This is a genomic window from Klebsiella sp. RHBSTW-00484, from assembly GCF_013705725.1.
Classification (GTDB): domain Bacteria; phylum Pseudomonadota; class Gammaproteobacteria; order Enterobacterales; family Enterobacteriaceae; genus Klebsiella.
Genome location: NZ_CP055481.1, coordinates 2,290,895 through 2,348,565 on the forward strand (window position 1 = coordinate 2,290,895; position 57,671 = coordinate 2,348,565).

General features: G+C 52.8%; 52 protein-coding genes, 3 tRNA genes and 4 pseudogenes (2 of these 59 running past the window's edge). 26 read left to right on the forward strand and 33 right to left on the reverse strand.

What is annotated here, in order from left to right:
* From HV213_RS10855 to HV213_RS10890, 8 genes are all read right to left on the reverse strand, one after another.
* Positions 1-390 carry the beginning of a fimbrial protein gene (locus HV213_RS10855; protein ID WP_181485706.1) on the reverse strand. 516 nt of this gene lie to the left of the window's left edge, so 390 of the gene's 906 nt are visible here — the first part of the coding sequence; the start codon lies at positions 388-390; its stop codon lies beyond the left edge, outside the window.
* Between the two features lie 17 nt (positions 391-407).
* Complete coding sequence (locus HV213_RS10860; protein WP_181485707.1) at positions 408-911, reverse strand: type 1 fimbrial minor subunit FimG; 504 nt, start codon at positions 909-911, stop codon at positions 408-410.
* 12 nt (positions 912-923) lie between these two features.
* On the reverse strand, positions 924-1,451 hold the full coding sequence (locus HV213_RS10865) for a type 1 fimbrial adaptor subunit FimF (protein ID WP_181486383.1): 528 nt from the start codon (positions 1,449-1,451) through the stop codon (positions 924-926).
* Positions 1,452-1,464: 13 nt separating this feature from the next.
* A complete protein-coding gene (locus tag HV213_RS10870) occupies positions 1,465-4,092 on the reverse strand; it encodes a fimbrial biogenesis usher protein (protein ID WP_181485708.1) in 2,628 nt (875 codons plus the stop codon).
* Positions 4,093-4,167: 75 nt separating this feature from the next.
* Positions 4,168-4,857, reverse strand: a complete 690-nt coding sequence (locus HV213_RS10875; RefSeq protein WP_442788164.1) for a fimbria/pilus periplasmic chaperone — start codon at positions 4,855-4,857, stop codon at positions 4,168-4,170.
* Positions 4,858-4,924: 67 nt separating this feature from the next.
* Positions 4,925-5,464: a type 1 fimbrial minor subunit FimI gene (locus HV213_RS10880; RefSeq protein ID WP_181485710.1), complete on the reverse strand. Its 540-nt coding sequence runs from the start codon at positions 5,462-5,464 to the stop codon at positions 4,925-4,927.
* 72 nt (positions 5,465-5,536) lie between these two features.
* Positions 5,537-6,079, reverse strand: coding sequence for a type 1 fimbrial major subunit FimA (gene fimA / locus HV213_RS10885; RefSeq protein WP_110275408.1), 543 nt, complete (start codon positions 6,077-6,079; stop codon positions 5,537-5,539).
* 40 nt (positions 6,080-6,119) lie between these two features.
* Complete coding sequence (locus tag HV213_RS10890) at positions 6,120-6,620, reverse strand: helix-turn-helix transcriptional regulator (RefSeq protein ID WP_181485780.1); 501 nt, start codon at positions 6,618-6,620, stop codon at positions 6,120-6,122.
* A 784-nt stretch (positions 6,621-7,404) separates the two neighbouring features.
* Between HV213_RS10890 and HV213_RS10895 the strand changes: the two genes are divergently transcribed.
* The gene (locus HV213_RS10895; RefSeq protein ID WP_181485711.1) at positions 7,405-7,995 is read left to right on the forward strand and encodes a winged helix-turn-helix domain-containing protein; all 591 of its coding nucleotides are present in this window, start codon (positions 7,405-7,407) and stop codon (positions 7,993-7,995) included.
* 64 nt (positions 7,996-8,059) lie between these two features.
* Here HV213_RS10895 and cadR read toward each other — a convergent pair whose 3' ends face one another.
* Positions 8,060-8,467, reverse strand: a complete 408-nt coding sequence (gene cadR / locus HV213_RS10900) for a Cd(II)/Pb(II)-responsive transcriptional regulator (protein ID WP_004364961.1) — start codon at positions 8,465-8,467, stop codon at positions 8,060-8,062.
* A gap of 95 nt (positions 8,468-8,562) precedes the next feature.
* Between cadR and HV213_RS10905 the strand changes: the two genes are divergently transcribed.
* From HV213_RS10905 to HV213_RS10930, 6 genes are all read left to right on the forward strand, one after another.
* Positions 8,563-9,459 carry a cation efflux transmembrane domain-containing protein gene (locus HV213_RS10905; protein ID WP_004364974.1) on the forward strand — a complete coding sequence of 299 codons (897 nt, stop codon included), beginning with the start codon at positions 8,563-8,565 and terminating at the stop codon, positions 9,457-9,459.
* A 3-nt stretch (positions 9,460-9,462) separates the two neighbouring features.
* Positions 9,463-9,975, forward strand: coding sequence for a signal peptidase II (gene lspA / locus HV213_RS10910; RefSeq protein ID WP_003821921.1), 513 nt, complete (start codon positions 9,463-9,465; stop codon positions 9,973-9,975).
* Between the two features lie 21 nt (positions 9,976-9,996).
* Positions 9,997-11,286: an ISL3-like element ISPpu12 family transposase gene (locus HV213_RS10915; RefSeq protein WP_004574636.1), complete on the forward strand. Its 1,290-nt coding sequence runs from the start codon at positions 9,997-9,999 to the stop codon at positions 11,284-11,286.
* A gap of 318 nt (positions 11,287-11,604) precedes the next feature.
* A complete protein-coding gene (locus HV213_RS10920) occupies positions 11,605-12,090 on the forward strand; it encodes a hypothetical protein (protein WP_181485712.1) in 486 nt (161 codons plus the stop codon).
* 278 nt (positions 12,091-12,368) lie between these two features.
* The gene (locus HV213_RS10925; protein WP_181485713.1) at positions 12,369-12,626 is read left to right on the forward strand and encodes an AbrB/MazE/SpoVT family DNA-binding domain-containing protein; all 258 of its coding nucleotides are present in this window, start codon (positions 12,369-12,371) and stop codon (positions 12,624-12,626) included.
* Complete coding sequence (locus tag HV213_RS10930; protein WP_181485714.1) at positions 12,627-12,959, forward strand: type II toxin-antitoxin system PemK/MazF family toxin; 333 nt, start codon at positions 12,627-12,629, stop codon at positions 12,957-12,959.
* Between the two features lie 72 nt (positions 12,960-13,031).
* Here the strand turns inward: HV213_RS10930 and HV213_RS10935 are convergent.
* Positions 13,032-13,107: transfer RNA gene (locus HV213_RS10935), tRNA-Asn, on the reverse strand.
* Between the two features lie 330 nt (positions 13,108-13,437).
* On the opposite strand from HV213_RS10935, the gene nac reads away from it, so the two are divergent.
* The 3 genes from nac to ldtA all read left to right on the forward strand — a co-directional run bounded on the left by nac (position 13,438) and on the right by ldtA (position 16,543).
* Positions 13,438-14,355 carry a nitrogen assimilation transcriptional regulator NAC gene (gene nac / locus HV213_RS10940; RefSeq protein WP_110277387.1) on the forward strand — a complete coding sequence of 306 codons (918 nt, stop codon included), beginning with the start codon at positions 13,438-13,440 and terminating at the stop codon, positions 14,353-14,355.
* Positions 14,356-14,584: 229 nt separating this feature from the next.
* Positions 14,585-15,535 (forward strand): HTH-type transcriptional regulator Cbl, encoded by a 951-nt coding sequence (cbl, locus tag HV213_RS10945; RefSeq protein ID WP_181485715.1) that lies wholly within the window; start codon positions 14,585-14,587, stop codon positions 15,533-15,535.
* Between the two features lie 75 nt (positions 15,536-15,610).
* The gene (gene ldtA, locus HV213_RS10950; RefSeq protein ID WP_442788155.1) at positions 15,611-16,543 is read left to right on the forward strand and encodes a L,D-transpeptidase; all 933 of its coding nucleotides are present in this window, start codon (positions 15,611-15,613) and stop codon (positions 16,541-16,543) included.
* A gap of 273 nt (positions 16,544-16,816) precedes the next feature.
* Here ldtA and dctP read toward each other — a convergent pair whose 3' ends face one another.
* Positions 16,817-17,875 carry a TRAP transporter substrate-binding protein DctP gene (dctP, locus tag HV213_RS10955; protein ID WP_181485716.1) on the reverse strand — a complete coding sequence of 353 codons (1,059 nt, stop codon included), beginning with the start codon at positions 17,873-17,875 and terminating at the stop codon, positions 16,817-16,819.
* A gap of 48 nt (positions 17,876-17,923) precedes the next feature.
* Positions 17,924-18,514, reverse strand: coding sequence for a nuclear transport factor 2 family protein (locus HV213_RS10960; protein ID WP_112216940.1), 591 nt, complete (start codon positions 18,512-18,514; stop codon positions 17,924-17,926).
* 109 nt (positions 18,515-18,623) lie between these two features.
* Between HV213_RS10960 and HV213_RS10965 the strand changes: the two genes are divergently transcribed.
* Positions 18,624-19,511 (forward strand): LysR substrate-binding domain-containing protein, encoded by an 888-nt coding sequence (locus HV213_RS10965; RefSeq protein WP_181485717.1) that lies wholly within the window; start codon positions 18,624-18,626, stop codon positions 19,509-19,511.
* Positions 19,512-19,649: 138 nt separating this feature from the next.
* On the opposite strand, the gene HV213_RS10970 is transcribed toward HV213_RS10965, so the two are convergent.
* A tRNA-Asn gene (locus HV213_RS10970) sits at positions 19,650-19,725 on the reverse strand.
* A 6-nt stretch (positions 19,726-19,731) separates the two neighbouring features.
* Here HV213_RS10970 and HV213_RS33720 point away from each other — a divergent pair.
* The 8 genes and pseudogenes from HV213_RS33720 to HV213_RS11005 all read left to right on the forward strand — a co-directional run bounded on the left by HV213_RS33720 (position 19,732) and on the right by HV213_RS11005 (position 25,437).
* Positions 19,732-19,824, forward strand: coding sequence for a DUF5951 family protein (locus HV213_RS33720; protein WP_220138898.1), 93 nt, complete (start codon positions 19,732-19,734; stop codon positions 19,822-19,824).
* A gap of 95 nt (positions 19,825-19,919) precedes the next feature.
* Positions 19,920-21,356, forward strand: a complete 1,437-nt coding sequence (locus tag HV213_RS10975) for an EmmdR/YeeO family multidrug/toxin efflux MATE transporter (protein ID WP_181485718.1) — start codon at positions 19,920-19,922, stop codon at positions 21,354-21,356.
* A 127-nt stretch (positions 21,357-21,483) separates the two neighbouring features.
* Positions 21,484-21,559, forward strand: a tRNA-Asn gene (locus tag HV213_RS10980).
* A gap of 161 nt (positions 21,560-21,720) precedes the next feature.
* Positions 21,721-22,281: pseudogene (locus HV213_RS10985) on the forward strand (LysE family translocator); the annotation flags it as partial.
* 65 nt (positions 22,282-22,346) lie between these two features.
* Positions 22,347-22,895: a TetR/AcrR family transcriptional regulator gene (locus HV213_RS10990; RefSeq protein WP_442788165.1), complete on the forward strand. Its 549-nt coding sequence runs from the start codon at positions 22,347-22,349 to the stop codon at positions 22,893-22,895.
* A gap of 243 nt (positions 22,896-23,138) precedes the next feature.
* Positions 23,139-23,744 (forward strand): DUF6920 family protein, encoded by a 606-nt coding sequence (locus HV213_RS10995; RefSeq protein WP_181485720.1) that lies wholly within the window; start codon positions 23,139-23,141, stop codon positions 23,742-23,744.
* Positions 23,745-23,879: 135 nt separating this feature from the next.
* Positions 23,880-24,052: pseudogene (locus tag HV213_RS11000) on the forward strand (integrase domain-containing protein); the annotation flags it as partial.
* A gap of 185 nt (positions 24,053-24,237) precedes the next feature.
* On the forward strand, positions 24,238-25,437 hold the full coding sequence (locus tag HV213_RS11005) for a hypothetical protein (RefSeq protein WP_181485721.1): 1,200 nt from the start codon (positions 24,238-24,240) through the stop codon (positions 25,435-25,437).
* 39 nt (positions 25,438-25,476) lie between these two features.
* Here HV213_RS11005 and HV213_RS11010 read toward each other — a convergent pair.
* From HV213_RS11010 to HV213_RS11020, 3 genes and pseudogenes are all read right to left on the reverse strand, one after another.
* Positions 25,477-25,593: pseudogene (locus tag HV213_RS11010) on the reverse strand (hypothetical protein); the annotation flags it as partial.
* 88 nt (positions 25,594-25,681) lie between these two features.
* A complete protein-coding gene (locus HV213_RS11015) occupies positions 25,682-27,136 on the reverse strand; it encodes an AMP nucleosidase (protein ID WP_181485722.1) in 1,455 nt (484 codons plus the stop codon).
* A 132-nt stretch (positions 27,137-27,268) separates the two neighbouring features.
* Positions 27,269-27,526 (reverse strand): histidine kinase, encoded by a 258-nt coding sequence (locus HV213_RS11020; protein WP_181485723.1) that lies wholly within the window; start codon positions 27,524-27,526, stop codon positions 27,269-27,271.
* Between the two features lie 169 nt (positions 27,527-27,695).
* On the opposite strand from HV213_RS11020, the gene HV213_RS11025 reads away from it, so the two are divergent.
* Entirely contained in the window at positions 27,696-29,237 is a 1,542-nt protein-coding gene (locus HV213_RS11025; protein ID WP_442788157.1) for an alpha/beta hydrolase, read from the forward strand.
* On the opposite strand, the gene HV213_RS11030 is transcribed toward HV213_RS11025, so the two are convergent.
* A complete protein-coding gene (locus HV213_RS11030) occupies positions 29,229-30,161 on the reverse strand; it encodes a nucleoside recognition domain-containing protein (protein ID WP_181485724.1) in 933 nt (310 codons plus the stop codon). The two genes, HV213_RS11025 and HV213_RS11030, sit on opposite strands and share 9 nt — an antisense overlap.
* A gap of 231 nt (positions 30,162-30,392) precedes the next feature.
* Between HV213_RS11030 and pagP the strand changes: the two genes are divergently transcribed.
* Positions 30,393-30,968: a lipid IV(A) palmitoyltransferase PagP gene (gene pagP / locus HV213_RS11035; protein ID WP_045270086.1), complete on the forward strand. Its 576-nt coding sequence runs from the start codon at positions 30,393-30,395 to the stop codon at positions 30,966-30,968.
* 7 nt (positions 30,969-30,975) lie between these two features.
* Here the strand turns inward: pagP and HV213_RS11040 are convergent, their stop codons facing one another.
* The 3 genes and pseudogenes from HV213_RS11040 to HV213_RS11050 form a co-directional block, all read right to left on the reverse strand.
* A complete protein-coding gene (locus HV213_RS11040) occupies positions 30,976-31,899 on the reverse strand; it encodes an acyltransferase (protein WP_024196075.1) in 924 nt (307 codons plus the stop codon).
* 192 nt (positions 31,900-32,091) lie between these two features.
* Positions 32,092-35,148: an efflux RND transporter permease subunit gene (locus tag HV213_RS11045; RefSeq protein ID WP_016241531.1), complete on the reverse strand. Its 3,057-nt coding sequence runs from the start codon at positions 35,146-35,148 to the stop codon at positions 32,092-32,094.
* Positions 35,148-36,234: pseudogene (locus HV213_RS11050) on the reverse strand (efflux RND transporter periplasmic adaptor subunit). Before HV213_RS11050 ends, HV213_RS11045 begins: the two are co-directional and overlap by 1 nt.
* Positions 36,235-36,758: 524 nt before the next feature.
* Between HV213_RS11050 and HV213_RS11055 the strand changes: the two are divergent.
* Positions 36,759-37,190, forward strand: coding sequence for a universal stress protein (locus tag HV213_RS11055; RefSeq protein ID WP_016241528.1), 432 nt, complete (start codon positions 36,759-36,761; stop codon positions 37,188-37,190).
* A 50-nt stretch (positions 37,191-37,240) separates the two neighbouring features.
* Positions 37,241-39,928, forward strand: a complete 2,688-nt coding sequence (locus HV213_RS11060; RefSeq protein ID WP_016241527.1) for a cation-transporting P-type ATPase — start codon at positions 37,241-37,243, stop codon at positions 39,926-39,928.
* A 167-nt stretch (positions 39,929-40,095) separates the two neighbouring features.
* Here HV213_RS11060 and HV213_RS11065 read toward each other — a convergent pair whose 3' ends face one another.
* Both HV213_RS11065 and HV213_RS11070 read right to left on the reverse strand, forming a co-directional pair.
* On the reverse strand, positions 40,096-42,693 hold the full coding sequence (locus HV213_RS11065; protein WP_181485729.1) for a hypothetical protein: 2,598 nt from the start codon (positions 42,691-42,693) through the stop codon (positions 40,096-40,098).
* 310 nt (positions 42,694-43,003) lie between these two features.
* Complete coding sequence (locus tag HV213_RS11070; protein ID WP_181485730.1) at positions 43,004-43,783, reverse strand: SDR family oxidoreductase; 780 nt, start codon at positions 43,781-43,783, stop codon at positions 43,004-43,006.
* Positions 43,784-44,059: 276 nt separating this feature from the next.
* Here HV213_RS11070 and HV213_RS11075 point away from each other — a divergent pair, with 276 nt between their 5' ends.
* On the forward strand, positions 44,060-44,953 hold the full coding sequence (locus HV213_RS11075) for a LysR family transcriptional regulator (protein WP_181485731.1): 894 nt from the start codon (positions 44,060-44,062) through the stop codon (positions 44,951-44,953).
* A gap of 34 nt (positions 44,954-44,987) precedes the next feature.
* Here HV213_RS11075 and HV213_RS11080 read toward each other — a convergent pair whose 3' ends face one another.
* From HV213_RS11080 to HV213_RS11090, 3 genes are all read right to left on the reverse strand, one after another.
* A complete protein-coding gene (locus HV213_RS11080) occupies positions 44,988-45,977 on the reverse strand; it encodes an aldo/keto reductase (RefSeq protein WP_181485732.1) in 990 nt (329 codons plus the stop codon).
* A 26-nt stretch (positions 45,978-46,003) separates the two neighbouring features.
* Entirely contained in the window at positions 46,004-46,855 is an 852-nt protein-coding gene (locus HV213_RS11085; RefSeq protein ID WP_181485733.1) for an aldo/keto reductase, read from the reverse strand.
* Positions 46,856-47,133: 278 nt separating this feature from the next.
* Complete coding sequence (locus HV213_RS11090) at positions 47,134-47,541, reverse strand: cupin domain-containing protein (RefSeq protein WP_181485734.1); 408 nt, start codon at positions 47,539-47,541, stop codon at positions 47,134-47,136.
* Positions 47,542-47,669: 128 nt separating this feature from the next.
* Between HV213_RS11090 and HV213_RS11095 the strand changes: the two genes are divergently transcribed.
* A complete protein-coding gene (locus HV213_RS11095; RefSeq protein WP_181486387.1) occupies positions 47,670-48,572 on the forward strand; it encodes a LysR family transcriptional regulator in 903 nt (300 codons plus the stop codon).
* On the opposite strand, the gene HV213_RS11100 is transcribed toward HV213_RS11095, so the two are convergent.
* From HV213_RS11100 to HV213_RS11120, 5 genes are all read right to left on the reverse strand, one after another.
* Positions 48,573-49,331 carry a carboxymuconolactone decarboxylase family protein gene (locus HV213_RS11100; protein WP_181485735.1) on the reverse strand — a complete coding sequence of 253 codons (759 nt, stop codon included), beginning with the start codon at positions 49,329-49,331 and terminating at the stop codon, positions 48,573-48,575.
* A complete protein-coding gene (locus tag HV213_RS11105; RefSeq protein WP_181485736.1) occupies positions 49,309-49,788 on the reverse strand; it encodes a (R)-mandelonitrile lyase in 480 nt (159 codons plus the stop codon). The genes HV213_RS11100 and HV213_RS11105 overlap by 23 nt, the downstream gene beginning before the upstream one ends.
* A 69-nt stretch (positions 49,789-49,857) precedes the next feature.
* Entirely contained in the window at positions 49,858-51,267 is a 1,410-nt protein-coding gene (locus HV213_RS11110; protein WP_181485737.1) for a heavy metal sensor histidine kinase, read from the reverse strand.
* On the reverse strand, positions 51,260-51,961 hold the full coding sequence (locus tag HV213_RS11115; RefSeq protein ID WP_181485738.1) for a heavy metal response regulator transcription factor: 702 nt from the start codon (positions 51,959-51,961) through the stop codon (positions 51,260-51,262). The genes HV213_RS11110 and HV213_RS11115 overlap by 8 nt, the downstream gene beginning before the upstream one ends.
* 13 nt (positions 51,962-51,974) lie before the next feature.
* Positions 51,975-53,159 (reverse strand): aldo/keto reductase, encoded by a 1,185-nt coding sequence (locus tag HV213_RS11120; RefSeq protein WP_228288603.1) that lies wholly within the window; start codon positions 53,157-53,159, stop codon positions 51,975-51,977.
* A 228-nt stretch (positions 53,160-53,387) separates the two neighbouring features.
* On the opposite strand from HV213_RS11120, the gene HV213_RS11125 reads away from it, so the two are divergent.
* Positions 53,388-54,437, forward strand: coding sequence for an alpha/beta hydrolase (locus HV213_RS11125; RefSeq protein ID WP_181485739.1), 1,050 nt, complete (start codon positions 53,388-53,390; stop codon positions 54,435-54,437).
* Between the two features lie 467 nt (positions 54,438-54,904).
* On the opposite strand, the gene HV213_RS11130 is transcribed toward HV213_RS11125, so the two are convergent.
* The 3 genes from HV213_RS11130 to HV213_RS11140 all read right to left on the reverse strand — a co-directional run.
* Positions 54,905-56,515, reverse strand: coding sequence for a bifunctional metallophosphatase/5'-nucleotidase (locus tag HV213_RS11130; protein WP_181485740.1), 1,611 nt, complete (start codon positions 56,513-56,515; stop codon positions 54,905-54,907).
* A 22-nt stretch (positions 56,516-56,537) separates the two neighbouring features.
* A complete protein-coding gene (locus HV213_RS11135; protein WP_181485741.1) occupies positions 56,538-57,419 on the reverse strand; it encodes a nucleoside-specific channel-forming protein Tsx in 882 nt (293 codons plus the stop codon).
* 238 nt (positions 57,420-57,657) lie between these two features.
* On the reverse strand, positions 57,658-57,671 hold the 3' portion of the coding sequence (locus HV213_RS11140) for a bifunctional metallophosphatase/5'-nucleotidase (protein ID WP_228288624.1). Its footprint extends 1,501 nt past the window's final position; only the last 14 of its 1,515 coding nucleotides appear in the window; the start codon falls outside the window, past its right edge; its stop codon occupies positions 57,658-57,660.

Here is a 57,671-nt window from a genome sequence, read left to right on the forward strand (position 1 = left end):
ATAGAGCAGGGTAGGCCAGGGTTTATCGATACTTGAGTTGTATACCACCCGCGCGGTTTCGCTGGTGGTTGGAAACGGGTAGCTGGTACCGTTGTACCTGACGGTGCCGGAAAAGCTCGACAGTACGCCGCCGTAGGCGGAACCGCGTTGTAGTGTCACGTAGTCAGTTATCGTTTCCGGGAAGTCGTTATGACAAAAAATCTGCGTTGATAAGTCAACGACCAGGTTCTGCCCGACGCTGACCGCCGGGGCGAGGTTCACGTAAACGTTCGCCGTACCGCCGCCGATGGGGATCGTGGCTCCGCCAGCAGTTCTGCAGGCGAAGGACCAGGCGTTGAGCGACCAACCTGCCAACAGCAGCGTCATCAACAGGGTTATCATCTTTCTCATTAACATATTCTCCTGAATCAGGCGTAGGTGTAGGTGACGCTAATCACTGCCTGAATGGTTCCCTGGGTAGCTCCGCCGTTGACTGACAGTGCGCGAACCTGCAATGGGAAGCTGGCGGATTGGGTCGCATCATCCACCTGAACCCCTTTTGTCGCGCCGGTGTTCAGGGTGACGCCGCCGTCATCTTGCAGCTCGAGCTGGATATTTCCTGCGGTGCCCTGGTTTTTGTAGTATCCAGTAGCATCCGCTGTGCCGCTGAAGCTGGCGGTGACTCGTGAGGTGCCAACAGGGCAGTTACTCAGGTTGAGCGCCACGCTGTGCCAGGGCGAAGAGGAGCCAGCCGAGACCAGGCTAAAGGTGTAAAGATCGCCAAGATCGACGGTGGCGTTGACGGTGGACACCGTACAGGGTTTAGCCACCACTTTGCCGTTAACGGTAATGGTCACGTCGGCGGCCTGTAGCGTAGGGGAGGTCGCTGCCAGCATCGCGGCCAGAAGCCACCCGGTGTGGGTAAATTTCATCAGCGCCTCCGGTTACTGAAATTCGAGAGTGAATGTTGCGGTTGCATTTACGTGTCCGGCGGTCACCGGTACCTGAGTGGCCATCAGCCGGGCATAAAAGTTCAGTGTATTGGTCTGACCGGGGCTCAGCGTGGTCCATGGGATCGTGACTGACGTGGCGTTAAGCGGTAGCATCGTCTGCTGCGCATCAAGGATTTGCACGCCCATGCCCGCTGCGGCCGTCGCCCCGCCGTCGAGTTTTAGCAAGTCGGTATTGATGCTATCGGCAATACCAACAAAACCGATTTTCACCGCCGTGACCGAGCTGCCGCAGGGCGACAGTACGATGCGAAAGGGCACCAAAGGCGTGGTGGCCCCGACCGCATGGAACTGTTTTGCGGCGTTATCCAGCAGGTCGACGGTAAAATCTTTGGATTCGCCCGCGACGGCGCAGGCGTTATCGCGAACGTAACCGCTGATGGTGATGGTGCTGTCCGCCGCCGTGGCGTTGGCAACCACCAGCGACAGAACGGCGCACAGCAGATAAACGGATTTTCTCATCATCATGGTTTCCTTAGCGGCACTCGGCTGATAGCTGGCTCAGCATCTGGTTCTGGCTTTCCGGCGACAGGTTATAGTCGGCTTCGCAGCTGGCGTTCGGGCCTTCACCCCATTTCGCCTGCACTTTGCCGACCAGCGGCATCCCGCTCAGATAAACCTGGCCGTTATCGGCGACGATGCTGCTGCCCTGTTTGCTGTCCGAGGTGACCAGCGCGCCGAAGGGGACCGGTTTGCCGTTATAGATAAGCGACATCAGTAGCTTGAGCCCGACGTGAGCTTTAAATTCAGCGCGGACAATCGCCCCGTGGGTCGGGACCACGCTGGCCACCGCATCGTCCAGATCGACGTTATCGGCGAGGCTGTTGGTATTCAGCGCTACCCGGTTTTCCCGGTATTCGGTGGCGTAAGGCAGCACGGCGTAACCGCGCCAGTCGGTCTGAACTCCGGTCTGGTTTTCCACTTTCACATTGTCGGCACCAGGAGCCTTAATCAGCACCACGGTGTCGTTCATGGGTTGGCTCAGGGTGACGCCATCGGCGTGGGCCAGTACGCCGCCGCTCAGACCGTAATAAAGCTGCTTGATGCCGTCGCTGCGGCTATAGCCGATGTTGGCGTTGCCGTAGCCGCCGCGGTAGTTCAGCGCGGTGTAACCGGTCGCGCCGCTGTTGCCTTCGCCGCCGCCCGCGTAGCCGGTCTGCACGCTGTAGCTCAGGTTGTTATCTTCCAGCAGCGTGCCGTACAGGCCTGCGAGGCTGGTGGTTCGACCATTCAGATCGTTAGACATACTGTAGCTGGCGCTGGCGTGTCGCCAGGCGGATTTGCTGTCCGAGCGCATCCAGTGGCTGAACGGAATATTGACGTTGACCGCCAGCATCTGATCGCGCCCCTGCTGCCAGGCGTTTTTGGTCAGGCTGTAGCTCAGCGTCCAGTTAATATCGTCGACGGCGGCGTTCAGTCCGGCCTGTAGCTGCTGATCGGCCTTGCCGGTGCCCCAGTAGGTTTGATGGCTACCGCTCAGATAGAGGGTGGCGGTACGACCCAATTGCTGGGTGACGCTGAGCTGTACCTTGCCGCGCTTGTTGTAAGCGAGGTTGTAGTAGTCGGTGAACTTCGGCTTCACTTCAACCACACCATCCTGCGTTTCGACGTTGTAGCCGCTCATCCGGCTGTAAGTGGTGTCGGCGAAGCTGAAATAGCCGCGCGTGGAGTAGCGATACCCCACCAGCTGGATATTAGTGCCGGTATCCGTGAGCGATTTGTTATACAGAAAGCGTATCGACTGCCCCTGATGATCGCTGTCATCGGGCAGGGTGGCGTTGGCCTGGGTGATATCCAGCGACAGGGCGCCCAGTTCTCCCATGTTTTTCCCCACGCCGAGGTTAAAGGCGCGATAGCGGTCCGCCAGTTGGGTGCCGCCGTACAGCGTCCAGCCAGCCGGAAGCCCGTGAAGTAGGGTGCCCTGGAAGAATTTCGGTTTTTCCTGCTGGGTGCTGCCGCTGCGGTATTCACCGGTAGTGACGGCATAGCGGGTATGGCCTTCGCGCTGGAGCACCGGGACCGACGAGTAGGGGACACTGATGACCTGGCTGCTGCCGTCGGCCTCTTTGATGGTCACCTGCAGATCGCCGCCGCTACCTGCGGCATAGAGATCGTTAATAGTGAACGGACCAGGCGGTACCGTACTTTGGTAGATCTCATAGCCGTTCTGCTTCACCGAGACCTGGGCCGTGCCGCGGGCAATCCCGTGGATTACCGGGGCAAAGCCCTTCTGGCTATCCGGCAGCATGTTATCGTCGGACGCCAACTGCACGCCGCGGAAGTTAATGCCATCGAAGACATCACCGTTGGTATAGCTGTCGCCAAGCGTCAGGCGCGAGCGCAGCAGCGTGATGTCACGCTCCAGCCAGGTGTTGACGTGCTGCCATTTGTTTTCACTGATCGACGAACTACCGCTGCTGCTGTAGCTCCAGGTGGTGTTATCACGCAAGCGCCAGGCGCCCAGATTCAGGCCGCTTTGCAGGTTCAGGTAGGCGTAGTTGCTGCTGCCGCCCACGTCGTTGTGGACGTTGTTGCCGGTGAAGTTGTAGTTCAGCAACCCGGCGTTAATCCCGTGGTCCCAGAGCTCAGGCGGAATGTAGCCGCGGGCGCGGTTGCCCATAAATGCCTGGGGAACGGTTATCCAGAGCCGCTGCTGTCCGGCATCAAAGCGGGTAGTGGCATCTTTTATCATCTCGGTCAACGGCACGCAGGCGTCCGCTGCCAGTACGTCGATTCCGGCAATGGTCAATGTATTGACGCCCATGCTGGCAAGTTGCCCACGCGTCAGGCAGGGGGCCAGTTCGTGGCTTTTTTCGTCGACATTAAAGGTGACATCGCGGGTGGTCATATACCCGTCATTCAGATAGATATCTGCGCGATAGGTACCTGGCGGCAACTCCTGGCCTTTTTCAAAACTGGAAAGATCCGCTACGGCCGCGGGATCGTCCGCCAGAAAACGCGGGTTAAAATAGAGTTCCGCCTGTGCATAAAAGGCTGGTGAGGCGAGTAAAAAGGCAAGAGGGATCTGCGCGAATATGCGCGCAGATCCTGGAGCAATGCGCCGGGTATCCAAACAGTCGAGTCCATATTTCAGATGTGACATAGTCCCTCCGGTCCAAAGTCGCCCGGCAATCGGTATATTTTTAGTTCAGGGGGGAGAGCGCGGCTCCCCGTTCAGTTACTGCATAGCGCCTTTCATACGCGGAGTCAGGGCGCCGTAGTCGTTGATCGTCCGCCAGGTAATTTCGCTACCTGCATCGGAGGGTAACTGGACGGTGGTTTCGCCCATCGGCGGGACCAGCGCATTTTTCAGAATGCGGGTTCCGGCATTGAGCTCGGTAACCGTCTGAAAATAAGGCGTCGGATTAATCAGCGTGAGCGAGCCCGCGCTGCGACGAAACTTCAGCTTTTCCGGAGCCTGATCCGGCGGCAGCGCCAGCTTTGCCGGGCGATAATAGAGCTTGATGCGGCTGATAATCGCCAGCTGCAGGGTGTTGTCGCTGAGTTTCGATTTGTCCATCGACGGGATCGCTTTGACGTTCATCCAGAACAGGGTTTCCCGGTCCTGTGGCAGCTGGTTATTGGTGGCATCAAGGATGCGCAGGGTGTTCTCTTTTTTCCCCTGCATGGCAAACAGCGGCGGAGTGATAACAAAACGTCCGTCTTTCACGCCATCGGCATTTTCTACCCAGGACTGGATCAGATAGGTGTTCTCGTCGTTATTGGTCACTGCCAACTGAACTTGCTTCTGCCCGGACGGATAAATGACGCGAGTTGCACCCAGCGCGACCCCAGCTTGCGCCTGCGCGGCGAAACCAGTGGTGGCGATCAGTAAAAGTCCTGCCAGTAAACCGCGCATCCCGCGCATAGTACCCAGTGTATTTTTCATGCTTACCTCTTTCTTACTCACTGTTATTTCCTGTTACCGGTACTGATTACTGGTAGGTCAGGGAGAACCAGGCCTGAGCATTTGCTGCTCCTCCGGTGACCTGATTCCCGGTGGAACGATATTTGGCGACAAAATGCAGGGTAGTAGGACCCGTGTGCAGTTGTGTCCATGATGCTGGTGGCGCATTGAGTGGGATCAGATTGCCTGTTTTATCAAACAGGGCCACGCCAATGCCGGTGGCGATCCCCGGTCCTTCGCCCACCGAGAGCACGTCCGGGTTTTTACCGTCCGCGACGCCGTGAAATGCCACGCCAACGTGCTGGCTCACGGCGGTACTGCACTCCTGCAGGTGAATATCGAAGGGGACGGGATTGGTATCCTCGCCCGCAGAATGAAACCGATTGCTGCTGATTTGCCCCATCTTGACCGTCATCTGCCGATCGCCCGCTTCAACGCGGCATGACTCGGCAATGACAAGCCCCTGGAAACGCATGCCTCCACCGGGCAGCATGATGTCCCATTGGTTACCGGCCAGCGCCAGCGGTGGGAGCAAAAATATCAACAGACCTGACTTCATCCTTTGCATCGTTATCACCCCAGTCTTAATTCGGATAACGGGCCATCCTGGCCCGATGTGCTTCCCTGCCTGATGAAGAAATTACTCGTACTGCACTTTAAAGGTGGCGTCAGCGTTAGCAGTACCCGCTGTGGCTGCACCTGTTGCGAAGTAGCGAGCCTGGAACGGGATGACGTTGGTGCCATCGTTCAGAGTGGTTTGCGCGCCGAAGGTTGCGCCATCCAGCGCCAGTGGAACACCGGTACGGTCAAGGATCTGCACGCCGACGTTAGTCGCGCCGCCCGCAGCGGAGTTCTGCAGTGCCAGTACGGTTGGGTTGGTGCTGTCAATCGCTGTGCCGGTGAAAGCGATAGCCGCTTTTTCGGAAACGGTGGTGTCACAATCATTCAGCTGGATGTTAAAGCCGACTGCAGAGCTGGTGCTGCCCGCGGTAGCGAGACGTGCTGAACGAACCTGGCCTAACTGAACGGTCTGGTCGATAGAACCGGCATCAACTGCACAGGCTGCGTTAACCACTTCACCTTTAAAATGCACCGTACCGCCGTTCACCGTGGCATCCGCTGCCAGGGCCGCTGCAGAGCTCAGGGACAATGCTGAAATAACGATGAGTGCTAATTTGTTCATGGTAAATCTCCTGTTGATTAAATAATCCTGAAGCGGTGCTTCACTTAAAAAAACATTTGTTGTTAAAAAATAATTTTTGAAACGTAATCCTATTTCTGCAACCCAGTTTATTCATCAGGTTGCGGCGATGCGTATAAATAGTCTTAAGTTTCACGCCAAATTCTTCTGCTATTTCCTGGTTGCTTTCCCCTCTGCTTAACATACTTAATATCTGTTTTTCACGCAGACTCAGATGGAATTTAGTATGATAGTTTCCCGACATCTCTTTCTTTAAGAAGAAATTCAGGATGCTCTTGGTATTACTCTTTTTGTCTAATACTGTTATTTTTTCAAATAGCTCCGACTTATAAAAGGCTAAGTCGCTGGATGCAAAGGCAACAATGTTCTTATTCGAAAAATAAATCCACTCCGAGCCTGAAAGATCGTTGGAGTCCAGGTCTATAATCAAAAAGAAATTGTCAATAAACTCTACCCCAAGTAATTCAATAAGGCCCTGGGTAAAATATTTATCCTTAGATAAAATATTAGTTGATAGATTCATATCTGAACGCAATCTCATCCTTGGGTTGACCTTTAACTCATCGTTATTAAAACCATTCAGCGAATTAGGAGTAATCTACCATCGCATATCGTTATGAGACACGCAGTAGATAAGCTAAAGGACTTAGTAGCTATTAATCGCATAAACTGTAGGGTTATATGTTGCAAAATTGCCTGTCTGGCGGTTTAAAATCTCAAATTTCAATGTTCATAACGATTTTTATATAAATAAAATGATAGGATTTAGTTATCATTTTACATAAAACAATAGGCATACTCTTTATATTGGAATTTTCTTAGGGAATATTCTTTCCTGTTTTCCAGTGTTTCTTATCATTAGTATGCTAAAAGCATATTTTTGTTCTTTTATACTCACATAAAATATCTGCATATTCCGCTCCGGGCATCTAATCATGAAGAGGAAAATACTGCCGTTGATGCTATGTTTTTCCATGCAGTTAATTACATGGCGTTATTATTTTATGCTTATGTATTTGTCTCTTAATCTTTACCGCAGCATCAGGTTTCTTTATCTCTGCTTATCGCGGCGTGGCCATGTTGTCTTCAGTGGAAGGTGAGCTCCGATGAGTCAGGCTGCCCCCTTGTTTCGATGAGGACAATAATACCATTGAATTTTTCATTGGTTATATGTATTTTGTTTTTTCGATTTTTAGATGTTATAATCTAATTTATAAGAAAATTATAATGGAATTCAGCATAAGATGCTGTTTGTGCCAAATCTATGCGGATTGTGTGCGTCTGAGGATTATTTGAAAGGCTAGTATATGATCTACAAAATTCAAGGTACGATTCATTTCAGGAGTGATGACGGGCTGGTATGGCTCGATGATGACTCTAACGTCGCGCTAACAGCCACAACAAGTCGCCTGCTTAAATTCCTTTTAGACCATAGAGAGCGTGTGGTTTATCGGGATGAGATCCTTGAAAAAGTCTGGGATGCGCATGGGCTACGGACTTCCAGCCATAGTCTCAATAAGTATATTTCGGACCTGAGAGCCGTATTCAGGCATATGGGGTGTACTGAAGAGGTTATCGTTACCGTACCAAAAATTGGGTTCAGGGTATCTGAAAGCATTGCGATAGAGATAATTGACCGCCCAGAAAACGATGCCCGCAGTCTAAATGGCGTTGGAAGTCATATTGAAAGTGACGTTGAAGAGAGTCGTGAAAGCAAAGCCGGCAATCAACAAAATAGATCATCAAGCTCTGTTATCAAGAACGTCTCTTATGCCTGTCTTGCGCTGCTCACTTTAACGCTGCTGTTTGTGGGCTTCAAAAATGATTTCTTTCACCTGCATTTTTGGGCTGAGAAGGATGATATCTATTATTTAGGGGTAAGCGGATTAAATGGTTGATCTTACCTTTGCATGAGAGTGAGACAGACCGGCATCTCATCGGATTATCTGGTTGATGCTTCACCTACTGCTGGTGCATGTTTCCTTCGCTAATTCCAGCAAGAACCCCACACGCCTCAACTTCCCGGTCATCGTTGCAACTCGCTCTCAGTGAAACGAGTTGTTTCTCAAGCGCTTGCAGAGCGGTTATCTGCGACCGCACATGAGAGATGTGATCATCGAGCAAGGCGTTGACGGCGGTACAAGGCTGATGAGGGTCGTCCTGATAGCTCTGTAGTTCGTGAATCTCAGCCAGTGACAGGCCCAGGATTCTGCAGCGACGGATGAAGGCCAGCCCCTCACCATGCTTCTCGGTATAGACACGGTAACCGTTGTCCTGCCGATCAGGCGGCGGCAACAAGCCCTGCTGTTCATAGAAGCGGATCGTCTGTGTTTCGACCCCTACCAACTGCGCCAACTGACCAATGCGCATCAGCCTCCTCCCCAACGGATTCTTTACTCTATTGACCTTATAGTAGCTTTATAGTTTAAAATGGTACCACAACATTGTTCAAGTGGAGTCGTATCATGAGCAAATCCTGTGGTGGCGCCTGTGGCGGTGATGCAACGTCCGCAGCGGATACCGATATACAGGCCTCCTCCGAGGCGCCAGGGAGATGGGTCAGTGTTTATGCCGTGCCGAAGATGGACTGTCCATCAGAAGAACGAATGATTCGCCTAGCCCTGAACGGCTTTGAGGAGATTCGGGCGCTGTCCTTCGACTTGTCGAACCGCCGGCTGAAGGTCGTGCATGACGGCGAGGTCGAGCCCGTCACCTCGAAACTGAAGACCTTGGGGCTAGGCGCCTCGCTTCAGGAAACCGTCGCTGCAAATCCGGAGACCATCAAGGCCGCCGAGTTTTCGGCAGCTTCTGCTAAGCAAGAATCCGGGACCCTGCGCTGGTTGCTCGGCATCAATGCACTTCTGTTCGTGGTGGAAATGACTGCCGGTCTGATCGCCCGGTCCACCGGCCTGATTGGAGAATCCCTGGACAATTTTGCCGATGCGGCGGTGTACGGGCTTGCCCTTTATGCGGTTGGACATAGCGTGAAAATGCAGGTACGTGCCGCGCATCTTGCTGGTGTACTGCAACTGATCTTGGCTGTGGGCGTGCTCGTAGAGGTGGTGAGACGCTTTGTATTCGGTAGTGAGCCTGAATCGCTGGTGATGATGGCTATCGCATTCGTCGCATTGATTGCCAATACCAGTTGTCTGCTGCTCATATCCAAACATCGGGAAGGCGGGGCGCACATGAAGGCAAGCTGGATATTCTCGGCCAACGACGTGGTGATCAACCTGGGGGTCATCACCGCCGGCGCCCTGGTCGCGTGGACCGGTTCCAATTATCCGGATCTGATTATCGGCACCATCGCGGGGGGCATTGTACTTAACGGTGCCAGACGCATTTTGGCGTTGAAGGGTTAAATAATGCTCATTATTGGCAAAAAGCTCTCGCCGTATGCCCTATTGTCCATATCGGGCCTGCTGGCAGCGTCTGATCAGGCTGTAAAGTGGCTGGTGCAGCAATCAATGGCCTATGGCGAGTATGTTTCGGTGACCCCGTTCTTTAACTGGGTGCACCTATGGAACACCGGTGCCGCATTCAGTCTTTTTGCGAATGGTGGAGGCTGGCAGCGCTACTTTTTTATCGGAATCGCGGTAGTGGTCTCGATTTTTCTGATCAAGCTGATCCTTGAAAATCGTCATAAAGGAGAAGCCATCGCTTACAGTCTTATCCTCGGTGGCGCCATGGGCAACCTGATTGACCGGGTCTTTCGCGGCTATGTTGTGGATTCCTTTGATTTCTATTGGCGAGACTGGCATTGGCCGGCCTTCAACCTGGCTGATATTGCAATTGTCCTCGGTGCCTTACTTTTCGTTTCCAGCAGCTTGTTGGGTAAAAAAGCAAACACCAATGCCGAGTCGGATGGATCTGACTGACACCTACGCCTATACAACACCATGACCGAACTTCCCGACAACATCCTTCACCTGCCGCAATACCAAGTACTGGGCTGCAAATCAACCGACGACGAAATGCACTTCCAGGTGGACGTGCCCGATCCCATCGCCTGCGAGGAATGCGGCGTGCAGGGTGAGTTCGTACGGTTCGGCAAGCGTGACGTTCCCTATCGTGATCTGCCCATCCACGGCAAGCGGGTCACTCTCTGGGTGGTCCGCCGCCGATACACCTGCCGGGCCTGCAAGACAACATTCAGGCCCCAGCTACCGGAGATGGTGGACGGATTCCGTATGACACTGCGGCTGCATGAGTACGTGGAGAAGGAATCCTTCAACCACCCCTACACCTTTGTGGCGGCACAGACCGGCCTGGACGAGAAGACGGTGCGCGACATCTTCAACGCCCGCGCCGAGTTCCTGGGGCGCTGGCACCGCTTCGAGACGCCCCGCATCCTGGGCATTGACGAGCTATACCTGAACAAGCGCTACCGCTGCATTCTGACCAACATTGAGGAGCGAACCCTGCTCGACCTGCTGGCCACCCGCCGCCAGGACGTGGTGACCAACTACCTGATGAAGCTGAAAGACCGGCAGAAGGTCGAGATCGTCAGCATGGACATGTGGAACCCCTACCGGGCAGCGGTCAAGGCTGTGCTGCCCCAGGCCCGTATCGTGGTCGATAAGTTCCATGTGGTGCGCATGGCCAACGATGCCCTAGAGAGAGTGCGCAAGGGCCTCAGAAAGGAGCTGAAACCGTCCCAGAGCCGGACTCTCAAGGGAGACCGGAAAATCCTGCTGAAACGCGCTCACGAAGTCTCAGACCGGGAGCGCCTCATCATGGAGACCTGGACAGGCGCGTTCCCGCAACTGCTGGCCGCCTACGAGCACAAGGAGCGCTTCTACGGCATCTGGGACGCCACCACACGGCTCCAGGCAGAAGCCGCCCTGGACGAGTGGATAGCCACCATCCCGAAGGGCCAAAAGGAAGTCTGGAGCGATCTGGTCAGGGCAGTGGGAAACTGGCGCGAAGAGACCATGACCTACTTCGAGACGGACATGCCCGTCACCAACGCTTACACGGAGTCCATCAACCGACTGGCCAAGGACAAGAACCGTGAAGGGCGCGGTTACTCCTTCGAGGTGATGCGGGCACGAATGCTCTACACCACGAAGCACAAGAAGAAGGCACCGACTGCGAAGGTCTCTCCTTTCTACAAGAAAACCATCGGTTACGGACTGCCGGACTTCGCAGAGGAACTCAACTACGGAGTCGATCTATCAACCATCTGAGGGTGGTATCAGATTGATGGGGTGAAGGTGCCCCATCAACCATTAAATCCGTATACCCTTATTTAGGTGATATTGATACTTGCCCGGTTCGGAGTTTTAGCTCAGTTCCGGTGGAACATAGAAAACAGCTTATTGATCTGGCCCGGCAGCTTATCGCAAAAGAGGGGATGCGCTGCTCAGATAACAGTGTTTTTTACTTTAGCGTTTCAGAGTCAGTATTAAAAGGGAATGAGGGAAGGGGATTTTTAGCTCACTGCATATATTCAAATGCAAAAAAGGACAACTTTTACTCATGTGAGAACTATTACAGGGCAGATTATGCAATTACTCAGTAAACTCCCAAGAATGAATGTTTACATTGCCTCTTTCATCCTCTGTATCATTTTGGCTTTTGGCTTGTTGATGTACTCATACCATCATAAGAGTGGTTTTGATTGCTCGGCCAATATGCGAATTGAATCAGGTTCATCCGGCTTTGATGCAAGCTTCAAGACTTTCTTGCTTATGCGGGGAAATCATTCTGGATACTTTGATGTGTCTGGCAAGGTGATGATCAACGATGTGAGATACACCGTTGAAAGGTCATATCATTTTGATTATGAAGTGAAAGAAAATAACATTTACCACCTGGTCAAAACCTCCCTCTCAAAGAGAGACGCGGACAACATGATTGAAGGGGTGATGCAGAAGGTCTTCTTTAGCCCTGATCCAGATTCCGGGCGGTATATCAAAATCCAGAAGATGAAAAATACCTACGTGGTGCAAAACCTGTATTCGCCATCGTTTATATGTGTATCTAATTGATATTTTTTGACTTATATTCCTCTTCTGGTACTGAAGAGCGTGCTATGGAGACTGGAAGGTTGTCGTCATCGATGATGTGGAGGAGTCAGAAAGCAAAAAGCCTGCTTGAGATGCGCCGCATTTTGTTTATCTGATTCGTCATAATCCTTTGAAACACAAAACAGTTTTCTATTATCAGGCTTCGTTACACTAAGGAAATCACCCACAAGGGAATTGACTAAAAACTATGCATTACCAGCCCTGATGTTATATTTAAATATAATATTTGAAGGTGTTCTATGTACATCACTCGCCTGAAAAAGGTTGGTGGATCCGTCATGCTGGCGGTCCCACCTGCCGTGCTGAAAACGCTGGCGCTGTCGGCGGACAGCGAAGTGGGCATGACCATTGATAATGGTCGCCTGGTTATTGAACCTCAGAAACGGCCTCGATATTCGCTGGAAGAACTGCTGGCACAGTGCGATCCGCACGCCGAAATGGGCGAAGAGGATCGGGAATGGGTTGATGCGCCTGCGGTGGGTAAGGAGATTCTGTAAATGGACAGAGGGGAAATCTGGCTCGTCTCACTGGATCAGATTGCTGGACATGAACAAAGCGGGAGGCGTCCAGTGCTGATCGTATCGAAAGCATCGTTTAATCAGTTCACTCGGCTACCTGTAGTTGTACCCGTCACCAGCGGCGGAAATTTTGCCCGTACAGCGGGTTTTGCCGTATCGCTTGACGGGGCAGGAACGAAAACAACGGGCATCATTCGCTGTGACCAGCCCAGAACCATTGATATGGAAGCCCGGAACGGCAAGCGTCTGGAGCGAATACCTGAAGCTATCGTGAATGAAGTGCTGGCCAGGCTGGAAGCCATTCTGAGCTGATGTTTTTGAAGTGACAGATAGATGCAGAAAAGCAAAAAGCCTGCTTAGTTTCCTAAGCAGGCTTCTTAAATTTGGCTCCTCTGACTGGACTCGAACCAGTGACATACGGATTAACAGTCCGCCGTTCTACCGACTGAACTACAGAGGAATCGTGTGAACGGGGCGCATAGTAACGATGACCACCCACCTTGTCAAAGCCTGAATCGACAAAGTCCGTTCGTTTGCTGACTATTTCAGCAATAAGCCCATTTTTGCCACTGTGCGTGGCAATCTGCACTGTCGTAGTGCATTTATACCCCTAATGGGGCATATCGCAATCTGCTTACCGGGCAACAAAATCGTGGCTTGCTATCAGTATCCCTTATTACGCGGCTCACAGCGGCGTTTGCGCCGGGTATAAAAAACTGGCAAGCAAATTGCAAAACCTTCTGTATCTAAACAGCCAGCGTTGGCACTGGTGTTCCTTACAGGAGGCAAAATGAACTTAAGACGACTGAAGTATTTTGTGAAAATCGTCGATATCGGCAGTCTGACCCAGGCCGCTGAAGTCTTGCACATCGCACAACCGGCGTTGAGTCAGCAGGTTGCGACCCTGGAAGGCGAACTGGATCAGCAACTGTTGATCCGTACCAAGCGCGGCGTCACACCGACTGAAGCGGGCAAGATCCTCTATACCCATGCCCGTACCATTCTACGCCAGTGTGAACAGGCTCAACTGGCGGTCAACAATGTCGGGCAGACCCTGAGCGGTCAGGTGTCAATTGGCCTCGCTCCGGGAACGGCGGCTTCGGCAATTACCATGCCTCTGTTGCAGACGGTGCGTAATGAACTTCCGGAAGTGATGGTCTATTTGCAGGAAAGCAGCGGCACTATCCTCAATGACAAGCTGATTGAAGGGCAACTGGATATGGCGGTGCTCTACGAACGTTCTCCGGTCGCCGGGATCATCAGCCAGCCGTTGTTGAAAGAAGATCTTTACCTGGTCGGCACCCGAGACTGCCCGGGTCAGAGTATCGATCTGACCGCCGTTGCAGAGATGAATCTGTTCCTGCCGCGCGATTACAGCGCTGTGCGTGCGCGGGTCACTGAGGCCTTCACTCTACGTCGTCTCTCAGCAAAAATTATTGGTGAAATTGAATCAATCACCACCTTAACGGCGGCGATTGCCAGCGGAATGGGTGTGACCGTATTACCGGAGTCTGCTGCGCGTTCACTGTGTGGTGCGGCTAATGGCTGGATGGCGCGTATTAGTACGCCGTCAATGAGTCTCTCACTCTCATTGAATATGTCAGCGCGTGGTAGTTTGTCGCCGCAGGCACAGGCCGTGAAGGAGATTTTGATGTCGCTTGTGAGCCGTCCGTCGCTTGAAAACCGTGAATTGCTGTTAGTGAGTTAGTCTATACCCTAAATAATTCGAGTTGTTTAAAGGCGGCAAGGGAGTGAGTCCCCGGGAGCATAGATAACTATGTGACCGGGGTGAGCGAGCGCAGCCAACACATAAGCAACTTGAAGTATGACGGGTATATTCCTTAAAGGAATAAGTTGCTGGTTTTTATTATTTGTTAGCAAGGACAACAGACTTTAACAATAGAGCATATGTTATGTCTGATAGCCCGGAGGAAAGGGTGAATTTCCAGCAACTTAAAATTATTCGTGAAGCGGCCCGTCAGGATTACAACCTGACGGAGGTCGCCAATATGCTCTATACATCGCAATCGGGCGTCAGCCGTCATATTCGTGAACTGGAAGAAGAGCTGGGGATCGAGATCTTTATCCGCCGCGGTAAACGTCTTCTGGGGATGACGGAACCGGGCAAAGCGCTGCTATCAATTGCTGAGCGTATTCTCAACGAAGCCAGCAACGTCCGCCGTCTGGCTGACCTGTTTACCAACGATGCGTCCGGCGTCTTAACCATCGCAACGACGCACACGCAGGCGCGCTATAGCCTGCCGCCGGTCATCAAAGCTTTTCGTGAACTCTTTTCTGACGTGCGTCTTGAGCTGGTTCAGGGGACACCGCAGGAAATTGAAGCGCTGCTGCACAACGGCGGCGCGGATATCGGTATCGCCAGCGAGCGCTTGAGCAACGATCCGACGCTGGTGGCTTTCCCCTGGTTCCGTTGGCACCACAGCCTGCTGGTGCCAAAAGATCACCCGCTAACTCAGGTTACGCCCTTAACGCTGGAAGCCATTTCCCGCTGGCCGCTGATCACCTACCGTCAGGGAATTACCGGGCGTTCGCGTATTGATGAAGCCTTCAACCGTAAAGGCCTGGTACCGGACATTGTGCTGAGCGCGCAGGACTCCGATGTGATTAAAACCTACGTTGAGCTCGGTCTCGGGGTAGGGCTGGTCGCAGAGCAGTCGGGCGATAATCGCGAGTCTGATACCTTTACCCGCCTGGAAACCCGCCATTTGTTTGATGCCAACACCGTCTGGTTAGGCCTCAAGCGCGGACAGCTGCAGCGTAACTACGTCTGGCGCTTTATCGAGCTGTGCAATGCGGGCCTGTCTCTGGATGAAATTAAACGCCAGGCGATGGAACCGGAAGAGGCGGCGATCGATTATCAGATTTAGTCGTATATGAGTTAATAAACAAAGCTATAATTCATTCACGATTGTCGCCACAGAGGAAGGGAAATTGTGCGGCGTATGAAACTGCTTTGTTCTCTTATTATGATCCTCACCAGCCAGAGCGCTCTGGCGGTGAGCTACCCGTTACCGCCGGAAGGAAGCCGTCTGGTGGGCAGCCCGCTGACCATCACTGTTCCGCAAAGCAATACCCAGCCGCTGGAGGCGTTTGCCGCTCAGTACGGTCAGGGCCTGAGCAACATGCTTGAAGCCAACCCTGGCGTCGATGTGTTCCTGCCGAAATCGGGGTCCACGCTGGTGATACCGCAGCAGGTTATTCTACCCGCCACGGTACGCAACGGCATCGTGATCAACGTTGCTGAAATGCGCCTCTATTACTACCCGCCCGATGGTGCAACGGTCGAGATTCTGCCGATTGGCATTGGCCAGGCAGGGCGAGAAACGCCGCGCAACTGGGTGACTACGGTCGAACGCAAGCAGGAAGCGCCGTCATGGACGCCGACTGCCAATACCCGCCGTGAATATGCCAGTCGAGGAGAAAGTTTGCCCGCGTTTGTTCCGGCCGGTCCGGATAATCCGATGGGGCTGTACGCAATTTATATCGGCAGGCTTTACGCCATTCACGGCACCAATGCCAATTTCGGTATTGGTCTGCGCGTGAGCCAGGGCTGCATCCGCTTGCGTAACGATGATATTAAGTACCTGTTTGACACCGTGCCGGTGGGGACCCGCGTGCAAATAATCGATCAGCCGGTGAAATACACCACCGAGCCGGATGGTAGCCGATGGGTTGAAGTCCATGAGCCATTGTCGCGTAATCGCGCGGAATATGAATCTGACAGAAAGGTTCCGCTACCGACGACGACCGCCATTCAGGCTTTTGTGAAAGGTGAGGGGGTTGATATGAATCGCGCGGAGCAGGCGCTTGAGCGTCGCTCGGGAATGCCGATGGAGATTGGCACTACAGCGATGCAGACCAGCAGCGGATTTTAACGTATTGTTCAGTAAAAAGTTAATCGAAGAAAACATCCTCTCTTAGCGGGAGGATGTTGAGTAAATGGCAAGCCAGTTGAGATACCGTACTCACTTTTGCCGGAGGGCTATCTGGCCTGGATAATTCACCGTTTTCCGTAGTCCTGTGTAAGCGAAGCGCCTCCGGGGAATTTAACAAAGGGAAGCTTTGTCAGTTATCTGAGCGATCGCTGGATCCTTTTTCACTCGCTCCAGCCGTTCACTAGCGGTTGGCCCATTCTGGGCCTGCCAGTATCAGTGCGCTTTTTTCGGCATGGTTTCATCCATGATAGCGTTGACCTGTTTCATCACCGTGCCTGCATCTTTGACGCCTTTCGCTTCCTTCTCTTTTACCCACTTATCTTGCACCGCCCGATAGCGGGTGGTGGTTTCCCATTGCGCGACCTCTTGCGGTTGCAGAACGCGCACCGTTGCCCCGGCTTTGCGTAAATTGTCTATCTGAGTATTAAAACTGCTGTCCATCACTGAACCCAGAGATTGATATGCCGTTTGTGCAGCACGCTGAATGGCGGCCCGATCTTCAGAGGAAAGCGCGTCCCAGGTCTGTTTGTTTATTGTCAGAATGTAGAGATGACCCAGCCACAGATCTTTGGAGATCAGCACGTTGGGTGCGAGCTGATACGCTTTCAGATCGTAGCCGCTGTCCACGTTCAGCATCATGCCGTCGATAGCGCCGCTTTTCAGCGCGTTGTAGGTTTCTTCACCCCAGGGCATGGTCACCGGTTTAGCGCCCGAGTTTTGCAGAAAATCACGCTGCCAGAAGCTGGCGGAGCGCCACGTGCCGCCTTTGATATCGTTCAGGGTCGCCATTGATTTGGTGCTGAAAAAGGACAGCGGATAGCCGGTGGCGAGAAAAATGCTCACCACGTTATTTTTCTCAAGCTCTGCCGGGAATGCCGGGATATCAGCATAAACGCGGCGGAAGAAGGCAACCTGTTGTTCACCGGCAGGGCCGACGGGAAAGCTTTTGAAGATCTGGTTCAGCGGCAGCGCGTCGGAGGCATATTCGGGCACGACAATCGCCATATCCGCCTTTCCTTCTTTGCCGACGTTGCGTAACGCGTCGTAACCGCTACTGAGTTCACCGCCCCAGTGCGCCTCTATTTTCAGGCGCCCGTCTGATTCCTTCTCTATAGCGGGGAAGAGCACGTCGTTGATAAAGCGAGTACGCATGCCGCCCAGCGGCTCATGATCGCTGTAGGTCAGGGTTTGCGTAGCCGAAGCTGCGGTGGGCAGCAGCAGGGCGGCGAGCAGGATGGCCAGACATTTTCCGATGGTTTTTTGAGAGCGCATACATTTCCTTTGCGTTGCTGATATTAATGAGGGGATGTTGGCGACCGATCAGATCGGCTGCCCGGACAGCCAGCGTTTCCCGTCGGCTTTCATTTGTTGTTCGAGAATACTACCGCGGGTGGCAAAAACGCGCTGAACCGGAAAGCCGCTTTTTTCCAGCAGGTAAGCCAGCGCTGCGTATTCGCGCGGATATTTCTCCACCGCACTTTGGTCAACCGGGACCACGCCGAGCGGAAAAGTGAAGCTGGCCATATCGTAAATACTCTGGCGGTGAAACAGTTTCCATACGCCATCGCGCTTTTCCGCCATATCATAAAAGCGGTTATGACCAATACAGCCCAGATTCAACTTAACGTTCTCGCCGATAATCATCGCGTTGGTTTCAACAATCGCCCTTGTCGCCTCGGCATTGAAGGTCACCACTGGCGTACCGATCAGGTGTTTGGTGCGCACATCCGACGCTCCCATCCGCATTGAGCCGTCAACAAAATCGCTGGCGAGCCCCTCAAACCAGGTAATTTCGATGGTACCGTCCGGGTGAAACAGATTGCGCAGTTGGTCCCATTCACCCAGATCGCGGTGCATCCAGCCGGTGAGAAGGTCGGTGATTTGCAGGCGATCGTTCAGAAGATTGTGCATAACATGTACTCCGGTTAGTTGACGGATTTCAGTTTCGTCGTGAATAGCGATAAACTCAAATAGATAGATATGACTGATTAATCATTTTATTTGATGATGGAGCTGACGCATGGATCTACGTCACCTGCGCTACTTTCTGGCCGTTGCCGAAGAAGGCCATTTCGGCCGCGCCGCCCAACGCCTGCATATCGTCCAGCCTGCGCTGAGTATGCAAATCAAAGCGCTGGAAGAGGAACTGGGCGGTCCGCTGTTTGTGCGCACCAGCCGCAAAGTTGAGTTGACCGAAGCCGGGCTGCTATTGCAGACCGAAGCACGGCGGACGCTCGAACAGGCCGAACATACCCGGCTAACCGTACAGCGGTCGATACGCGGCGAAACGGGCCATGTGCGCGTTGGCTTTGCTGGTAATGCTGTCTTTAGCGGCAGATTAACCAACGATCTGCGCGCTTTTCGCAGAACCTATCCTGATGCTGATTTGGTAGTGAGTGAAGTCGCACCGCTGCTGCAAGCCGATGCGATTATGGCGGGCCAACTCGACGTGGGCTATACCCCCAATCACGGCAAAATCCATGACCCCGCGCTAATGGCTGAACAGGTCGGTATCTGGCACCGTCAGGTCGCGATGGCCGATGACCATCCGCTGGCCAGCCAGGCGTCTCTGACGATAGAGATGTTGGTCGAGGAACCGCTCATTTTCTATGACACCCATGGTGCTGATGAGCCGCTTTATACGGCGCTCACCGCGATTATGGGCCATGCTCCGCGTATCGCCCATTGCACCGCCAGCACCCTTAGCGTGCTGGCGCTCGCCGCCGCCGGGCAGGGGCTGGCGCTGGTGCCCGATCCGCTGAAACATGTGAGTATTCCGGGGTTGGTATACCGGCCACTGGATGCGCCGGAACTGTCAGCGAATCTGATGCTTATCAGCAGGCGGCAGGAGAATAATGGCGCCGTGCAGGCATTTCTGCAGATAGCGCGTGAAAACGCGGGTAGGTGAAAACATCGCGTTGTTGATAGGGCAAAATGAACTTGGTCTATCTTTACGGTATAAAGGAAATTACCCAGGGTTTTGCCGCAAAAATCGGTACATTCCTGAAAAGCAAAAAGCCTGCTCGAAAGCAGGCTTTTCTATGTATGGCTCCTCTGACTGGACTCGAACCAGTGACATACGGATTAACAGTCCGCCGTTCTACCGACTGAACTACAGAGGAATCGTTGTGGAGTCGTATCTTAGCGGCGAAAAAACTTTTGTCAAACATCAATTCGCCATCCGCCTTTCAACTGGCGTATCCATCAACAATTTGTCGTAATTACCGACAATTCATCGGGAAAAATGCTTTGCAGGATTAGCTTTTCTCTATCATCATTTGAAATGTAGTTTCAACTTTTCTCACTAAGGTCTCCCTTGAACGTCACCTCCGCATTACGCCAGGCTGTTGAACGTACGTCCTGGTTCAAAAAACGCAAGAGCTATCGCGTCCTTTACTGGCGTGAAATCAGCCCTCTTGCGGTACCGATTCTGCTGGAAAACGCCTGCGTTTTGCTGATGGGCGTACTGAGTACCTTTTTGGTCAGTTGGCTGGGTAAAGAAGCGATGGCGGGCGTGGGCCTGGCTGATAGCTTCAATATGGTGATCCTCTCATTCTTTGCGGCGATCGACCTGGGGACGACGGTGGTGGTGGCGTTTAGTCTGGGCAAGCGTGACCGGAAACGAGCAAGAGCAGCCGCGCGACAGTCACTGGCCATCATGACGCTGTTTTCCATCATTCTGGCGGTGGTGATACACGCCTTTGGTGAGCAGATTATTAATGTTGTCGCCGGGGATGCCACAGAACAGGTAAAAGGTCTGGCTCTGACCTATCTTGAGTTGACGGTGTTGAGCTACCCGGCGGCGGCAATTGCCCTTATCGGCAGCGGCGCGCTGCGCGGAGCAGGGACAACCAAAATTCCGCTGATAATTAACGGCGGGATGAACATTCTCAATATCATCATCAGCAGTATCCTGATTTACGGCATTTTTTCCTGGCCAGGTCTGGGATTTGTCGGCGCAGGCCTTGGGCTAACCATTGCCCGCTATATTGGTGCCGTGGCAACCATTTGGGTATTAATGATCGGTTTTAACCCGGCTCTGCGGATTTCGCTGAAGAGTTATTTTAAGCCGTTTAACTTCGCCATTATTTGGGAAGTGATGGGGATTGGCATTCCCGCCAGTATTGAGTCCGTTTTGTTCAATGGCGGCAAATTGCTGACGCAGATGTTCGTTGCTGGTATGGGAACAAATGTGATTGCCGGTAACTTTATCGCTTTCTCGGTGGCGGCATTGATCAACCTGCCGGGGAACGCCCTCGGTTCGGCATCAACGATTATTACCGGTAAACGTCTTGGAAAAGGGCAAATAGGGCAAGCAGAGCGTCAGGCGTGGCACGTCTTTTGGTTGTCAACGATTATCCTGACGCTGATTGCCTGGGGGACCGCGCCATTTGCCAGCCTGATCGCCTCGTTCTATACCAGCGAAGATGATGTCAAAGTCGTAGTCAAAGAACTATTGTGGCTGAACGCCTTCTTTATGCCGATTTGGGCGATGGCCTGGACGCTGCCGTGCGCTTTTAAAGGTGCGCGTGACGTGCGCTATACCATGTGGGTATCGATGCTGGGCATGTGGGGCTGTCGCGTGGTGGCGGGCTACACGCTGGGGATTGTGCTCGGGATGGGCGTGGTAGGGGTTTGGTTGGGAATGGTGCTCGATTGGGCAGTTCGTGGAGTACTGTTTTATTGCCGAATGGTCAGCGGGCGTTGGTTGTGGAAGTATCCGCGACGCAAAGCGCAAACTGAAGAAACGTAAACTCAATGTAGGTAAAACGGTACTTTTTGCCCAAAGTGGGGAATAATTCGGCAAACGATTTGAAATGTGGAAAACAGCCTTTGACAAGGTTGGGCGCGATCGTTAATATTCGCCCCGTTCACACGATTCCTCTGTAGTTCAGTCGGTAGAACGGCGGACTGTTAATCCGTATGTCACTGGTTCGAGTCCAGTCAGAGGAGCCATATTTAGAGAAGCCCGCTTAAGGAAACTTAAGCGGGCTTTTTGCTTTTAGCCGTTCCAGGCTATTTATTCACTCTCCATCACCCGTGCCGCTAAAAGTTGTTGGGGGTGTTTGCCGTAGAGGGCTAATCTATTGGCACACTCAATTTTGTATGGCCTGACTATGCCAACCGTTGAAACCTTTTTGACCTTTCTTTTTGCTTTGTTTTTATTAGAAATTTCTCCTGGGCCAGACATGATGCTGACTATTGCCTGAGGGATCGGCCAGGGACGACGTATTGCCTTTCTGACGGTGCCCGGCAATGTTTTTGTTGCCGGTTTTGTACAAGTTTCATTTCTCGTTCTGGGATTAGTTTCGCTCGTTCATGCGTGGCCGATAGCGCTCGATCTTCTGCGGTGGGCGGGAGCCGCCTACCTGATTTGGCTTGGCGTCAAAATGCTGGCGAGTTCGGGGGCGGATACGAAGATAAAAAAGACGGTACGGATCACCGGGCGTGAGGCGGTTAAACAGGGTGCAATCAATAGCCTGACAAACCCAAAATCATTGCTCTTTATGTTCGCGTTTCTTCCACATATTGTTAATCCTGCCGTTGGTCCGATTTGGTTACAGCTCCTTATTCTGGGAACGATTCAGAAGCTAACCGGGATTGTGTCTCTTGGCTCTGTCGTGTTTGCTTCAGGCACTTGCTCATACTGGAACTTATCATGGCCCGTCCTCGTAAAGATCAGCAAATAGATATTCCAACTCGAGCCATTGCCCAGACCATTAGCTTACTGAATGCGCGGGATATGAGAGACATTACTCTGGCAGATGTTGCCGCTGCGACCGGGTGCAGGGCACCTGCGCTGTATTCTTACTTCGCCAATAAGGACGCACTTTTACAGGCAGTTCATGATGAAGGTTTCCGTATTTTGTTGCGGGAGAAACTTTCCGTTGTGGTGAGAAATATGAGCAATCCCTTTGTCCGGCTGCGTGAAGATGGACTTGCCTATCTGCAGTTTGCTCTTGAGTATCCCGGACTTTACCGGTTGATGTTCTCACCACCTTACACTGAAAGGGGAACTGAGAATCCTTTTGCTTCTAATCTGGGCGCAGCATGCCTTGCAGAGCTGCGTTCATCCATTGAGCTATGTCAGGCAGAGGGATATCTGCCGGGAGCGGATGCTGTCCAGACAGCCTTTTCCCTGTGGTCGGCTGTTCACGGTGCGGCATCGCTGATTCTCCTGGGACGAAAACCTGCGCTGAATGATTTGGCCGCGGCTAAGGGAGTGATCGATACCATGATGTCTTTTATTCAGCTTTCCCGCGTCACGGCACCAAATTCAAATCTTCGTTGAACGATTAAAGAGGGAGTTTTATATGCGACGTTTTGCTCGGGTTTTCATCACTATGGTTATTGTTCTGTTAGGTCTGATCGGTATTTCTTCATCTTTAACTGAGCGAGAAATAACGGATTATTCAGACGCTGTCCTCCGGGGGGCCAGTCATCATCAATCGAATTCTGTCGATTATGATGCGATGCAGACCTTGTACAGAAATTCTTTGCCTTTGCACTGCCTGATCAACAGGTTCGTTACAATGTGGTCAATCTGAAAGCAGAAGCTGAATTCCGCCGTCCCCTGACAGAGGGGTTTGCTCCGACGAAAGCCTCACAGACCGTTGCTACCGGAACACCCGCATTGCTATTTGCCGCGACGACACCGATCGTTCCAGGAGTATGGGCGCGAGCTTATGATTTCTTTGCCGAGGGACGTATGCAGATGCGGGCTAAGATCCTGTCAACATTTACCGTATTCGATGAACAAGCTACGGAGGCACTGAACCGAACTTCACTTCGTCGCTGGCTTTTAGAAAGCCCTCTCTATCCCGTATCGCTGTTGCCCGAAGGCCCTGTACGCTGGGAAGCCATTGATGAAACCCATGCTCGCGCCATCGTCAGTGGGTTTGGCCTGGAGGCGTCGCTGGTGGCAACTTTTCTGCCTGACGGACGTCTCGCCAGCTTCGATGCGGAACAGGGTGGCGATCTGACCACTTCTTATCACGGCGCAGGAGAGCATGCCTCCCGGGATGACTATCGCAAGGTGGCAGGAATGATGATCCCTCACGCATTCGAAATTGCTCGTGTTGCAGATGGTAAAACGTATCCTTTCTGGAAGGGATGGATCATCTCTGCGGTGTATGAATAAGCTTTAAACCATTGAGAGTTACAACGTGGGCATTTGATATAAGAACAGAGTATGAGCCCACAACGTAATTTTTGCCTGGATATGACTATTCGGATATTCGTTTCGTATATGCGCCCACAGCGAATTAATTGAGACAGCGTGCAGCCGCTGAAAACATGGAAACAGGCCGTCGAGCGTGGCGGTATGCATTTAGACATTGTTTTCGGTAACAAAGGCGGACTGCTCCGTAAAACGGTAATTCTGGATACTGATGCTGTCAAAAAACGCAGGGGAATGCGTTAGCTGTTGCAGTAAAATGTAATGACAGACCTTCTGTTGCCAGGAAACCTGTCATATAGGAATTCTTTGCAAAAACCGATCACCACGCACAACTATATAAATTAACTTCTTTTCAATTTACGGTTTCCATTCATGTATGGACTCGTATAATCAGATGCTGATGGAACAGCGAGAAGAGCAGTGAGTAGACACTTCTTTGTTAATGGAAATAACTATGAAATATAAGCATCTTATTACTATTTTGATATCAACAGTGATGTTAACTTCTTGTGCGGAAACCCCTCAAGGGAAAGTTAGCTATAACCTGAAAATCGCGTCAAATCAGGCAGGGATGAATCCGTATTATTATTGTTATAGCGTTGAAAACCTACAAGATGCGCTGGCAATAGCGCAGACTGGTCCCAGAGCCGGCCTGGTAACAACAGTATTACAGGCATATATTGATAATTATAATAAGATTATCAATAATATTAAACATATCAATGCACAATCCAGTATTGATGATATACGGAGAAAAGGCGACAGCTACGCCTGCTGGATGCCGGAAATGCGGCGCGTAATACCCTTAATGACGGCAGAAATGCAAGCGCAGATTAACCCTGAATCTTACCCATCCGCAGCAAATGAACAAAGCGCAAAAAATCAGGCTGGCGAGGCTTTTTATCAACTGGCGCAAAAAGAGAAAAACAAAACAGTAAAGCTCCATGATTTACTTGCAACTTATCGTTACAACCCGGAGCGAAAAGGTCTTAATAACGACCTGCAAACGGCTTATGAGAACGCGACAAATCATATCATTATGAAAATTGCGGGCGATAAATCTATCGGCAGTGAAGACGTACTGAGCGATGGCGTAACTCCAGGGCTTCGTAACTATTACAATACACAATCACTCAATGATATGAAAAAAGCTGCCAGGGATAAAGATCTACCTTACCCTCTGGACGTAGACTGTATGTGCCATTATGTTTTCGATTACCCTGATTCTCCACAAAAAACCGGCACAAATTTTGTTATTACATTGCGCATAACGAAAGCAGATAGTTTTGTTGGAAATTATTCAAGAACAGTTCCTGAAGAAAGACGGGGAACAGAACAGCACTGTTACGATGTGCCTGTTTTAAGTCGCGACCGCAATGATAAGATAGTAAAAACGGGTGAAACTAAAAGCCGCTGTGTCGATAGCTCGTATACTTATACTGAGGACGCCGTACAAAGCGGAACAAACCATACAACCACCCTGGCTGGAAAAATGACGATGAGTATTAATGGCCGCACCATTCTCAAAAACGATGATCTTATTGGCTATGAATCGACAGAGGATGCTACCGTTGATAGCGTTAAAGAAGCCCAGTTTGATATTGTCCAGAGCATAGCTTATAGAATAAAAAAGAGAATTTTCACCACTAAGTGATCGTGCCCGGGCTTCCTGGTAACAGAAAGCCCGTTCAACTCAACCGTGGTCGGTATTTTCACCATGGCTGTTAATATCTAACCCTTCGCACTCCTGCTCTTCCTGTACGCGCAGCCCTACCAGCTTATCGCCGATAAACGCCACCACGGCAGACCAGTCATTCGCCAGCAGATACACGTTCATGTTTGCGCCTATCCCGGCCGTCATACCCCTGCACGGTCGCGGCTGTGCAGGGAAGTGCTGATTAACGGAACGGCGGTTCGTTGAAGGTTCTTAGCTTACGCGAGTGCATGTGATCGCCTTCGGCACGCAGCAGGTCAATTGCTCGAATACCAATCTGCAAATGCTCGGAAATTGCCCCTTCATAGAAGCGGTTGGCCTGACCTGGTAACTTAATCTCGCCGTGAAGCGGTTTATCGGACACGCAAAGCAGGGTGCCGTAGGGGACGCGGAAGCGGTAACCCTGCGCGGCGATAGTGGCGCTTTCCATATCGATAGCCACTGCACGACTGAGGTTAAAGCGCAGCGCGGAGGCCGAGTAGCGCAGCTCCCAGTTACGATCGTCAGTAGTGACCACCGTTCCGGTGCGCAGACGTTGCTTAACCTCTTCACCGGGCATCCCGCTGACCTGTTTAGTGGCGTCGTAGAGCGCGCGCTGGACTTCGGCGATGCTCGGAATAGGGATATCCGGCGGCAGTACCGCATCCAGCACATGGTCGTCGCGCAGATAGGCATGGGCGAGCACGTAGTCGCCAATGGTCTGGCTTTCGCGCAGGCCGCCGCAGTGGCCAATCATCAGCCAGACGTCCGGGCGCAGCACCGCTAAATGATCGCAGATATTTTTAGCATTCGCCGGGCCTACACCAATATTAATCAGCGTAATCCCCTGACCATCTTTGGTGATCAGGTGCCAGGCCGGCATCTGGTGTTTTTTCCACGCCAGATCGGAAATCGCCTCTTCCGGGGTTTCCGTATCCGCTGTTATCCAGATCCCGCCCGCGCAGGAGAGGGCGATGTATGGGCTATCGGGGTCAAGGATCTGACTACAACCCCAGCGCACGAACTCATCGACATAGCGGGTGTAGTTGGTAAACAGCATATACGGCTGGAAATGGTCAACCGGCGTACCGGTGTAGTGGCGCAGTCGCGCCAGCGAGAAATCAACGCGGCGAGCGTCGAAGTGTGAAAGCGGGTAGTACTCGGTCGAATGGAACAGACCATCGGCGGTTTCATCGCCAATCTGCGACAGCTCGGTAGTCGGGAAAAAGCGGGTCAGACCGGCGCTCATCGAGCGGTCGAGCGTTAACTCAGATCCATCGATGACGTACGGATAGGGAATTTCATGCTGCGATAGCTCGACGGAGATACAGGCATCGTAGTCCTGATACAGCATGGTGAGCTGTTCCAGCAGATAGGTGCGAAACAGTTTAGGGTTGGTAATGGTGGTGGTATAGCAACCACTATGGGTGAAGCGGCCCCAGGCGCGAGTTTTTAAGGCTTTATGCTCGGCACCGTCCCATGAAACCGACAGCTGCGGGTAAACGAATAACCCTGCGGCGCGGGCGTTATTATCGGGCAGAGTATTATGGTTGATATATTCGCCGATGGCTTTACGCAGCGCAGTGACCGATTTTTCATACAGCGCTTCGAGTTGCGTAAGCGCCTGTTCTGGGGTCAGCCTGGCGGCTTGCTGGTTCATGACTTACTCCTTGTTTCTGCTCTGCTGACATTTTGCTTAGTATGTCACAGACTGGAATATGCGTCGGAGAATTTCACCTGTTTAGTTAAGAAACTACTGAGATTAGAACCAGTTGATGATGGTATGCGCTAATTAATTCGCGACAATATTGTCGATGTTAGCCCAACGTTCAGCGCTAAAGTGCGTGGCATTGAGCACTTTTACCGTTAAAGCCTTATCACCATTAATGCAATACAACGCGTTCGCCAGCGGTGTTAGCTTGTCACCTTCCTGCAAACGGCGGCAGCAGAGGGAAATTTCGGCAATAATCATTAACTGGCTGCTTTGTAAGACCACAGTGGTGTGCGCTGACGCCGACTCCTTGCGTACTTTCTTAACCCACCATTCCATTTTTTATCCCTGAGCTGTTACATTTGGGCGATAATTAATGTTTGCTCCTCTTCTGGCAATAAGAATAGCCGCTTGGTTTAGTCTATGTTTAAAAAGAGAATCGCAGGATCTGATTCGGTCTGCGTAATAACCCCTCCCTGGCGTGCAAAGAGACAATTCGGACAGAAATATGGCAATGGTGCGTTTTACCCGGCTTTTGAATAAGTCTGGCTTAACAATGGTCTCTTTGGCAAAGAAGGCGGCGATTGGCCTGGTGGTAGTAGTGATTGTCTTTTTTATTGGCCGTATTTACGAATCCCAACGCGGTCCGGCGCTGCACCGCTGGCATACCTGGACGGCGGATGAAATGACTGCCAGCGAGATAGACCATGCCACGTTTGCCCAATACCAGGCGCGGGAAGAGGCTATTTTCCGCGATATGAAAAGTAAAGTGACCGACACGCTGAGCGACGATGAAAAAACGGCGATTAACCGTTTCTACGCACAAAGCCTGGTTTATCCGGATAAGTTTCAGCCCGACTGGAACCGTTCCTTTATTTTGTTGCCGCAGGGCAAACCGCGCGGCGCTGCGGTATTGCTCCACGGCCTGACGGATTCCCCCTACAGCGTGCATTATCTGGCGCAGCGTTATCAGCAGATGGGGTTTATCGCCGTTGCGCCGAGGTTACCGGGACACGGTACCGCGCCGGGCGCGTTGACCGGTGTCGATCGGGATGAGTGGATTGCCACCACGCGTCTGGCGGTGCGTGAAGCAACGCGGCTGGCGGGGCCAGACGTGCCGCTGCACGTGATTGGCTACTCTAACGGCGGGGCGCTGGCGCTCAAATATGCTCTTGATAGTCTGGAAGATAAATCGCTGCGTCGGCCGCAACAAATAATCCTGCTGTCACCGATGATTGGCGTCACCGCGTTTGCCCGTTTTGCCGGGCTGGCCGGTTTACCCGCGATATTTCCGGCTTTCGCACGCGCGGCATGGCTGAACGTCGTCCCGGAATTTAATCCCTATAAATACAATTCGTTCCCGGTTAAGGCGGCCAGGCAGTCGTGGCTGTTATCACAGGCGCTGCAACAGCAAATCGTCCAGGAAGCGCAAAGTCAGCGGCTGGAAGAGTTAGCGCCAGTTTTGACCTTCCAGTCTGTGATGGACTCAACGGTGAGCACGCGGGCGGTGGTGGATTCGCTTTATCGGTATTTACCCGATAACGGCAGCGAACTGGTGATTTTTGATATTAACCAGGCGGCGAATTTACGCGCGCTGTTCCGACCTTCATTATACTCGGCAGTGAATACGTTATTGCCGCCCGCGCCGCGCCCCTACGGCACTACGGTGATTACTAATGCCGCTCCCGACACCTACGAAACGGTAGCCCGCACAACCCTTGCCGGAACCCGGACGGAAACCGTCACGCCGCTGCATATTGCCTGGCCGCAGGATATGTATTCGCTGTCGCACGTGGCGGTGCCGTTCCCGCTGACCGATTCGCTGTATGGTCGTGAACCGGCCGAGAAGAATCGCTACGGGATTAGCATTGGCACAATTTCGCTGCGCGGTGAAACCTCAACGCTGAGCGTCGGGCTGGATACGCTGATGCGCGTCACCTCCAACCCGTTTTATCCGTGGATGATGGTGAGAATTACCCATCATATTGCCTGTAGCGAGCAGGCCGATGTGGCCGCCTGCCTTCGTCCGGAGGCTGCGGCTTCAGAATAGCGTCACGTGCATAATGGTGCGAATGGCGATCCCGGCGATAGCTCCGGTGGCGGCAAAGCGGAACAGGCGTACGAAACGGGAACTGACGCCTAAAAAGATGCCGATGCCGGGAAGGTCAAAAGTCTGGATTAACAGACCTGCGGAAGCGTTAATCTGGCTAACCGTCACCTTGCCCTGCTGTACGAGTTCAGAAACCACACCGAAATAGGCCGTACCGCCCGCAACACATTTGACCAGCGCCGGGAGCACGAAGTTAACCGGAATATTCAGCCACAGCAGCAGCGGTAACAGCAGGCGCTGGAGCATCTCAATCAGTCCCGCCGCCTGCATAAACCCGACGATAGCCAGCGACAGGATCAGCATCGGCACCGCGCCGAGCGCCAGGCGAATGGCATCGGCGCCGGCGCTATTGATAACAGCGATAATTCCCTGATTATTTTGCTCGGCATTCGGCAGATCTTCGGCCCGCGCATTCTCAACAATAGACAGCTTGCGGCCGGTGATATGCCAGGTAACCGCCGCGGCACATAGCCCGCCAACAATCGAAATGACTATCGAGGCCAGCCAGTGCAAACCAAAAGGCGTTAACGGATAGAAAACGTTGCCTTGTCCCATGGCGAAGAGCATCGCCAGGGTGGCGGCCATTTGTCGGTCAGAAGCGCCGCGTTTGTCCATGATGGCTAACGTTGCCAGCGGGGCGGCAAAGCTGACAAAATTCATTTGGATCAGAGCGAAAGCGCTCATTCCGGTCAGGCCAAACGGCTTGAGCAGCGGGGCAAGCCAGCGAACGATAACGTCCAGGACCCCGCGCACTTCCAGATATTTCATCACGATGAGCATGACAACCATGATCGGCAGCAGCGTATAAAGCGCCACGTCGACGGAGGTTTTTCCCGCCGACATAATAATGCTGATGAAATCCATCTATTTCTCGATCACTGCGGACAGAAAGGATAATTAGCGCCATCATAATCCCAGAGGGGAGGAAATGAAATCGCCGTGAAGGTTCTCCCTGTCCTGAAAAGGGTTGCGAACTGGACTTGCAATTAGCGCTGCCGGGTGTGGAAAATTTGCCCTCTGATATTTGCAAAGCCTGTTTTTTGTTCCCAAACTGAATTAACACCGGGCGACTTTCTTTTCTTTAAGGATAAAACAATGCGACGTTGTCTGCGGATAGTGTGGGGAACTCTGTTTATTTTCGCCTTTGCGGTACAGGCGGAAACAAAGGTTTATGGCGAACAACGCGTCAGCGGCTGGTGGAACTGGCTAAAAGACGATGTCTCGCAAACCTGGAATCAGCCGCAAAACTACGACCTGTATCTGCCATTTCTCAGCTGGCACAACCGCTTTATGTACGATAAAGAGAAAACCGATAACTACAATGAGATGCCGTGGGGCGGGGGATTTGGTGTCTCAAGATATAACGAAGAAGGTAACTGGAGCTCACTCTACGCGATGATGTTTAAGGATTCGCACAACGAGTGGCAGCCGATTATCGGCTACGGCTGGGAGAAGGGCTGGTATCTGGACAGTAGTCGCGATTTTCGCCTGGGGCTTGGGGTGACCGCCGGGATCACCGCCCGAGAAGACTTCGCCAACTACGTACCGCTACCGATTATTTTGCCGCTCTTTTCCGCCAGCTATCGCCGCCTGAGCGTGCAGTTCACCTATATTCCCGGCACCTACAATAACGGCAACGTGCTGTTTGCGTGGCTGCGCTACGGTTTTTAAGAGGGCATCAAATCGTAATCACCTTTTTCACCAGCGAATTGGACAGCGCTAGCATTGAAATTAACACCGAGGCGATGAACGTCAGGACAATCAGCATTAACTTGGTTCCCAGCGAGCTAATTGGGATAAGCGCGGTCAGCAGATGAAAAACGGAGTAGTGAAGAATATAGACGCCGGTCATCGTTTTGCTGATAGTCGCCAGAATGGTCTCTTTAAACTCGCTGTTTTTACGAAACCGCACGCCGTTGGCGGCAATCACCAGCGCCACCACCAAAATATAAATTTGTGATCCGGTAAGAATGAACGCATTTCTGTCAGCCTTAAACAGGGCGAAGAAGAAATGGCGCTCGTAAAACCAGGTGAAGAGATAAATAAACGGAATGGCGATCATCGCGCCTTTCACCACTCTCTCGCGGGTCAGCCAACTGGCGACCAGCGGATCGCTGAACAGCTGGCCGGTCAGGTAAAACAGCAGCCAGGTCCACAAACGGTACTGCGGGGCCAGGCTCAGCGCATGAACATCAGGATACAGCGCGGACAGCAGATCGTAGCCATATGAGAGCAACAGCAGCGCAAATACCACGCCGAAAAATAGCTTGCGTCGCTGGCTGAGCCACTCGATAAGCGGATGAAAGGTGTAAATCACAATAAAGGCAAAAACAAACCACGGCTGGATAAGATAACCGCGCTGGTAGGGTTCCCAGAGATAGTACACTGTCATCCAGAACAGGAAGACGATAACTACGCTTTTGATTTTACCCATTTGCCACTGCGCATCGTGCCGTGACTGCGAATCCAGATAGCCCGCCACCACAAAAAACAGCGGCGTGGCTATGGTCGAAATAAACGTCAGAAAACCGAGGATCCAGTGATAGTCGTAATCATAGTGATCCCGGGTGTTATAAATGGTGAAGAAGGTCACCGCCGTCATGCATCCCAGCGTTTTAATAATATTTAATCCGGTACTGTTCATTATTGTGGCTTCATATCCTTAGAGCCTATCCCATTAGGCTATTTTATTTGCCATTTTGGTCCTGGGCAGTGCTCACAAGCCTCACGTACTGCGTGTACGCTTCGGTTGTTGCGCGCTGTCCGTGCCCAAACTGGCTGCAACAATATACGCCTACTGGGATAGGCTCTTATTATGGAAACAGGCGTAAATCACTGGCAGAACCAGCAGCGTCAGAATAGTAGCAAAACCCAGACCAAACATAATAACTACCGCCATACTCTGGAAGAAGACATCCAATAATAAAGGGGCCAGACCGAGAACGGTGGTGAAGGCGGTCAGCAGAATAGGGCGCAGACGCGAGGTGGCGGCATAAATAATGGCTTCCTGCTGCGCTTTTTCCTGCTTCTGCTGCTCAATTTCCTCAACCAGCACGATGCCGTTACGAATCAACATCCCGCTCAGGCTAAGCAAGCCTATCAATGCCATAAAGCCAAAAGGAATACCGGTAATCAAAAAGCCTGGCGTTACGCCAATCAGCGCCAGCGGCACCGTCAGCCAGATAGCGATCGCGTTTTTCAGCGAGCTGAACATCAGCACAGTGATAACAAACATCACCAGGTAACCCAGCGGCAGGGTGGTGAACAACCCCTGCTGCGCTTCGCGGGAATTCTCCGCGTCGCCGCCCCACTCAATACTGTAGCCGTGCGGTAGGGCGAGGGCATCGATTTGCGGCTTCACGCGCGCCAGAATATCGCCTGAGGTTTGATTGCTCAGCGGATCGGGGTCGGTCTGCACGGTCAGTACGCGGCTGCGGTCGCGGCGCAGGATCAAAGGATCTTCCCACTCGAGATTAAAGCCGCTGACCACGTTACTGAGCGGGATATACTGCTGGCGGTTTTGGCTCCAGACCAGCACATTATTCAGGTGGTTAGCATCCTGGCGCTCGGCGGCTGGTGGGCGAACCACCACCGGCAGCAGGTCAGCCCCTTCGCGATAGAGTCCCGCACGGCTACCAGAGAAATTCATCTCCAGCGCGTTATCGATATCCTGTTTATCTACTCCCAGTTCGCGGCCTAAGCTGGCGGAATATTGTGGGCGGATAACCTTGCTGCGGTTCTGCCAGTCGTTGCGCACGCCGTCGGTGGCCGGGTCTGCGGAGAGAATATCGCCCACCTGGCTGGCGAGCAGGCGCAGGCGGTCGGGATCCGGGCCTTTGATGCGCACTTCAATGGCGCTATCGCCGGAAGGGCCGAACATCACGCGTTTGCTGCTGGCATTAACCTGCGGATAGTTGCGCGCAATATAGCTGTCAACATGCTGCGTCAGAGCGTTAATACTGCGCTGGTCGTCCATGCGTACCATGATCTGCGCGTAGTTGCTGTATTGCCGTTGCCCGCTGTAGGTGAGGATAAAACGCATACTGCCCTGACCAACGGTGGCGATGGTGGTGACAACGCCCGGCTGGCCGTTAATCGAGGTTTCAATATCGCTGGCCATCTTTTCGGTTGTCGCAATATCAGTGCCATAGGGAAGCCAGAGGTCAACAAAGAAGATAGGCGTGTTCGATGAGGGGAAAAAGTTCTGCCGCACCGAGCCGAATCCCCATATTGAAGCTGCCAGCAGCGCCGCCATGACGGTCAGGGTGATCGCTTTGCGCATCAGTAGGGTGTGCAGAATCTGCTGATAAATGCGATAAAAGCGCCCGCTGTAGGGGTCGGTATCCGAGGTTTCAGCAGGCGGCTGTTGCCCTTTGAACAGCCACCATTTAATCAGTACTGGCGTGATGGTTAACGCTGAGAACCAGCTCAGCATGAGTGAAATCAGCAGCACCTGGAACAGTGATTTGCAGTATTCTCCGGTGGAGTCCTGCGACAGGCCAATCGGCGCAAAGGCGAGAATAGCAATCACCGTCGCCCCCAGCAGCGGCAGCGCCGAGCGGCGAATCACATAATTAATCGCCGTGAGCAGCGTCGACCCCTGCTGGCGGGCAATGAGTACCCCTTCGACGATGACGATGGCATTATCGACCAGCATACTCAGGGCGATAATCAGCGCCCCCAGCGAGATACGCTGTAGCTCGATGCCCCACAGATACATAATCAGCAGCGTACCGAGCACGTTAAGCGCTAACGACAGGGCAATAATGATACCGCTGCGCACGCCCATAAAGATCAGCAGCACGCCGACGACAATGGCCAGTGCCATCAGGAAGTTAGTGATAAAGCCGTTCACCGAGTGAGCCACTTCTGCAGCCTGGTCGTAGAACAGGTCAATTTTGATCCCTGCCGGTTTTTCCGCCGACATCTGATCCAGTTTGCTTTCCAGCGCGCGACCAACGTCAATGACGTTGACGCCGGGAATAAACGACACCCCCATAGTGACCGCCTGGCGGCCATTAGCGTGATAAATGCTGGAAGGAGATTCGCTGAGTCCGCGCGATAGCGTGGCAATATCGCGCAATCGCGTCGCTGAACCTGAGCCGTGCGGGCTGATTAACAAATCGCCCAGCTCGTCGAGATTTTCAAACTCCCCCGTTGGATGCAGGCGAATTGACTCGCTGCCGGATTTAATCTCACCGGCGTTAGACACTACGTTCAAGCGACTGAGGATTGCCGCCAGTTGGTTGAGCGTGATACCGCGGGCGGTCATTTTTGCCAGCGAGATATCGATATTGATTTGTTGTGGGATCGCACCGCCGATAGCGACTTTGCCAACGCCGGGAACCAGCACCAGTTCGCGCCTGAGCTGCTCGGCGTAGCGGACCAGCTCAGGGTTGGTAAAGCTCTCGCCGGAGATAGCAAAGAAGAAGCCAAAGACATCGCCAAAATCGTCGTTCACAAAGGGGGAGGCCACGCCGGGCGGGAACATCCGGGCGGCGTCTCCTACCCGACGGCGCAGCTCATCCCAGATTTGCGGCAGCTCGCTGGAGTGATAATTCGAGGCGATATTGACGGTGATTTGCGACAGACCATTGGAGGAAATTGAGCTGACGTTGTCCAGATAGGGCAGCTGTTGCAGCGCGTTCTCCAGCGGCAGGGTGACTTCTTCCTCAACCTGCTGCGCCGAGGCTCCCGGATAGTGGGTGATGACCACGGCGGTCTTGATGGTAAACGCCGGGTCTTCCAGGCGACCGATATTCAGCAGGGCGAAAATACCCCCGATGCCCAGCAGTAAAATAGTCAGCCAGACGCGAATCGGGTTGTTAATAAACTGACGAGAGATATCCATTACAAACCTCGTTCACGCGTCCAGATTCGAACCGGTTGCTGCGCATGCAGTTCACTGACGCCTGCCGCCACGACGCGCTCGCCGACGCTAAGCCCTTCGGTAATGACCACTCCCTGAGAGGTGACCTGGCCGACGCCAACTTTTCTGTCCTCAAGCTGTAGCTGTTCGCCTTCGCCTTTAACTACCCAGACGTGGGGCTCATTGCGCTGGCGATTATCCGGATTAAATACCGCTTCAACCGGCACCACGACGGCTTTATCGCCCGCGCTGGCGGGCAGGTTTGCCAGATTGACCGTCACGGTCCCACTCACGCCGCCCACTGACGGAAAATCGGCCGGGCGCGGCATGGTTAAAATGATCTGCCAGGTCAGAGTGTTGCTGTCGCTGCTACCGGTATGTTCTTTATATTCGGCGGTGAACTGACGGTCCGGCATAGAGTTGATTTTCACCACCGGACGATACTGCGCATTGCGGATATCAATAGTCGTAAAAAGATTCTCCGGAATGCTGAACACCACGTCGAGCAGATCGGTTCGCGTCAGGGTGACGATCGGCTGTCCGGCGGCGACAACCTGGTGATTACGGATCGGGACGCTGGCGGCAATACCGCTAAACGGCGCGGTGAGCGTCATTTGACTTAGCTCTTCGCGGGCGATTTTTAGCGCGGCGTTGGCGGAATCACGGTTGGCCCGCTGGATATCCATTTCCGCTTTTGAAATGGCCTGGCGACCCGGCCAGCGTCTGGAAGCGGTCGAACTGCCGCTGAGCGAGGGTTGCTGCGGTCTGCCGTTCGTTGACGCGTTGCTGCGCTTCCCGGGCGTTGAGCCGGGCGAGCGCTTGCCCCTGAGAGATACTGGCTCCCTGACGCACATCAAGGGATTCAATCTGTCCGCCGCGTTTGAACGACAGATCGGTAGAATCCCCGGATTCAATACGGGCAGGAAAAATGCGCTGCTGTGAATCACCAATGGCGACGACATCCGCAACTTTTACCATCCGCGGCAGCGGGGTAACTTGCGGTGCTTTCTGATCGCAAGCCGTTGTTATTAAAATAACAACGGGAATGAGAGAAAAATAACGGTTCACTGTATTCCCCTCGGTGCTAAAGGTTTTATTTTACATATTTTTCACAAATGCCGGCTTTATTCAGCCAGCGCTGAGACCACTAAATAGGTAAATAACCCGGAAGCCGTACAGGCGATTATTGCCAGGGCAATAAACAGGCTCAGGCGAAACAGGCTGTAGCCGAACATTGCTCCTCCTCTGGTATCAACCTTGTGCTAAGTAGATTCTTATCTACATAATTGTTGAATGGTTTTTAGAGGCGCGCAGGCCTCTGATAATGAGCATAGTCGTTGAAAAAAGGAAATGTTAAAAAGAGTAAAATTTGCGGTAATGTTGACGATTTTGCTGGGTTTTCAGTTGAATTGTCTGAGGTCGACTGAGTCTGTGATATTTTTCAATATATTAATTGGCATCTTAATAATGTTAATCGCCGTGTGCTACGTTTAATTATACCCATCATACTTCGAATCGAGATTTCTTCCTCAGCGCCATTGTCTGCGCTGTTTTCACCACCTTTTTTTATAGGTAATAAAAGGATTGTCTCTATGTATAAAAATATCCTCGTCCCGGTTGATGTGTTTGAAACCGGCCTTGCGGACAAGGCTTTGTCCCATGCTCAATTCCTCGCGCAAAGCTCCTCCGGGCAGATTCATTTACTCAACGTCATCCCGACATTTTCTCCTGCACTGACGCGCGGATTTATTTCCGATGCGCGAAAAATGGAAGACTATCTGGTTAATAATTCAAAAGAAAAACTCGCTGAACTCATCAATAAACTCTCTCTGAAGGAAAGCGATGTCCAGATTCATATTCGCAGCGGCAACGTCCGCGATGAAGTGACGAAACTGGCAGATGAACTGAAGGCGGATGTGGTGATCATTGGCTCACGCAATCCCAATATTCAAACCCATCTGTTGGGTTCAGAGGCGGCAAGTATCGTGCGTTATGCCCATGTGCCGGTTTTTGTGGTGCGCTAAGGGCAGCCTGAGGCTGTCCTGATTTCCGTTACAGGAGTGAGGAGATAACTATGAATACAGAAAAACCGGGCGGCCCGTTTTATCAGCTCTCCGTGGATGAAACCCTGACCAGCACCAACAGCACTCCCGATGGCATCAGCAGCGCTGAAGCGACGGCGCGATTACAGCAGTACGGTGAAAATGCGCTACCGCAAAAAGCGGGTAAACCGGCATGGCTGCGTTTTCTGGCGCATTTTAATGATGTGCTGATTTACGTCTTGCTGGCGGCGGCGCTGCTGACGGCGGTGATGGGCCACTGGGTCGATACTCTGGTGATCCTCGGCGTGGCGGTGATCAACGCCCTGATTGGCCATATTCAGGAGAGTAACGCCGAAAAATCGCTCCAGAGCATTCGCAATATGCTCTCCAGCGAAGCGGTGGTGGTTCGTCAGGGGAATCATGAAACCATTCCGACCACGGCGCTGGTTCCCGGCGATATCGTGGTGATCCGCGCCGGCGACCGCATTCCAGCAGACCTGCGGGTTATCGAAGCGCATAACCTGCGGGTGGAAGAGGCGATTCTGACCGGTGAATCAACGGTGGTGGAGAAAAGTACCGAAGCGCTTAGCGGCGAACTGCCGTTGGGTGACCGGACGAACCTGCTGTTCTCAGGTACCACGGTAAGCTCCGGCGGCGGCAAAGGCCTGGTGGTGGCAACCGGTGGCGATACCGAGCTGGGCCATATTAACCAGATGATGGCGGATATCGAGAAACACCGTACTCCGCTGTTGGTGCAGATGGATAAGCTCGGCAAAGCCATCTTTATCATCATTCTGGTGATGATGGCTGCGCTATTCGTCTTTAGCCTGCTGTTCCGCGATATGCCGGTTTCTGAACTGATGCTGTCGCTGATTAGCCTGGCGGTGGCGTCGGTACCGGAAGGGCTGCCGGCGATTATCTCGATTATCCTCTCGCTTGGCGTGCAAACCATGGCCCGGCAGAAGGCGATTATCCGCAAGCTGCCGACGGTCGAAACGCTAGGGGCGATGACGGTTATTTGCTCGGATAAAACCGGGACGCTGACCATGAACGAGATGACGGTTAAGGCCGTTATCACCGCCGATAAAGTCTATCGGGTGGAAGGGGACAGCTACGAGCCGGTGGGGAATATTCACCCGATCGATGAGCCGGACCCGATAACCGTCGCGCCGGGCACGCTGCTGGAGCGCTATCTGCGCACCATCGACCTGTGTAACGACAGCCAGCTAATCAAAGATGAAAGCGGGTTGTGGAAAATCACTGGCGGCCCTACGGAAGGGGCGCTGAAGGTGCTGGCGGCGAAAGTGACGCTTTCGCCGGCGAGCACCGAACTGCGCAGTAAGATCCCCTTTGATTCGCAATACAAATATATGTCAACGCTGTACCGCATCGGCAATGAGGAGACGATTTTAATTACCGGTGCGCCAGATGTGCTGTTCCGCCTGTGTCAGCATCAGCAAACCGACCATGGGCTGGAGCCGCTGGACCAGCCGTATTGGGAAGCGAAAATTGAAGAGTACGCGCGGGAAGGGCTGCGCATGGTGGCGGCAGCGTGGAAACCGGCGGCTGACGGGCAAACCGAACTCACCCATCAGGATTTGCAGCATGGCGTCATTCTGTTAGGGATCGCCGGGATGATGGACCCGCCGCGACCAGAGGCCATTACCGCTATCGGCGACTGCCTGCAGGCGGGGATCCGCGTGAAGATGATCACCGGGGACCACCCGCAAACGGCGATGAGTATCGGCAAGATGCTGGGGATCGGCAACGCCGGGAACGCCATTACCGGGCGCGAGCTGGAGGTGATGGACGATACCCAACTGAGTGAAGCGGCGCAGAAATTCGATATTTTTGCCCGTACCAGTCCGGAAGATAAGTTCCGTCTGGTTCAGGCGCTGCAAAGCAGGAAAGAGGTGGTCGGGATGACCGGTGATGGGGTGAACGACGCCCCGGCGCTGAAGCAGGCCGATGTTGGTATCGCGATGGGCATCAAGGGCACCGAAGTGACCAAAGAGGCCGCTGATATGGTGCTGACCGATGATAACTTCGCCACCATCGCCAGTGCAGTCAGGGAAGGGCGGCGGGTTTACGATAACCTGAAGAAAACGATCTTGTTCATTATGCCAACCAACCTGGCGCAGGGGTTGTTAATCATTATCGCGCTGCTGGCGGGGAATTTGATTCCGCTGACGCCGGTGTTGATTTTGTGGATGAACATGGCGACGTCGGCCACGCTGTCGTTTGGTCTGGCGTTCGAAGCCGGTGAAAAGAACATCATGCGCCGTCCGCCGCGCGATCCTAAGCTGCATGCGATGGACGGCTTTGCCATCTGGCGGGTAATTTTTGTCGGTTCGATGATCGCCGTGAGCGCCTTTGTGCTGGAGGCCTGGCTACAGCCGCGAGGCTACTCACCTGAGTTTATCCGCACCGTACTGTTGCAGACGCTGGTCACCGCACAGTGGTTTTATATGCTCAACTGCCGGGTGGCGGATGGTTTCTCACTGAGCAAAGGGCTGCTGGCGAACCGGGGTATCTGGATTGTCAGCGGCGTGTTGCTGGTGCTGCAACTGCTGATTATCTACGCGCCGTTTATGCAGATGCTGTTCGGTACCGAAGCGCTGCCGTTCCGCTACTGGGTGATCACCTTTATTATCGGTTTTGTGATGTTCCTGATTGTGGAAATTGAGAAGCCGCTGACGCGCAAGTGGCGCACGGCCTGAGTCATTCCCGGAGGCGGTGCTGCGCACCTGTCCGGGCTACCAGACAGCCGCATAATCGGTAGCCCGGACAGACGCAATGCGTCGCCTCCGGGGAAAACCAAAAAACAAAAGCCGACGCATAACGTGTCGGCTTTTCCGTTTCAGACAAAGAACACGATCTTAATGGATCAATCTTTGAGTTTAACCGGGTTATTACGATAGGCCGCCAGCTTCGCGCGCATCCAGCTGCTGCTGTTGTTATTGACCGCGCTTACCACGCCGGTGGTGGCACCGCCGCCAACCTGCACATGGAAAATACCGCGTGACGGGAAATCCACATATTTTGGCTCAGTGAAATCCCACTCATGACGCTTGAACAGCTCGCGCGGATTTTTGCCCATCATGCTGGCGTGAACATCAAGGAACTCGATGTCCAGCAGGTCAGCGTTAATGGCCTCCATAGAACTCCCGATTTCCGCATGGCCCATCAGGTAGCTGCCGCCGGTGCCCCAGAATTTCTCTTCTAACGCCCCAACTTGCTCGGAAACGGTGGCCAGACGGCTGGCCGGAACCTGCCATGGCAGCACCGGCTGGCGCAGATAACGGCTCAGCGCCGCGCAGAATTCGAAGGTGCGATCCCATTCAAACGGCGAGTAGCAGTAGCCGTTTTTGTAGGCGCGAGCAGTAAAGTCATCCGCTTCATAGCGGTCTGCGGCCATAAAGTCTGCGCCCTTAGCTACGACGGTGGTCCCTTTGGCATCGATGTATTCGATATCCTCAAAGACACCGACCAGCAGCGCGTACTCGGCGGTCAGCTTGCCTGCCAGAGTCGGGTCGATGGTCATTTTTTTCCTGGTGCCGTCTACGGCATCAAACACATCGTCATAGGTGAAATCATTATAAACCCACTGTGAACCGCCGACGCTCCACAGGTTCACCTGCCAGCCCAGCACCACATCCGGAGCCACTGCGCGCACCAGCCAGTTGACGCCTTTGATATAGCCTTTCAGGGTATCGGTAATCGCGGCAGGAACGGCGATATTCACGCCATGGTGTGCCAGAGCTTCCGCCAGCGGCTTGCGAACCGGAATCACATAGTCGGGAGAGAAACCGTACTTTTGACATTCGCCAAGGTAATCAGGGTTGACGATAAAGCCGCCCGGAACCGGATGCTCGTCATCTTTCATCGCCTGCGCCATTTGCAGCGCCTGAATGAAGTTGGCAAAGCTGAATTGATGGCGCTCAGGATCGTCAATAATGTTTTCCACGTCACCCAGCGACAGGTTGCAGGTGTAGGAGACCATCATCGGCAGCACGCTGTCGCCAGTTTTCGCGGAAACATCACGCGCCATCTGGATGATTTTTGAAGTCGGCTCTTTCGTCGGATCCAGATATGCGGACGCATCGCCCATGCCGTCATCACCGGAGTATTTGAACAGGGAAGAGACGCGCGCTTCGGCCAGGTCATCCACGTTGCTCGGTGACATATTGGCGCAGCCGCCAAAGCTCAGGAACTCAGGGAAACCTTTCACGCACAGGTTGGCCCCTTCAACGATCGCGATAACCAGCGTCAGCGGGGTATTTTTCTCAACGTTCAGCGTCTGCGTGGCTAAATCGATGTAGTACACAACGCCGTTATGAATAACGGTAGCGGATTCAACCTGATAAACGCCCGGAGACAGCTCAATCGACGGCGTAATGCTGCCGGTTTGCATCGCCAGATCGGCGAAAAAGTACTGACGCGGAACGTCGCTGCCATCAACAAGACGCAGAGCGAAAGTATCGGCGACCGTTTTTTCGGCAACTACTTTGAGGGTTAATTTCGCAGAGGCAGACTGAGACTCGTCGCGCTGGTTAGCGCGGGTGAAGGCGATATCGTGAAGCTGGTTGTCCAGCGCGCCGTTCGCCGCATCAAAGCTGTAGTGAATGTTATTCAGTTTGATGTCATCGATGCAAACTGAATAAGTCCCGGCGATCGGTAGACGCTCCAGGCGCTGTTTTTGACCTGCGCGCATGGTGAAGCGCTGTTTGGCAACGCCGTTTTCCAGATAAACAACGTTCAGATCTTCGTTATGCAGCGCGTGGGTGGCCGGTAAATTTACCGCCACGTCCAAAGTGGTGCTGCGTTCAGCCTGGGCAAAGGTAATATCAAGCGGGGTACGCTGGCCTTTAGTGATGGTCAGCTCCGTTGCGCTTAATTGTACTGCCGCGCGAACGGTACCTTCTGCGGTGCGCAGCTCTGCCGCGCTGACCGTGTAATCGCCTGCGTCGATATCAAAATTGGTCATGCCCGCTTTCGGAAGAAGCGTTTCGCTTTTCTCACCGCGAAGCAAAACTAGCGTAAGAGCGGTGTTTTCCAGTCCGGCCGGGAAGGCGGCACAGGTTACGGCCAGTTCACCGGCAACGTCTGCTTCTTCATCAGCGGCAGCGGTGAAGGTGCTGCGGAAAGTCTCCCATTTTGGCACGGTATCGGAGGACGCGTTGACGCCCATATGAATATTGGAAATGGAGTTACCTAAGGCAGAACCATCGGCGGCAGTTATCGTCAGCTTAATATCAAAGATGCCGCTGGACACTTCGCTTGATTCAATATTTGTATTTATTAGACACCATGGGTTTGTCGATACGTTAATATCCCCGGCGGTAATTTTACCTGGTGCACTAAAAGTCAGGATCATTTTTTCTTTAATATCAACGCTGGCGCCGGTAGCGGATTTGAACCCACTAATATCGGCTGTCGGGTACCAGGTGTCGTTACTAATATTAAGTGTGAAATCTAATTGCATTTTTTATCTCCATGAAAATATGCATGATCAAAGGACCATATGTTAATTGCCATCCCGGCTGAATTTGTCTGGTGTTGGTATAATTCAGTGCTCAAGCGCTTTTAGTTATAAATGAGTCGAAATAAAAGTGCATGCGTATTACCGATAAAATGAGGCGCGCTGATTTAATATGATAACGAATATCCCGCACTGTTTAATCAGTGAGGAATATTAGGTGAGTGATGAGGTTAATGAGGGGAATGTGATGGTCTGTATGATGGGGCGGGAAGAGCCTGTCCCCGCCGTGTCCCGTATTAAGTTGGCTCTGCGTTTAAATACGTTGCTTCAAAAACGTATTTAATTCTCTGACGATACACTCGGGTTCATCGACCAGCGGCATATTGTCCATATCCGCAATTGCGTCTATTTTTTGCGAATTATCAGACTGCAATGCGGCAAATAATGGCGTGAAGTCAGGTTGCTCCGGGCCGCGCTCGGCTACCAGCTCAAAGGTTTTATTGATTGCCGCGTCGTTGGTCAGGGCTGAAACCAGAACTTTGGCAATTTGTTTTCGCGAGATTACGCCATCGTCTGGGGTGCCGGCATGGCGGCGATCGCCCTGTAGCATCAGTAAATTATGCTCATTCTCATGGTTGTAATCGAACCAGCCCGGCCTGACGATGGTGTAGGGATGACCGCTGGCCCTCAGTAGGCGCTCGGCCCGACGCTTCCAGTCATGCACTTCCGTGCGCTGGTTAAATGAGCTGAGCCGCTCGGTGACGCCGATGGTGGTCATCAGCGCAATTCGCACCTGGGTTGGTTTAAGCAGCTTCAGTATATTGCGCACGCCGCCGTAGTCTATCGCTCGCGCGCCAATACGCCCCTGACCATCGGAGCCAAGGGTGAAGATGACGGCATCAATATCTTTCACCACATCCGTTAAGGTCTCCGGCATGGAGACGTCGCCGTAGACAACCTGCGCGTCGCGTGGGAGCAGTTTGACTTTGCGCCGATTTCTGACCAACGCTATGGGCTGATGGCCCATTTCGATCGCGGTTTCAACGACGTGAAGACCGATACTGCCCGTCGCGCCTGCAATGAGTATTTTCATGAGTAATCCTGGGTTCAATTCAGAGATATACCCAAAATAATTCGAGTTGCAGGAAGGCGGCGACGCAGTGAGTCCCCAGGAGCTTACTGAAGTAAGTGACTGGGGCGAGCGAGGAAAGCCAACGCATATGCAACTTGAAGTATGACGGGTATAAATGCGTTAAAAACAGGATAGCAATTACCATTATGCAGAGTAACGAGGCTAAAATGATTGCGTCTATGAATCGCCTTCATAAGTTCTGCGTGCGGGCAATCAAGTTAACTAAGGAGCCCACCGATGCTTAAAGAGAACTTCAACGAACTGCAGATCTTTCTGATCGTTGCGAGGGAGCGAAGCTTTACCAAAGCGGCGGGTAAGCTTGGTGTTTCGCAATCGGCGCTCAGCCACGCCATAAAGGGTCTGGAGGAGCGTTTAGACATCCGTCTTTTGACCCGAACCACCCGTAGCGTCGCGCCGACCGAAGCCGGTGAGCGCATTATTGCCTGCCTGGAGCCGCGCATTGCCGATCTGGAACAGGAGCTGGAAGCCGTTATTCAGCTCAATCGCGCGCCATCCGGCAATATTCGGCTCTCGGCAGGCGAGCACTCCGCGCGCAGGCTGGTCTGGCCGAAGCTCAAACCCTTTCTTAAGGAGTATCCGGAAATTAACGTTGAGCTGGTGGCGGATAATGGCTTTGTGAATATTGTGGAGGGGCGTTTTGACGCTGGTATCCGCCTTGGCGAAAGCGTCGACAAAGATATGATCGCCGTGAAAATCGGCCCGGATATGCGCATGGCGCTGGTGGGTTCGCCCGGCTATTTCGCGGAACATAAAATTCCCCAAACCCCGCATGAATTGCAGAATCATCGCTGCATCAATATGCGCCTGCCGACCGCCGGGGGACTCTATCACTGGGAGTTTGAGCGGGACGGTAAACCACTGCGCGTCAGGGTTGAAGGGCAACTGACGTTCAACCAGCTGTCAGAACGAATTGACGCGGCGTTATCCGGATTCGGTATAGCCTGCGTACCGGAAGACATGATTGAAGAATTAGTGACGTCAGGCGATCTTGTTCAGGTGCTTGAAGAGTGGTGCCCCTCTTTTCCGGGATATTACCTTTATTATCCCAGCCGTAAACAGCACCCACCGGCCTTTGCCCTGCTGATTGACGCGCTGCGTTATTCTGAGTAAACGGCCTGCGGCAACCCGCAGGCCGGGTTTAACCTTAACGTCCGACGCGGGCCATTAAGGCCGCCGGATAGCGCTCGCCGACGATTTTCACCGTTTCCAGCGCCTGGGTGATTTTACGCAAATCCCCCGCTGAAAGGACGAGTTCGGCAGCGCCCAGATTCTCTTCCAGCCGATGCAGCTTGGTGGTGCCGGGGATCGGCACAATCCACGGTTTTTGCGCCAGCAGCCAGGCCAGCGCAATCTGCGCCGGAGTTACGCCTTTTTCGGCGGCCAGCTCGCCAAGCAGGGTGACCAGTTGTTCATTGGCTGCAATAGCCTCGGCGGCAAAACGTGGCACTTTGCTTCTGAAATCATCTTCACCGAACGTGGTACCGGCTTTGATTGCGCCGGTTAAAAAGCCTTTGCCCAGCGGGCTGAACGGCACAAAGCCAATCCCCAGCTCTTCCAGTACCGGCAGGATCGCCTGCTCAGGCTCGCGCCACCACATCGAATATTCGCTTTGCAGCGCGGCAACCGGCTGCACGGCATGGGCGCGGCGAATGGTTTGTACGCCTGCTTCGGAAAGGCCGAAGTGTTTAACCTTGCCTTCGGCAATCAGATCTTTCACCACGCCGGCGACGTCCTCAATCGGCACGTCGGGGTCAACGCGGTGCTGGTACAGCAGGTCGATGACGTCGGATTTCAGACGACGCAGCGAGCCTTCGACGGCTTCGCGGATATGTTCCGGGCGGCTGTTTAAAATCTGCTGTTTGTTGTCATCGCCAAAGGTAAAGCCAAATTTGGTGGCGATAACTACCCGGTCGCGGAACGGTTTTAACGCTTCGCCGACCACCTCTTCATTCAGATACGGGCCGTACACTTCGGCGGTGTCGAAGAAGGTTACGCCGCGCTCAACGGCGGCACGAATCAGTTCGATGGCCTGACGGGTATCGGTCGCCGGGCCGTAGCCGAAGCTCAGGCCCATACAGCCCAGGCCGAGTGCCGAGACTTCAAGCCCGGACTGACCAAGAAAACGTTTTTGCATTGCGTTACATCTCCGTGGGTTTCTGATTAAACGTCCAGCTTACGACCGGCAAGCCATTCCACTCGGGCGGGGTCGCGATGCGAGAAAAAGGCGCTGGTGGCGGTGTCGATGGCGGTAATGTGCAGCATTTCGTCGGCGCTCAGCTCGAAGTCCAGCACGTTAATATTTTCGGCCATACGCTCTTTACGCACGGTTTTCGCCAGCGAGACGATGCCGCGCTGGAAGATCCAGCGCAGAACCACCTGACCGACGCTTTTGCCATATTTTTCGCCAATGGCGGTTAACTCCGGATGCTGGAACAGGCCGTTTTTACCTTCGGCAAAAGGTGCCCACGCTTCAGGCTGAATGCCGCGAGTCAGCATCCACGGCACGGCGTGGAGCTGCTGATTAAACGGGTTCACCTCAATTTGGTTGACAGCAGGCACCACTTTATTGAAGGCGATCAGGTCGGCAAGGCGGTCCGGGTGGAAGTTGCTCACGCCAATGGCGCGAATTTTCCCCGCCTGGTGCAGTTCTTCCATAGCGCGCCATGCGCCGTGGACGTCGCCATAAGGCTGGTGAATCAAATAGAGATCGACGTAATCCAACTGCAGGCGATTTATCGAACGCTCAAACTGTGCTTTGGCGCCTTCATAGCTGGCGTCCTGCATCCATAGTTTGGTGGTGACGAAAAGCTCGTCGCGCGCAATGCCGCTCTGCTTGAGCGCGTTGCCGACCTGAGTTTCGTTCAGGTAGGAGGCGGCGGTATCAATCAGGCGGTAGCCCGTTTCAATCGCCTCGACAACGGCGCGCTCGCACTCTGCGGCATCCGTCATCTGAAAGACGCCAAAGCCCAGCAGGGGCATTTCAATACCGTTGTTCAGTGTTACCGTTTGCATGAGGTTATCCTTCAGCTATTGAATGAGGAAAGCATAGCGCAGAGTGATTTATTCGATTAGAGGGGCTAATTTTCTAGGGTTAATTAGCAGGGTTCATTAATGGGTAGGGCGAACCCTGCTGTTGCGAAACTTAGAGCCTATCCCAGTAGGCGTTATTGGCGCAGACAGTTTGAACACGGACAGCGCGGAAAAACCGGAGCGTACACGTAGTACGTGAGGATTTTGAGCACCGCCCAGGTTCAAAATGGCAAGCAAAATAGCCCTAATGAGATAGGCTCTTAAGGCAACTGACGGTACTCTTCGTCAGCAACCGGCTCCAGCCATTCGTTGGATGCACCTTCAGCGGGAACCGCCACGGCGAGGTGGGCAAACCAGCTATCGGCGGCCGCGCCGTGCCAGTGTTTGACGCCCGCAGGAATATTCACCACATCCCCGGCGGTCAGCTCACGCGCCGGTTGGTTCCACTCCTGATACCAGCCGCGTCCGCCGGTCACCAGCAGGATTTGTCCGCCCTTATGGTGAATATGCCAGTGGTTACGACAACCTGGCTCAAAGACCACGTTACCGATATTGACCCCTTCCGTGGAGAGCATGCTCAGGTAGCTGGTGCCCTGAAAATATTGCGCATAGGCTTCGTTTTTCTCCCCTTTAGGGAAGATACCGTTACCGTCAAATTGTTCGTTCATGTTGTCTCCGCGTTTTAATTTAAGCGTCCCGATGTTGTCCATCGGGATCCACTGTGTAAAGTGTAGTGAAAGCCTGATTAAATGATAAGATGCTCAAATATGAATATACTGGTGCAAAAAATTCACCAATTATGAGCAAAGAAAAATTAAACGATTTACAGGCTTTTGTGACGGTGGCCCAGGAGCGTAGTTTTACCCGAGCGGCGGCGGTATTGGGCATCTCGCGTTCGGCGCTGAGCCATACGCTGCTGGGGCTGGAAGAGCGTCTGGGGGTGCGGTTATTAATCCGTACCACGCGTAGCGTCTCGCCAACCGATGCCGGAAACCGCTTGCTGGGCGTGCTCGCACCGCGCCTGGATGAGATTGAGACGGAATTGATCTCGCTGCGTGCTTCACGTGATAAGCCTGCCGGAACGGTGCGTATTACCGCCAACGATCATGCCATCGTCACCGTACTCTGGCCCCGACTTCAGCCTTTATTAAATGAACACCCCGATATCAACATTGAATTCAGCGTCGGCTATGAACTGACCGATATTGCGGCCCAACGCTTTGATGCCGGGGTGCGGATGGGCGATCAGGTGGACAAAGACATGATTGCGGTGCGCATTACCCCCGATGTGCCGATGGCGGTGGTTGCAGCGCCCGGTTATCTTTCCGGCAGGGCGGCGGTAACATGCCCTGAAGATCTGATGGCGCATAACTGCATTAATCTGCGGTTGCCCACCCACGGCGCGCTGTATGCCTGGGAGTTTGAAAAGGGCAGTCAAAAAATTAACGTTCGGGTCGATGGGCAAACCGTTTTTAACAATACCTTTTTGATGATTCAGGCGGCGCTGGACGGGGCAGGTATCGCCTATGTGCCCCGCGATTTAGTGGCGAAAGATATCGCCACTAAATCGCTGATACCCTTGCTTGCCGACTGGTGCCCGCATTTTCCGGGGTACTATCTTTATTACCCTGGTCGCCAGCATCTCCCGGCGGCGTTTACGCTGGTGGTTGACGCTTTGCGCTGGCACCGACGGGCTTGATCAGCTGGACAACGCCTGCTGTAGCGCATGGTCAGCACGCATAGCTGCTTCGCTTTCGCCATTTTCTCGTAGCACCTGCGCCAACTGGCGTAGCTGCTCGGCAGTGAGTCCAACCCGCAGACTGGCCCGCGTGTGCGACAGCAGCTGCGATTCCACGCCCGGCGTGGCGGCGAGCGCGCCAACCGTTGCCAGCTCTCGGCTTTGCCAGTCGAGGTTGTCGCGGGCAAAAATATCGCCAAATAGATGCGTTTGCAGGAACTGATTAATCACCGGGGCAAATTCAAAAAGCGGCCCCTGTACCGGTGCGCCTGAGATTTTGGTCTGGTTTGCGGTACCCACGGCGCGCAGCTCCGCGCCGACGGGAATCGGGTTGGCTGGCTCTTTTCCTTCGATGTCATTGATGCCGCGTTGTTTACGCGTTTCAACCACCTTCATCAATGCATTCAATCCGTTAAGGCTGCGAGGGAAGCCGGTGTAGGCATAGAGCTGGACGAGGATTTCTTTGGTTTCGTTAATCGTGAGCCCGGCATCCAGACCCTGATTTAGCGCTGCGTTCAGCTTGTCCATCTGGCTGCTGGCCATTGATGCGGCGATCAGAGGGATCGCCTGCTGGCGAGCAGATAGCGTAGTGGAGGCGGTTTGTTGGTTCTCCATCGTAGAGGCTCCTTGCGTCGTCGGGGCCGCATTTGCCGAAAGGTTACAACCAAAAATCAGCAATGCCGCTGCCGTCAGCGTTTTAATGCGCGTGGTATTGTTCATCCGTCACTTTCTCCATCCATTCAATGTTTTTACCCGCGACCGTACCCGTTACGGCCAGATGCGTCATCGCGCTGCCGGGCGCGGCCCCATGCCAGTGCTTAACCCCTGGCGGGCATACCACGACATCGCCGGGGCGGATGGTTTGCACGGGGTGTCCTTCCTCCTGAGTCAGGCCGACGCCGGAGGTCACCACAAGCCTCTGACCGGCAGGATGGGTGTGCCAGGCAGAACGCGCGCCGGGTTCAAAGGTAACGTATGCGCCGGAGGCGCTGATGTCTTTGTCAGCGCTGAATAACGGGTCGACCCGCACGCGTCCGGTAAAGTTTTCAGCGGGGCCTGCCATCGCGCTTTGACTCCCGGCGGGCGTAATCTGCACCGAGGCGTTTTGCCCCTCGGCCAATGAAGAGAAAGCGACAAACGGCAGTAACAGCGCGAGATAACCTAATTTTCCAATCATGCAGGGCGTCCTTTTATGTCAATGAAGGGGGTACTGCGTTGCGATAATTCTAATGGGCGTTCCATGTCGTCAGGCTGACGGTTGGCTGACATTGTTGTCAGTTGGCGGTGCGAGGGCGAAGGTGAGGCCAAAGGTATTGTGGCCCTCTTCGCTGCGCGCAAAAACCTCGCCCCGGTGCATAATGGCCACGGCATGAACGATTGAGAGCCCCAGTCCGTGATGGGTATCGCTCTTGGCGCGAGAAGCATCAACGCGATAAAAACGTTCAAAAAGGCGATGTAAATGGGCAGAGGCGATCGGCTCGCCGGGGTTCGATACCGCGACACAAGCCTGATTTTGACTTTCGCTTAAGCGAACGATAATCGTACTGCATGGTGGCGCGTGCCTTGCGCTGTTTTCCAGCAGATTAGCCAGTGAACGGTGGAACAACCGCCGGTCGATATGGGCGGAGACATCGCCTTCGATCTCCAGCGTGAGCTGTTTTTCAGCGAAGGAGGGTTCCACGTATTCTGCCGTTTTTAGCGTCTCTTCACGTAGCGAGACGCGGCTTAACTGCGCGGCATGAACACCGGCGTGGGCATGTGACAGGAACAGCATGTCGTTAACGATTGACGTCATCCGCTCAAGTTCTTCGAGGTTTGAACCCAGCAGTTCTTCAAGTTCATCATGCGAGCGTCGGCGTGATAGTCCGAGCTGTGTTTGACCAATCAGGTTGGTGAGTGGGGTACGTAGCTCGTGGGCCACGTCGGCGTTAAAGCTTTCAAGTTGCCGCCAGGCAATTTCCTGACGTTCCAGCACACCATTAAATGACCGTGCCAGCTGCTGCAACTCCTCAGGCAGCGCGGTGCTATCGAGCCGTTGACCATGATCGCCCGGTGCCAGATGCTGCGCCTGCTGGCTTAGGGCGCTAACCGGGCGCAGGCCAATTCTGGCGACCATGTATCCCAGCAGCGCGACAATAACCACGCCCAGTGCGGTAATAATCAGCAGCGTGCGCGTGAATGCCTCCAGCGTGCCCATATAGGGTGTGGAATCGATAGCGACCACATAGCGTAGCGCCGGTCTTTCACCGTTGGCGGGGATCGTTTTGACCAGCAGAAAAAGCGAACATGCGCCTTGCGAAGCGCCGGGCATTTTATTGAAACCCTCCGTCAGCGAAGACCACTGAACCCCGAAGGGGGGCGCTCCGCCCACGTTAAAATGAGGGTTATCGCTGACTATCCAGTAGCGAACCCGCTCGCCTTCAGAGTTGGCCAGAACGGTAAATTTACTGGCAAGCGTAGACCAGCCGTCGGCGGAGGTGCGCGATACGATCCACGGGCTCATTAATGATTCGCGAAACAGTAGCTCGTTATGCATCTGTTTTTGCAGTGAGTCATGCAGCGAGCTTCGCAGCAAAATGCCGATGGTCGAGACGATCAGTAGGGCGGACAACGCGAACATCAACGCCAGATGTACCGAGATGGCGCGCTTAAACATGTTTTTCCATCACTTCTTCAGGCCTGACTTCAAGAACGTAGCCCATGCCGCGCACGGTATGCAGCAGCTTGATCCCGAACGGCGCATCAACTTTGGCACGCAGGCGTTTGATGGCGACTTCCACGACGTTCGCGTCGCTGTCGAAATTCATATCCCAGACCTGCTCGGCGATCATCATTTTGGACAGGATCTCTCCCTGGTGACGGGCCAGCAGGCTGAGCAGGGAAAACTCTTTGGCGGTCAGCTCAAGGCGCGTTCCGGCGCGCAATACCCGGCGAGCCAGCAGATCCAGGTGCAGATCGTGTATTTGCAACTGCGTAATATCTGCGCCGTCGGCTGAGCGGCGACGCACTAGCGCCTGAATGCGCGCCACCAGTTCAATTAGGGAAAAGGGTTTGGGCAGATAATCATCGGCACCCAGGCGCAGGCCTTTAACTCGCTCATCGACGGACCCCCGGGCGGATAACATGAGTACTGGGGTTTGTTTACTGGTGCGAAGGTTTTCCAGTACCCGGTAACCGTCCATGCCCGGCAGCATGACATCAAGGATTATCGCGTCGTAGTCGAACTCCTGCGCGTAGTGCAGGCCTTCGGCTCCATCAGCAGAGACATCGACCGTGAACCCCGATTCGCCCAGCGCGCGCGTCAGGTAGCTTGATGTTTTTTCTTCGTCTTCCACTAACAGCAGGCGCATAGCAATCCTGTCCTTATCCGTTTTTTAAGGGGGCTTCGACATCGGAATAAACTTGCACCGCATCGGGTAGCCTTTGGCCTCTGATGGTTATGGCATCCAGTGAACGGGTGAGCTCGGTCATTTCAGCGTTTGTCAGCTTGATGGCTGCTGCGGCAGTGTTTTGCAGCATATGGTCGCGGTTGGTGGTGCCGGGAATGGGTACAATCCAGGGTTTGCGTGCCAGCAGCCACGCCAGCGCAATTTGGCCCGGCGCGGCATTTTTTCTTTGCGCCCAGCTTTTTAGTAACTCGACGAGCTGGAGATTGTGCGCCAGATTATCCGGAGCAAAACGAGATTCCGTGGCGCGGAAATCGCCGGGAGCAAATCGGGTATTGGCATCTATCCAGCCAGTTAAAAACTGCACGCCCAGCGGGCTCCACGGCACGAAACCAATCCCTAACTCTTCGCATACCGACAGCGCGCTTTTTTCCGGGCCGCGCCAGAGCATCGAATATTCGCTTTGGACTGCGGTTACCGGTAATGCCGCGTGGGCGCGTCTTAGCGTATTAACGCCCATTTCCGATAATCCCCAGTGCAGCACCTTTCCTTGATCCATTAGGTCTTTTACGGCGCCGGCGACGTCCTCAATCGGGATCTGTGGATCGACCCGATGTTGATACAGCAGGTCGATGCGATCGGTTTGCAGGCGTTTAAGCATGTTTTCGACTACTTGTTTGATATGTTCCGGGCGACTGTTTAGGCCAGGAAGGCGCTTGCCGGTCTGCTGATCGATGTTCCAGCCAAACTTGGTGGCAATAACAATTTTGTCGCGAAAAGGGGCTACACCTTCGCCGAGGATTTTTTCAACTTCAAACGGGCCGTAGGCTTCCGCCGCATCAAATAGCGTGATGCCGCGATCGAAGGCCTGGCGAATGATATTCACCATCTCCGGACGCCAGGGCACGGAAGTGTCGTATTTACGGCTCATGTTCTGTACGCCCAGACCGATAGCGGACACTTCGAGGTTGCCCAGTTTGCGTTTATCCGGTGCGGCAGAATGCAGGTTGCTTTGACCTCCGGCGCTGGCGGTTTTTTCTGTCGCGTAAACGTGAGAGACCAGCGAGGCTGCAGCGACCCCGGCCCCCGCAATCAGCAATTTACGCCGTGCTGGCATAGAAGGGACGTCTGCGTCGTCGGTGAATTGTTGTTTATTGCTCATGAAAGGCTCCTGTTCTCGGTAGTTTGGCCTGCGCTTATTCTGACTCCCGTTTGCCAACATAAAGCTGACCGTTTCCTGACAGCGTTGTCAGAAACCTGTGCAAGGATATTTCTGACAAAATTGTTATTCATTCGTCATGATGCTGACAGTTCTCTCTTCCTAATCTGAATACGTTATTTGCCATCACCAGCCTGGTGAATTCAGGCCATTATTTATTCGGGAGAGATCATGAAAATTACGCTTTTAAATACCGTTTTACTGACGGCCATGATGAGTATTTCATCGGTGCATGCCGCTGATTACAAACAAAATCCTTTTACTCTGGTGTATGACGGAGCGATAACTGAAAATGTCAAAGGCAAGGTCAATATCCACCCGGTAAAATATGATCTGCACGGCATCCAGATTGCCGCCAATGTATACACCCCGGCCAATTACGATCCGGCTAAAAAATATCCGGCGGTGGTTGTTGCCCATCCTAATGGTGGCGTGAAAGAGCAGGTTGCCGGGTTATATGCTCAGCGCCTGGCGGAGCATGGATATATTACAATTACCGCCGATGCGGCTTATCAGGGAGCCAGCGGCGGTATGCCGCGCAGCGTGGATAAACCAGCTAATCGCATTGAGGATATTCACGGCATGGCTGACTATCTCAGCCAGTATCCCGGCGTTGATACCGCGCGTATTGGCCTGCTGGGCATCTGCGGCGGTGGCGGCTATTCGCTAAAAGCGGCGCAGACCGATAAACGTTTTAAAGCGCTGGCGACGCTCAGCATGTTTGACTCCGGGCTGGTGCGCCGCAATGGTTATCAGGATTCACAGATTTCCACTATCCAGGAACGTCTGAAGCAGGCAACCGACGCGCGTACCAAAGAAGTCACCACGGGTGAGGTCAGCTATTCCGGTGATGCTAACCTGACCGATGAACAAATCGCCAAACTCCCATTTGATCTATATCGCCAGGGCTACGAGTACTACTGGAAAACCCATGCTCATCCGAACTCAACCTTCCGCTATACCACCAGCAGCCTGCTCGATTTAATGCGCTTTGATGCGCAAAGCAATATGGACCTTATCAACCAGCCGCTGCTGATGATGGCCGGTACCAAAGCAGATTCGCTGTATATGACCGAAAGCGCGTTTAAAAAGGCCACCGGTACCGCAAATAAAGAGCTGTTCCTTATCGACGGAGCGACGCATATCGAGACCTACTGGGTGCCGCGTTATGTCGACCAGGCCATGAGCAAGCTCGATAACTTCTTCGATAGCAATATTTAAGTCGTAAGGCCAGCTTCATCAGGAGGTTGGCCGTTTGTCTGCATTCAGAGTAACGGAGTTGGCGGCTAAGATAATTACGTTCAATAAATAGGCGCTATGAGCATAATTCATTAAACGGGGTTTCGCGGTTTGCATTCAGAATGCGAGCAGTGGGGGAGGGCGTCTGGTTCAATCAGAGAAATGTTTGACGAAGGGGCTGGATAGGGATGTTGTTATGTATTTGATAATATTGAAAAATGATGCCGTCTATACCCTAAATAATTCGAGTTGCAGGACAAAACGGTTAACCGTTTTGAACAGCGCTTGCGCTGGCCCCGTAAGGGGCGAGGCCGCAGGCCGAGTAACGCGGCAAGTGAGCGAATCCCCAGGAGCTTACTCAGGTAAGTGACTGGGGTGAACGAACGCGGCCAACGCACATGCAGCTTGAAGTATGACGGGTATATAGAATAAACGGCATCATCGTTTTATTACTTGCTGACTTTTACCCGCATTTCATTAACTTGCGCAGGGACAATTTTGTGCCCTGACTTCAGATAATCAATCACGACATCAGACATATTATCCCCGGCACGGACTTGTATATTTTTCCCTTCTTTAAATGCCAGAAAACCATCGCCTCCTAAAGCAAGGAACGTCGTGGTTGCGACATGGTAACTCTCCGTATCCACAATCGCTTTGCCGTTGATTGTGAAAGACACCATGCGCTGCCCGACTGGTTTCTGCGGCATATAACGCATTTCAGCACCCTTTGACATTTGTAATATGCCATTAGTGAGTGCTGCCCCATGTTCCATCAGATTACGCAGATCCTTGCCGCTGAGATCCATCTCTGTAAGCTCATTCTTGAAGGGGAATGTACTGGTAATGTCGCCAAAGGTAATAGGGCCCGCGTTGAGATCGGCCCGTAAGCTACCGGAATTAATCAGCGCGATCTGCGCATTTGGCGCGGCGACAAGCATTGCATCTGTAAACAGGTTGCCAAGTTGTGATGACTCGCCATAGGCGCGGGTTAACGTAACAGGTGATTCACCGACTGGCTGGCGCACGAGATCCGCGAGTTTTTGATTCCAGCCATCGATGACTTTCTGCGTTATTGGATCAGGTGTCCATTCATCGGCATAAAGTGTTTTCAGCTCGAAGCTTTTCACTTCATGAGTACGGGTTGCAGGTTCAACATTGAGTACTAATTTACCCACATCGATACCGCCACTGTCAGTAGAAAGGATTAACGTACTCCCCACCTTGATAGGTTCTGGTGTTCCTGTGTGAGCGTGCCCGGTGATGAGAATATCAAGTCCTTTGACCTGACTTGCGGTCTGAATATCTTTATCTAGTGCACGCCTGACATCTGTATTACCAATACTGGACTGACGTGCCGGAACGCCTTCGTGAACGAGCGCGACGGTGACGTCAACCTTGTCCCGCAATTCATCCAGATAGTGCTGCAGATATTTCACTTCATCGCGAGCCTCAATCCCCTGATTCTTGAGGGCTTCGGCTGATTTATCAAAGCGGTTGTTTTTATCATTATCCAGCCCCTGGAGCGAGAGCTCTGAAATCGTGTCATTAAACGCAAATACACCGTGTAGCCCAATAACACCAATTTTTACGCCATCCTTTTCCAGGATGGTATACGGTTTGTTCCAGAAAGATATCTCGCTATCCTTGTGGAACACATTTCCCAATAAAACGGGGAAGTTCGCCTGACTTAGCTGGCGTAAGAGATTATCCCAGCCATGATCAAATTCATGATTACCAATGGATACTGCATCAAAGGGCATAGTATTCATAATGTCAATTATTGCCTGACCCTTTGTCAGGCTGCTGATATATGGCCCGGTGAAATAGTCGCCGGCGTCAAAATAAAAGGTGGCCTTGTTTTTTTCTTTTTCCTGCTTTACTAATGTCGTTATATTAGCAAATCCGCCAATTGCGCGCTTTCCGTCTGCGACATACGGGAGTTTGTATGCATCAACATGAGCATGGAGATCATTGGTATAAATAATGGTGACATCTTTGGCGCAAGCCAAAAATGGCAACGTCAACAGAATACCTGCTGCAATCATTTTTATCTTCATAGTCAATTCCTTTTAGTCATATTTAAAAAGTGTAACCAACAGTTAAATAGTAGGCCCATCCCGTCGAGTCAATACGGGTGATCTGCCCTTTGCTGTTAAATGCTTTACTACCCTCTTCAAATTGCCCACCATGATAGAAATAACGAAGGGTCGCGCCATAGCTCCAGTGAGGATAAACTAAGCTGAGTACATTGGTGGCAACTATAGAGCTATTTGTACGGGAGTAAAATTGTTGTTCACCACCTGATTTTTCTTTTAAATCTGAACCGAAATCAAAATTAGTAAAGCCGACGTAATTTAACTTTCCACCAAAAAGAGTAGTAATGGGAATAAAATATTTTAATTTAAAACGATATCCATCCCATTCATTTTCGTTGGCAGCATTATAATTATTTCCTTGGTATTTAGCATAGATGTTTGCAGATAAAGTCATCGGTAACCCTGTGTCAATATCCGTCCCTAGTCCCATATACCAGGTACTCTGACGTTGTCCCTCGTTAGTTCCAGCATCATAGATATAGTTGTGGGCAAAATACCATTCTTTAAAGGGACCAAAGCTCAGATCGACACCCGTTAATTTGTCGATGCTAAAACGTGGTTCTATTTCTGTGAAAAATGGAGAGCCATTATCCCAAATGCCGATATCGTTATCATTTCCTAAACCAAAAAATTTTGGTAAATCTGCATAGCCATAAAAATCAAACCAATCCACATGTGCCCATGCACGATACTCTGGATATAGATCTGATCTTTTTTGTGGCCCAAAGCGAGTAGAATTGCTGCCTACTATATTAACGCTTTGATGCCACCAGTCTGATAGATACTCATCATTTCCAGAGTCTGCAAACGTTACGATAGGTAATAATATAAGTGTTCCCGATAAAAAATATTTTATTTTTTCCATGCGTATAATTCCATTTATTGAGGTTTGTTGAAAAAGATAATCTCTGTAATAAAAAGCCACACATTACTGCCTATATAAGGTGATTATTTTATTTTTAATGCTTCGCTAAGATATGATTGAAGGGGGACCACTCAATCATACCTGAGCTCGTTGAAAAACGAGTCTTATTGGAAAATTAGCTTCAACTGTATTTGTGTATTTAAAATACAAGTCTTTATTCCATCACTCCATATTGAATCTATTTAGCGGCAC

Bases quoted from the DNA above. Each gene is read 5' to 3' on its own strand.
- HV213_RS11040 (WP_024196075.1), bottom strand. From the start codon at position 31,899: ATGACGGCGGTGACCTTCTTCACCATTTATAACACCCGGGATCACTAT.
- HV213_RS11120 (WP_228288603.1), bottom strand. From the start codon at position 53,159: ATGAGCAATAAACAACAATTCACCGACGACGCAGACGTCCCTTCTATG.
- HV213_RS11090 (WP_181485734.1), bottom strand. From the start codon at position 47,541: ATGAACGAACAATTTGACGGTAACGGTATCTTCCCTAAAGGGGAGAAA.
- HV213_RS10875 (WP_442788164.1), bottom strand. From the start codon at position 4,857: ATGCGCGGGATGCGCGGTTTACTGGCAGGACTTTTACTGATCGCCACC.
- HV213_RS10960 (WP_112216940.1), bottom strand. From the start codon at position 18,514: ATGCACAATCTTCTGAACGATCGCCTGCAAATCACCGACCTTCTCACC.
- ldtA (WP_442788155.1), top strand. From the start codon at position 15,611: ATGAAACTGCTTTGTTCTCTTATTATGATCCTCACCAGCCAGAGCGCT.
- HV213_RS11055 (WP_016241528.1), top strand. From the start codon at position 36,759: ATGTATAAAAATATCCTCGTCCCGGTTGATGTGTTTGAAACCGGCCTT.
- HV213_RS10895 (WP_181485711.1), top strand. From the start codon at position 7,405: ATGATCTACAAAATTCAAGGTACGATTCATTTCAGGAGTGATGACGGG.
- HV213_RS11125 (WP_181485739.1), top strand. From the start codon at position 53,388: ATGAAAATTACGCTTTTAAATACCGTTTTACTGACGGCCATGATGAGT.
- HV213_RS10930 (WP_181485714.1), top strand. From the start codon at position 12,627: ATGGACAGAGGGGAAATCTGGCTCGTCTCACTGGATCAGATTGCTGGA.
- dctP (WP_181485716.1), bottom strand. From the start codon at position 17,875: ATGCGCTCTCAAAAAACCATCGGAAAATGTCTGGCCATCCTGCTCGCC.
- HV213_RS11075 (WP_181485731.1), top strand. From the start codon at position 44,060: ATGCTTAAAGAGAACTTCAACGAACTGCAGATCTTTCTGATCGTTGCG.
- HV213_RS11135 (WP_181485741.1), bottom strand. From the start codon at position 57,419: ATGGAAAAAATAAAATATTTTTTATCGGGAACACTTATATTATTACCT.
- HV213_RS11070 (WP_181485730.1), bottom strand. From the start codon at position 43,783: ATGAAAATACTCATTGCAGGCGCGACGGGCAGTATCGGTCTTCACGTC.
- HV213_RS11080 (WP_181485732.1), bottom strand. From the start codon at position 45,977: ATGCAAAAACGTTTTCTTGGTCAGTCCGGGCTTGAAGTCTCGGCACTC.
- HV213_RS11020 (WP_181485723.1), bottom strand. From the start codon at position 27,526: ATGGAATGGTGGGTTAAGAAAGTACGCAAGGAGTCGGCGTCAGCGCAC.
- HV213_RS10915 (WP_004574636.1), top strand. From the start codon at position 9,997: ATGACCGAACTTCCCGACAACATCCTTCACCTGCCGCAATACCAAGTA.
- fimA (WP_110275408.1), bottom strand. From the start codon at position 6,079: ATGAACAAATTAGCACTCATCGTTATTTCAGCATTGTCCCTGAGCTCT.
- HV213_RS11085 (WP_181485733.1), bottom strand. From the start codon at position 46,855: ATGCAAACGGTAACACTGAACAACGGTATTGAAATGCCCCTGCTGGGC.
- HV213_RS11015 (WP_181485722.1), bottom strand. From the start codon at position 27,136: ATGAACCAGCAAGCCGCCAGGCTGACCCCAGAACAGGCGCTTACGCAA.
- HV213_RS11045 (WP_016241531.1), bottom strand. From the start codon at position 35,148: ATGGATATCTCTCGTCAGTTTATTAACAACCCGATTCGCGTCTGGCTG.
- HV213_RS10890 (WP_181485780.1), bottom strand. From the start codon at position 6,620: ATGAATCTATCAACTAATATTTTATCTAAGGATAAATATTTTACCCAG.
- HV213_RS10860 (WP_181485707.1), bottom strand. From the start codon at position 911: ATGAAATTTACCCACACCGGGTGGCTTCTGGCCGCGATGCTGGCAGCG.
- HV213_RS11065 (WP_181485729.1), bottom strand. From the start codon at position 42,693: ATGCAATTAGATTTCACACTTAATATTAGTAACGACACCTGGTACCCG.
- pagP (WP_045270086.1), top strand. From the start codon at position 30,393: ATGCGACGTTGTCTGCGGATAGTGTGGGGAACTCTGTTTATTTTCGCC.
- HV213_RS10920 (WP_181485712.1), top strand. From the start codon at position 11,605: ATGCAATTACTCAGTAAACTCCCAAGAATGAATGTTTACATTGCCTCT.
- HV213_RS10965 (WP_181485717.1), top strand. From the start codon at position 18,624: ATGGATCTACGTCACCTGCGCTACTTTCTGGCCGTTGCCGAAGAAGGC.
- HV213_RS10925 (WP_181485713.1), top strand. From the start codon at position 12,369: ATGTACATCACTCGCCTGAAAAAGGTTGGTGGATCCGTCATGCTGGCG.
- HV213_RS11110 (WP_181485737.1), bottom strand. From the start codon at position 51,267: ATGTTTAAGCGCGCCATCTCGGTACATCTGGCGTTGATGTTCGCGTTG.
- HV213_RS11005 (WP_181485721.1), top strand. From the start codon at position 24,238: ATGAAATATAAGCATCTTATTACTATTTTGATATCAACAGTGATGTTA.
- HV213_RS11030 (WP_181485724.1), bottom strand. From the start codon at position 30,161: ATGGATTTCATCAGCATTATTATGTCGGCGGGAAAAACCTCCGTCGAC.
- HV213_RS11130 (WP_181485740.1), bottom strand. From the start codon at position 56,515: ATGAAGATAAAAATGATTGCAGCAGGTATTCTGTTGACGTTGCCATTT.
- HV213_RS11060 (WP_016241527.1), top strand. From the start codon at position 37,241: ATGAATACAGAAAAACCGGGCGGCCCGTTTTATCAGCTCTCCGTGGAT.
- cadR (WP_004364961.1), bottom strand. From the start codon at position 8,467: ATGCGCATTGGTCAGTTGGCGCAGTTGGTAGGGGTCGAAACACAGACG.
- lspA (WP_003821921.1), top strand. From the start codon at position 9,463: ATGCTCATTATTGGCAAAAAGCTCTCGCCGTATGCCCTATTGTCCATA.
- HV213_RS10870 (WP_181485708.1), bottom strand. From the start codon at position 4,092: ATGTCACATCTGAAATATGGACTCGACTGTTTGGATACCCGGCGCATT.
- HV213_RS11100 (WP_181485735.1), bottom strand. From the start codon at position 49,331: ATGAACAATACCACGCGCATTAAAACGCTGACGGCAGCGGCATTGCTG.
- HV213_RS11115 (WP_181485738.1), bottom strand. From the start codon at position 51,961: ATGCGCCTGCTGTTAGTGGAAGACGAAGAAAAAACATCAAGCTACCTG.
- nac (WP_110277387.1), top strand. From the start codon at position 13,438: ATGAACTTAAGACGACTGAAGTATTTTGTGAAAATCGTCGATATCGGC.
- HV213_RS10880 (WP_181485710.1), bottom strand. From the start codon at position 5,464: ATGCAAAGGATGAAGTCAGGTCTGTTGATATTTTTGCTCCCACCGCTG.
- HV213_RS10905 (WP_004364974.1), top strand. From the start codon at position 8,563: ATGAGCAAATCCTGTGGTGGCGCCTGTGGCGGTGATGCAACGTCCGCA.
- HV213_RS11105 (WP_181485736.1), bottom strand. From the start codon at position 49,788: ATGATTGGAAAATTAGGTTATCTCGCGCTGTTACTGCCGTTTGTCGCT.
- HV213_RS10865 (WP_181486383.1), bottom strand. From the start codon at position 1,451: ATGAGAAAATCCGTTTATCTGCTGTGCGCCGTTCTGTCGCTGGTGGTT.
- HV213_RS10990 (WP_442788165.1), top strand. From the start codon at position 22,347: ATGAGAGACATTACTCTGGCAGATGTTGCCGCTGCGACCGGGTGCAGG.
- HV213_RS11025 (WP_442788157.1), top strand. From the start codon at position 27,696: ATGGCAATGGTGCGTTTTACCCGGCTTTTGAATAAGTCTGGCTTAACA.